General features: G+C 61.0%; 52 protein-coding genes and 7 pseudogenes (2 of these 59 running past the window's edge). 23 read left to right on the forward strand and 36 right to left on the reverse strand.

All coding sequences use genetic code 11. The features are described 5' to 3' along the window. From OMK73_RS09540 to OMK73_RS09550, 3 genes are all read left to right on the forward strand, one after another. A protein-coding gene (locus OMK73_RS09540) for a diacylglycerol/lipid kinase family protein (protein ID WP_267601788.1) crosses the window boundary here: on the forward strand, positions 1-567 show its 3' portion. 402 nt of this gene lie to the left of the window's left edge; 567 of the gene's 969 nt are visible here — the last part of the coding sequence; its start codon lies beyond the left edge, outside the window; it ends in the stop codon at positions 565-567. Further along, on the forward strand, positions 564-1,418 hold the full coding sequence (locus OMK73_RS09545; protein ID WP_267601790.1) for a metallophosphoesterase family protein: 855 nt from the start codon (positions 564-566) through the stop codon (positions 1,416-1,418). Before OMK73_RS09540 ends, OMK73_RS09545 begins: the two co-directional genes overlap by 4 nt. 835 nt (positions 1,419-2,253) lie before the next feature. Beyond that, positions 2,254-2,772 carry a DUF4142 domain-containing protein gene (locus OMK73_RS09550; RefSeq protein ID WP_267601791.1) on the forward strand — a complete coding sequence of 173 codons (519 nt, stop codon included), beginning with the start codon at positions 2,254-2,256 and terminating at the stop codon, positions 2,770-2,772. A gap of 325 nt (positions 2,773-3,097) precedes the next feature. On the opposite strand, the gene OMK73_RS09555 is transcribed toward OMK73_RS09550, so the two are convergent. From OMK73_RS09555 to OMK73_RS09570, 4 genes are all read right to left on the reverse strand, one after another. Beyond that, positions 3,098-3,349: a hypothetical protein gene (locus OMK73_RS09555; protein WP_267601792.1), complete on the reverse strand. Its 252-nt coding sequence runs from the start codon at positions 3,347-3,349 to the stop codon at positions 3,098-3,100. Positions 3,350-3,504: 155 nt separating this feature from the next. After that, the gene (locus OMK73_RS09560) at positions 3,505-3,846 is read right to left on the reverse strand and encodes a hypothetical protein (RefSeq protein ID WP_267601793.1); all 342 of its coding nucleotides are present in this window, start codon (positions 3,844-3,846) and stop codon (positions 3,505-3,507) included. 64 nt (positions 3,847-3,910) lie between these two features. Beyond that, a complete protein-coding gene (locus tag OMK73_RS09565; RefSeq protein WP_267601794.1) occupies positions 3,911-4,192 on the reverse strand; it encodes a hypothetical protein in 282 nt (93 codons plus the stop codon). 109 nt (positions 4,193-4,301) lie between these two features. Further along, positions 4,302-4,670: a BON domain-containing protein gene (locus tag OMK73_RS09570; RefSeq protein ID WP_267601795.1), complete on the reverse strand. Its 369-nt coding sequence runs from the start codon at positions 4,668-4,670 to the stop codon at positions 4,302-4,304. Between the two features lie 593 nt (positions 4,671-5,263). Between OMK73_RS09570 and OMK73_RS09575 the strand changes: the two genes are divergently transcribed. Further along, the gene (locus OMK73_RS09575; protein WP_267601796.1) at positions 5,264-5,812 is read left to right on the forward strand and encodes a DUF488 family protein; all 549 of its coding nucleotides are present in this window, start codon (positions 5,264-5,266) and stop codon (positions 5,810-5,812) included. A gap of 30 nt (positions 5,813-5,842) precedes the next feature. Then, complete coding sequence (locus tag OMK73_RS09580; protein ID WP_267601797.1) at positions 5,843-6,058, forward strand: DUF2945 domain-containing protein; 216 nt, start codon at positions 5,843-5,845, stop codon at positions 6,056-6,058. 174 nt (positions 6,059-6,232) lie between these two features. On the opposite strand, the pseudogene OMK73_RS38265 reads toward OMK73_RS09580, so the two are convergent. Both OMK73_RS38265 and OMK73_RS09585 read right to left on the reverse strand, forming a co-directional pair. Continuing rightward, positions 6,233-6,626, reverse strand: a pseudogene (locus tag OMK73_RS38265) (acetyl-coenzyme A synthetase); the annotation flags it as partial. A gap of 297 nt (positions 6,627-6,923) precedes the next feature. Continuing rightward, the gene (locus OMK73_RS09585; RefSeq protein ID WP_267600424.1) at positions 6,924-8,210 is read right to left on the reverse strand and encodes a transposase; all 1,287 of its coding nucleotides are present in this window, start codon (positions 8,208-8,210) and stop codon (positions 6,924-6,926) included. Positions 8,211-8,416: 206 nt separating this feature from the next. Between OMK73_RS09585 and OMK73_RS09590 the strand changes: the two genes are divergently transcribed. Then, positions 8,417-9,415: a formylglycine-generating enzyme family protein gene (locus OMK73_RS09590; RefSeq protein WP_420715493.1), complete on the forward strand. Its 999-nt coding sequence runs from the start codon at positions 8,417-8,419 to the stop codon at positions 9,413-9,415. Between the two features lie 228 nt (positions 9,416-9,643). Here the strand turns inward: OMK73_RS09590 and OMK73_RS09595 are convergent, their stop codons facing one another. Further along, entirely contained in the window at positions 9,644-9,916 is a 273-nt protein-coding gene (locus OMK73_RS09595) for an H-NS family nucleoid-associated regulatory protein (RefSeq protein WP_267601798.1), read from the reverse strand. A 322-nt stretch (positions 9,917-10,238) separates the two neighbouring features. On the opposite strand from OMK73_RS09595, the pseudogene OMK73_RS09600 reads away from it, so the two are divergent. From OMK73_RS09600 to OMK73_RS09615, 3 genes and pseudogenes are all read left to right on the forward strand, one after another. After that, positions 10,239-11,565, forward strand: a pseudogene (locus tag OMK73_RS09600) (IS110 family transposase). A gap of 294 nt (positions 11,566-11,859) precedes the next feature. Next, positions 11,860-12,477 (forward strand): DNA polymerase ligase N-terminal domain-containing protein, encoded by a 618-nt coding sequence (locus OMK73_RS09610; RefSeq protein ID WP_420715494.1) that lies wholly within the window; start codon positions 11,860-11,862, stop codon positions 12,475-12,477. 487 nt (positions 12,478-12,964) lie between these two features. Then, positions 12,965-13,255 (forward strand): hypothetical protein, encoded by a 291-nt coding sequence (locus OMK73_RS09615; protein WP_039013194.1) that lies wholly within the window; start codon positions 12,965-12,967, stop codon positions 13,253-13,255. A 990-nt stretch (positions 13,256-14,245) separates the two neighbouring features. Here the strand turns inward: OMK73_RS09615 and OMK73_RS09620 are convergent. Further along, positions 14,246-14,605 (reverse strand): annotated as a pseudogene (locus OMK73_RS09620) (transposase); the annotation flags it as partial. Between the two features lie 20 nt (positions 14,606-14,625). Between OMK73_RS09620 and OMK73_RS09625 the strand changes: the two are divergent. The 3 genes from OMK73_RS09625 to OMK73_RS09635 all read left to right on the forward strand — a co-directional run bounded on the left by OMK73_RS09625 (position 14,626) and on the right by OMK73_RS09635 (position 16,927). Beyond that, a complete protein-coding gene (locus OMK73_RS09625) occupies positions 14,626-14,826 on the forward strand; it encodes an EAL domain-containing protein (protein WP_420715514.1) in 201 nt (66 codons plus the stop codon). Positions 14,827-15,714: 888 nt separating this feature from the next. Continuing rightward, positions 15,715-16,149 (forward strand): hypothetical protein, encoded by a 435-nt coding sequence (locus OMK73_RS09630; RefSeq protein ID WP_267601799.1) that lies wholly within the window; start codon positions 15,715-15,717, stop codon positions 16,147-16,149. Between the two features lie 169 nt (positions 16,150-16,318). Next, complete coding sequence (locus OMK73_RS09635) at positions 16,319-16,927, forward strand: plasmid pRiA4b ORF-3 family protein (RefSeq protein WP_267601800.1); 609 nt, start codon at positions 16,319-16,321, stop codon at positions 16,925-16,927. Positions 16,928-17,686: 759 nt separating this feature from the next. Here the strand turns inward: OMK73_RS09635 and OMK73_RS09645 are convergent. The 5 genes and pseudogenes from OMK73_RS09645 to OMK73_RS09665 all read right to left on the reverse strand — a co-directional run bounded on the left by OMK73_RS09645 (position 17,687) and on the right by OMK73_RS09665 (position 20,699). Continuing rightward, positions 17,687-18,541: a nucleotidyl transferase AbiEii/AbiGii toxin family protein gene (locus tag OMK73_RS09645; protein WP_267601801.1), complete on the reverse strand. Its 855-nt coding sequence runs from the start codon at positions 18,539-18,541 to the stop codon at positions 17,687-17,689. Then, positions 18,538-19,338, reverse strand: a complete 801-nt coding sequence (locus tag OMK73_RS09650) for a type IV toxin-antitoxin system AbiEi family antitoxin domain-containing protein (RefSeq protein WP_267601802.1) — start codon at positions 19,336-19,338, stop codon at positions 18,538-18,540. The genes OMK73_RS09645 and OMK73_RS09650 overlap by 4 nt, the downstream gene beginning before the upstream one ends. A 153-nt stretch (positions 19,339-19,491) precedes the next feature. Continuing rightward, the gene (locus OMK73_RS09655; protein ID WP_267601803.1) at positions 19,492-19,740 is read right to left on the reverse strand and encodes an H-NS family nucleoid-associated regulatory protein; all 249 of its coding nucleotides are present in this window, start codon (positions 19,738-19,740) and stop codon (positions 19,492-19,494) included. A gap of 8 nt (positions 19,741-19,748) precedes the next feature. Next, positions 19,749-20,205: pseudogene (locus OMK73_RS09660) on the reverse strand (KfrA protein); the annotation flags it as partial. A 242-nt stretch (positions 20,206-20,447) separates the two neighbouring features. Further along, on the reverse strand, positions 20,448-20,699 hold the full coding sequence (locus OMK73_RS09665; protein ID WP_267601804.1) for a hypothetical protein: 252 nt from the start codon (positions 20,697-20,699) through the stop codon (positions 20,448-20,450). 139 nt (positions 20,700-20,838) lie between these two features. On the opposite strand from OMK73_RS09665, the gene OMK73_RS09670 reads away from it, so the two are divergent. Beyond that, the gene (locus OMK73_RS09670; RefSeq protein WP_267601805.1) at positions 20,839-21,102 is read left to right on the forward strand and encodes a hypothetical protein; all 264 of its coding nucleotides are present in this window, start codon (positions 20,839-20,841) and stop codon (positions 21,100-21,102) included. A gap of 218 nt (positions 21,103-21,320) precedes the next feature. On the opposite strand, the gene OMK73_RS09675 is transcribed toward OMK73_RS09670, so the two are convergent. The 3 genes and pseudogenes from OMK73_RS09675 to OMK73_RS09685 form a co-directional block, all read right to left on the reverse strand. Next, complete coding sequence (locus tag OMK73_RS09675; protein WP_267601806.1) at positions 21,321-23,864, reverse strand: hypothetical protein; 2,544 nt, start codon at positions 23,862-23,864, stop codon at positions 21,321-21,323. A gap of 21 nt (positions 23,865-23,885) precedes the next feature. Next, positions 23,886-25,172 (reverse strand): hypothetical protein, encoded by a 1,287-nt coding sequence (locus OMK73_RS09680; RefSeq protein WP_267601807.1) that lies wholly within the window; start codon positions 25,170-25,172, stop codon positions 23,886-23,888. 191 nt (positions 25,173-25,363) lie between these two features. After that, a pseudogene (locus OMK73_RS09685) lies at positions 25,364-25,708 on the reverse strand (ISKra4 family transposase); the annotation flags it as partial. Between the two features lie 29 nt (positions 25,709-25,737). Here OMK73_RS09685 and OMK73_RS09690 point away from each other — a divergent pair. Together OMK73_RS09690 and OMK73_RS09695 are read left to right on the forward strand one after the other, a co-directional pair. After that, entirely contained in the window at positions 25,738-25,947 is a 210-nt protein-coding gene (locus OMK73_RS09690) for a hypothetical protein (RefSeq protein WP_267601808.1), read from the forward strand. A 127-nt stretch (positions 25,948-26,074) separates the two neighbouring features. Then, a pseudogene (locus OMK73_RS09695) lies at positions 26,075-27,322 on the forward strand (IS5 family transposase); the annotation flags it as partial. Positions 27,323-27,378: 56 nt separating this feature from the next. Here the strand turns inward: OMK73_RS09695 and tnpC are convergent. The 4 genes from tnpC to OMK73_RS09715 form a co-directional block, all read right to left on the reverse strand. Further along, positions 27,379-28,932, reverse strand: a complete 1,554-nt coding sequence (tnpC, locus tag OMK73_RS09700; protein WP_267601809.1) for an IS66 family transposase — start codon at positions 28,930-28,932, stop codon at positions 27,379-27,381. Between the two features lie 29 nt (positions 28,933-28,961). Next, positions 28,962-29,309: an IS66 family insertion sequence element accessory protein TnpB gene (tnpB, locus tag OMK73_RS09705; protein ID WP_267601810.1), complete on the reverse strand. Its 348-nt coding sequence runs from the start codon at positions 29,307-29,309 to the stop codon at positions 28,962-28,964. Continuing rightward, complete coding sequence (gene tnpA, locus OMK73_RS09710) at positions 29,306-29,716, reverse strand: IS66-like element accessory protein TnpA (RefSeq protein ID WP_267601811.1); 411 nt, start codon at positions 29,714-29,716, stop codon at positions 29,306-29,308. Before tnpA ends, tnpB begins: the two co-directional genes overlap by 4 nt. 715 nt (positions 29,717-30,431) lie before the next feature. Continuing rightward, positions 30,432-31,682, reverse strand: coding sequence for an ISL3 family transposase (locus OMK73_RS09715; RefSeq protein WP_267600435.1), 1,251 nt, complete (start codon positions 31,680-31,682; stop codon positions 30,432-30,434). Here OMK73_RS09715 and OMK73_RS09720 point away from each other — a divergent pair. Continuing rightward, on the forward strand, positions 31,681-32,115 hold the full coding sequence (locus tag OMK73_RS09720; protein WP_267600436.1) for a hypothetical protein: 435 nt from the start codon (positions 31,681-31,683) through the stop codon (positions 32,113-32,115). The two genes, OMK73_RS09715 and OMK73_RS09720, sit on opposite strands and share 2 nt — an antisense overlap. 290 nt (positions 32,116-32,405) lie before the next feature. Here the strand turns inward: OMK73_RS09720 and OMK73_RS09725 are convergent, their stop codons facing one another. From OMK73_RS09725 to OMK73_RS09735, 3 genes are read right to left on the reverse strand one after another with little or no spacing between them, the layout of a single operon-like run. Then, complete coding sequence (locus OMK73_RS09725) at positions 32,406-34,697, reverse strand: DUF262 domain-containing protein (RefSeq protein ID WP_267601812.1); 2,292 nt, start codon at positions 34,695-34,697, stop codon at positions 32,406-32,408. Next, the gene (locus tag OMK73_RS09730; protein ID WP_267601813.1) at positions 34,694-34,936 is read right to left on the reverse strand and encodes a hypothetical protein; all 243 of its coding nucleotides are present in this window, start codon (positions 34,934-34,936) and stop codon (positions 34,694-34,696) included. The genes OMK73_RS09725 and OMK73_RS09730 overlap by 4 nt, the downstream gene beginning before the upstream one ends. Next, on the reverse strand, positions 34,924-36,483 hold the full coding sequence (locus OMK73_RS09735; protein WP_267601814.1) for a DUF262 domain-containing protein: 1,560 nt from the start codon (positions 36,481-36,483) through the stop codon (positions 34,924-34,926). The genes OMK73_RS09730 and OMK73_RS09735 overlap by 13 nt, the downstream gene beginning before the upstream one ends. Positions 36,484-36,726: 243 nt before the next feature. On the opposite strand from OMK73_RS09735, the gene OMK73_RS09740 reads away from it, so the two are divergent. After that, the gene (locus OMK73_RS09740; protein ID WP_267601816.1) at positions 36,727-37,074 is read left to right on the forward strand and encodes a hypothetical protein; all 348 of its coding nucleotides are present in this window, start codon (positions 36,727-36,729) and stop codon (positions 37,072-37,074) included. Here the strand turns inward: OMK73_RS09740 and OMK73_RS09745 are convergent. From OMK73_RS09745 to OMK73_RS09780, 8 genes are all read right to left on the reverse strand, one after another. After that, a complete protein-coding gene (locus OMK73_RS09745) occupies positions 37,025-39,727 on the reverse strand; it encodes a DEAD/DEAH box helicase (protein ID WP_267601817.1) in 2,703 nt (900 codons plus the stop codon). The two genes, OMK73_RS09740 and OMK73_RS09745, sit on opposite strands and share 50 nt — an antisense overlap. Further along, entirely contained in the window at positions 39,724-41,736 is a 2,013-nt protein-coding gene (locus OMK73_RS09750; RefSeq protein ID WP_267601819.1) for a hypothetical protein, read from the reverse strand. Before OMK73_RS09750 ends, OMK73_RS09745 begins: the two co-directional genes overlap by 4 nt. A gap of 8 nt (positions 41,737-41,744) precedes the next feature. Further along, positions 41,745-42,428 carry a hypothetical protein gene (locus OMK73_RS09755; protein ID WP_267601820.1) on the reverse strand — a complete coding sequence of 228 codons (684 nt, stop codon included), beginning with the start codon at positions 42,426-42,428 and terminating at the stop codon, positions 41,745-41,747. Beyond that, positions 42,428-43,120 (reverse strand): hypothetical protein, encoded by a 693-nt coding sequence (locus OMK73_RS09760; RefSeq protein ID WP_267601822.1) that lies wholly within the window; start codon positions 43,118-43,120, stop codon positions 42,428-42,430. The genes OMK73_RS09755 and OMK73_RS09760 overlap by 1 nt, the downstream gene beginning before the upstream one ends. A 274-nt stretch (positions 43,121-43,394) precedes the next feature. Continuing rightward, positions 43,395-44,405: a helix-turn-helix transcriptional regulator gene (locus OMK73_RS09765; protein WP_267601823.1), complete on the reverse strand. Its 1,011-nt coding sequence runs from the start codon at positions 44,403-44,405 to the stop codon at positions 43,395-43,397. A gap of 5 nt (positions 44,406-44,410) precedes the next feature. Then, entirely contained in the window at positions 44,411-45,568 is a 1,158-nt protein-coding gene (locus OMK73_RS09770) for a DUF2779 domain-containing protein (RefSeq protein ID WP_267601824.1), read from the reverse strand. A gap of 161 nt (positions 45,569-45,729) precedes the next feature. Beyond that, the gene (locus tag OMK73_RS09775; protein WP_267601826.1) at positions 45,730-45,912 is read right to left on the reverse strand and encodes a hypothetical protein; all 183 of its coding nucleotides are present in this window, start codon (positions 45,910-45,912) and stop codon (positions 45,730-45,732) included. A gap of 46 nt (positions 45,913-45,958) precedes the next feature. Beyond that, positions 45,959-48,055, reverse strand: a complete 2,097-nt coding sequence (locus OMK73_RS09780) for an AAA family ATPase (RefSeq protein WP_267601827.1) — start codon at positions 48,053-48,055, stop codon at positions 45,959-45,961. Positions 48,056-48,276: 221 nt separating this feature from the next. Between OMK73_RS09780 and OMK73_RS09785 the strand changes: the two genes are divergently transcribed. The 3 genes from OMK73_RS09785 to OMK73_RS09795 all read left to right on the forward strand — a co-directional run bounded on the left by OMK73_RS09785 (position 48,277) and on the right by OMK73_RS09795 (position 52,152). Beyond that, positions 48,277-49,047, forward strand: coding sequence for an SIR2 family NAD-dependent protein deacylase (locus OMK73_RS09785; RefSeq protein WP_267601828.1), 771 nt, complete (start codon positions 48,277-48,279; stop codon positions 49,045-49,047). Positions 49,048-49,143: 96 nt separating this feature from the next. Then, a complete protein-coding gene (locus OMK73_RS09790) occupies positions 49,144-50,775 on the forward strand; it encodes an ATP-binding domain-containing protein (protein ID WP_267601829.1) in 1,632 nt (543 codons plus the stop codon). 312 nt (positions 50,776-51,087) lie between these two features. Next, positions 51,088-52,152, forward strand: a complete 1,065-nt coding sequence (locus OMK73_RS09795) for a helix-turn-helix transcriptional regulator (protein WP_267601831.1) — start codon at positions 51,088-51,090, stop codon at positions 52,150-52,152. A gap of 18 nt (positions 52,153-52,170) precedes the next feature. Here OMK73_RS09795 and OMK73_RS09800 read toward each other — a convergent pair whose 3' ends face one another. Further along, complete coding sequence (locus OMK73_RS09800; RefSeq protein ID WP_267601832.1) at positions 52,171-52,941, reverse strand: hypothetical protein; 771 nt, start codon at positions 52,939-52,941, stop codon at positions 52,171-52,173. Between the two features lie 125 nt (positions 52,942-53,066). Here OMK73_RS09800 and OMK73_RS09805 point away from each other — a divergent pair, with 125 nt between their 5' ends. Further along, positions 53,067-53,276 (forward strand): hypothetical protein, encoded by a 210-nt coding sequence (locus OMK73_RS09805; RefSeq protein WP_267601833.1) that lies wholly within the window; start codon positions 53,067-53,069, stop codon positions 53,274-53,276. Positions 53,277-53,480: 204 nt separating this feature from the next. Beyond that, positions 53,481-53,654, forward strand: coding sequence for a hypothetical protein (locus OMK73_RS09810; protein WP_267601834.1), 174 nt, complete (start codon positions 53,481-53,483; stop codon positions 53,652-53,654). A gap of 54 nt (positions 53,655-53,708) precedes the next feature. On the opposite strand, the gene OMK73_RS09815 is transcribed toward OMK73_RS09810, so the two are convergent. The 3 genes from OMK73_RS09815 to OMK73_RS09825 form a co-directional block, all read right to left on the reverse strand. Then, the gene (locus OMK73_RS09815; protein WP_267601835.1) at positions 53,709-54,128 is read right to left on the reverse strand and encodes a hypothetical protein; all 420 of its coding nucleotides are present in this window, start codon (positions 54,126-54,128) and stop codon (positions 53,709-53,711) included. 283 nt (positions 54,129-54,411) lie between these two features. Continuing rightward, positions 54,412-54,648, reverse strand: coding sequence for a hypothetical protein (locus OMK73_RS09820; RefSeq protein ID WP_267601836.1), 237 nt, complete (start codon positions 54,646-54,648; stop codon positions 54,412-54,414). A 29-nt stretch (positions 54,649-54,677) separates the two neighbouring features. Then, complete coding sequence (locus tag OMK73_RS09825) at positions 54,678-54,884, reverse strand: hypothetical protein (RefSeq protein WP_267601837.1); 207 nt, start codon at positions 54,882-54,884, stop codon at positions 54,678-54,680. A gap of 116 nt (positions 54,885-55,000) precedes the next feature. On the opposite strand from OMK73_RS09825, the pseudogene OMK73_RS09830 reads away from it, so the two are divergent. Then, a pseudogene (locus OMK73_RS09830) lies at positions 55,001-55,357 on the forward strand (IS21 family transposase); the annotation flags it as partial. Between the two features lie 157 nt (positions 55,358-55,514). On the opposite strand, the gene OMK73_RS09835 reads toward OMK73_RS09830, so the two are convergent. After that, positions 55,515-56,715 carry the 3' portion of an IS4 family transposase gene (locus tag OMK73_RS09835; protein ID WP_267601839.1) on the reverse strand. 131 nt of this gene lie beyond the right edge of the window, so 1,201 of the gene's 1,332 nt are visible here — the last part of the coding sequence; its start codon lies off the right edge, out of view — the gene reads right to left on this strand; its stop codon occupies positions 55,515-55,517.

A 56,715-nucleotide genomic window follows, 5' to 3' on the forward strand; every position in this document is an offset into this window, starting at 1 on the left:
CTGGTCAACGATCGCGTATTCTTGGTCAATGCGAGCCTTGGACTCTACCCGGAACTGCTCGAGGACCGCGAGGCCTACAAGCGAATATTCGGCCGCAGCCGAATCGTGGCGGTACTGTCGGCACTGGTCACGCTGCTGCAAGAACATCGGTCGTTGCGGTTGCTAATTGAGCACGATGGAGACACACGCCCGATGCGCACGCCGACGCTGTTCGTCGGCAACAACCGGCTTCAACTCGAGCGGATCGGCATTCCGCAAGCGTCGGAGCCGGAACATGGCTTGCTCGTCGCGTTGACGATGCGACCGGTCGGCATGCTGACACAGTATTGGCTGATAGTGCGCGGTGCGCTCGGCAAGCTTGGCACTTCCGACGACGTGATCAGTTTTTCCTTCCGGCGGATCACGGTCACGCCCTCAACGCGCCGTCGAGCGCGCGGCATGAAGGTCGCGACCGACGGCGAAATCGTCTGGCTCCAACCGCCCTTCGAATTCCGGGTCGCAGCTGAGCCGCTCTATCTGTTGAAACCCGAGCCCTGCGGCGCACCGTCGCCTTCTAACCGCTCATGACCTTGCTACTTCAGATTTCCGATCCCCACTTCGGCACTGAACTGCCAGACGTCGTTGAGGCGCTGGTGCGCCTCGTGCACGACGCCGCGCCGGAACTGGTTGTGCTATCCGGCGACATTACGCAACGCGCGCGACGCAAGCAGTTTCTCGCCGCGCGCGCGTTCGTCGACCGGCTCCACGTCGCCGCAACGCTGATAATCCCGGGCAACCACGATATTCCGCTGTTCAATCTAGGCTCGCGTTTGTTCCGCCCGTATGCGAACTACCGCCAGGCATTCGGCGATGAGCTCGAGCCGATATTCGAATCGGACCAATGGCTAGTCATCACGCTGAACACCACACGCTTCTATCGCCACAAGAACGGCGAGGTATCCGCCGAACAAGTCGAGCGCGTTGCGGCGCGTCTCGAACAGGCTGCCGAGACGCAGTTGCGCGTGGTGGTCACGCACCAGCCGGTCGCGGTGACCAGTGTGCACGACAAGACGAATCTGCTGCACGGTTGCGCGGCGGCAGTGCGCCGCTGGTCGCAGGCCGGCGCGGACTTGATCCTTGGCGGCCACATCCACTTGCCTTTCGTCACCGCGCTGCACGAGCGCTTTGCTACGCTGCCCCGCAAGGTCTGGGCCGTGCAGGCCGGTACGGCGGTGTCGTCGCGCGTGCGCTTCGAAGCTGGCAATTCTGTCAACCTAATTCGCGGCGTGTCGTCGGCCAATCGACGGCGCAGCGCGTTGGTAGAACGCTGGGACTACGTCGACGGGCAGCACCGCTTCCAGCGCGTTGACGTTATCGAATTGCACTTCGATGCGTCGCTCGAACGCAGACTGAGGGATGGCACTAACAGTGCGAGGTGAACTGGGCATTCGTGCGACCGGGATGACGGCCGGCCGGTCGCGAGCGGTGCTGGAAAGCCCCGGTAACGCTTCCGTCGACGACTATAGCACTCCACATTATCCAGGTCCGACGATCAACTTGTGCTGCATGCAGCTCAAATGTAAGCGCCCGGTGAAGCCATCTTGACAAGGTTATGCAGCGAGGGCGGCCACGGTCCAACGATGAGAAGGAGTCGGCGATGTCGTTGGTCTTCTGGGTCTGCAGGCGCTTGAGCACGTCCTTGAGGTAGGCATACGGATCGCGCCGTTGAGCTTGGCCGAAGTTGCCACGCGTATGCCAAGTTGAGCATAATAGCTGGCTATTCTGTTCTGCTCGCGGTGCAGCGTGCCGCCGCCATCATGAGCTTGATCCTGTTTCCTTATCTTCCGCTCCGCTGATCTTCGTCAGCGCGTCCTGATCCCCCTCGGATACTCTCACGTCGGCTCTTGGTTCATCGTAAGTCAGCATTATTTCCGTGGCAGGGTGCGGGCCGCTTGTCGGCGCCGGCGAAGAGTATTGGCTTCTTGGCGCCTAGCGGTGTAAGTGCGCTGAAGCAGACTTTGTCACCCACGGCACTGCCATAGTGTGTCTCTCGCTCGTGATGCCGCTTCAGCTAATTTGTTCGTCAAGACACTTCCTGGTGTGGCCCACTTGGCACCGGCATGTAAATTGTCGTCACCTAGCCTATATTCAATATGCTGCCGTAGCGCCCTTTAGGGACAGCCAACGCTCTTGCGGGTACCCCGAGCAGCAACAGCCCCACCACCATGCAGGCGCTGCGAGTGCGTGGCTAACTCATCGCTGAGGAGCAGAACAATGAAAAACATCTCCGTAATTCTTGGAGCTATTTTGGCCCTCGCCGCAGTTGGAGCCGCGGCCCAAACACCCAACGACGCGCAGATTGCGGCGATCGTTGTAACCGCAAACCAAGTCGACATTGACGCGGGGAAAATTGCGGAGAAGGACGGTCACTCTCGCGAAGTAAAGGCTTTCGGAAAACAGATGGTCACTGACCATACTGGTGTGAACAAACAGGCTGTGGCTCTGGTCAAGAAACTAAAGGTCACTCCGGAAAAGAATCCAACGAGTGAGAGCTTGCAGTCTGGCGGCGACGAGAACATAAAGACCCTGAAGGGACTCAAGGGCGCGAGTTTCGACCAGGCATATATTGATCACGAAGTGACGTATCATGAGCAAGTGATTGAGGCACTCGACAAGACGCTCATTCCCAATGCCCAGAACGGTGAGCTAAAGGCGCTACTGGTTGCTGTGCGTCCAGCGTTTGTGGGGCACCTGGAGCATGCGAAGAAGATCCAATCATCGCTCGGCAAGTAACTCTCTGCATGACCGATGACGTCCATGCACCAACTACCTACACGACACGATGGACAAGAGCTAAAGCACCTGCTGGCGGTTGCACTGGTCTTTGCCTGGAGCTTGCTCTGCGGTGGTCACAGCGCAATCGTGGCCGAGAAGACGTAAGCGTCAGCGGAACCCGTCCTTAAGCGACTTGACGTTTTCCGCTAGTAGTGAGTGACGGCTGCAGGTCGACGACTTTGCGCAGAAGCCCGAAGGAGACGCGCCAATGGCTGTCATTCGGGTCGCATTGGACGGATGCGGGTCTTCTGGTTGACGCGCACAATGATGCCGATGCACTCGTTCAGGTGCTGATCCGTGAAGGCGACGGTATCCCCCACCATGAAGTCAGCCCGCTGCGCTCGAGGTGGTGGCGGTGAGGCGTGCGGTGGCTCTTGAGCCGAGGCGGTGGTGCGACAATGACGGCGGCATAGGGTAAAGCCCAGCGTCGGCGCGTAGCGGTGTCCTCGATCACGGCCGGTGTTTGCCGCAACTCGAGGATACGGCCCTGCCGCAGCGGCTGCATGAGATCGTCGGCGACGTAGTTGACGGTCATGCCGATATGCAGATGCCGGCGGTTCTCCAGGATACGCTTCGAGGAGAACTGCGCACGGAGGACGCCGTTCGGTGCGCGGCGACCCGTTTGCAGGCTTCATCCACAGTCCGTCCACAGTCCGGTGAGTCGCGCCGCAACATCCAGGACGACTGCCCCTACTCACTGCCTCCAGACTCCAGACTATTGCGCCAAGACGCGATGAGGGGATCCAACTCGCGAAGATCCGCGGGCATGACGAGGTAATGGTTGAAGCCCGCTTCACGAGACCGAACCAGATGCTCCGTACGTTTGCAAGGATCGACCTGGCGGTCGAAGCGGTGCCGGATGCGACCATAGACGCACGCAACACCGGAAGTCGAATCAACTTCGAGGAGAACCAGGGTATTTGCATTACTAGGACGGTCCCCTAAAAGGCCGGCTATAGACGATTGGCGCCGGGGACCGACGATGGCTGCGCGCGGCCCGCCGCTGTTGCGGTCGAGTTCATTTGCGTTCATGGTTTGACTTCAGGGATAGGATGGTAGGTGGGGAAATGCGTCGGGCGTTGGCCCGCGCTTCTTGTCAGTGCGCGCGGGTTTTGTCCTTGCGTTGCGCGGCGGGCTTGGCGCCCGCGGACTGGTGTTCACTGCTAGCCGCGAGCTTCCAGTCGGTCACATCGCGTCTGGTGCTGACTTGCTTGTCCGCGTACATGGCGGCGCCGGGTGAGATCGGGTCGCGAGCCGGGAATGTCATCTCCAGCGATTCGTCCACGGCCTCCTGGTAGGTGTAACTTTCCTCGGCTGGGGGGACTAACGCGCGGGCACTGGTCCCCGACTTGCGGTGCGAGGTCCTGACCTTGTGCATGATGGCTCCTGTGTCGGTGTGATTCGACCGGTCATCGTCGGCGGCGAACGCCTGCAAGGTGCTACGCTGCCTTGCAGGCGATAAGACTCGCCGGGTGCTTGCCGACCCATCACGACTTGTGGATGACCAGATGATTTTCTACCGATTTCACGCCGGTGACACCGTGGACAACGTCGGCTGCCATCTGCCTTTCTGCCGCGGACGGAACGCTGCCGGTCAGCCGAACCACGCCTTCGCGGGTGCGCACGTGGACGTGCATCGAACTCAGATTCTTTTGCTCGAGCAGGCTGGCCTTGACCTTGGTCGTGATGGCCGTGTCGCTCATGCCTTCACCAACCGTCCCATGCGTGGGATTGGGGTTCATGGGCGACGCCGCAGGGGCGTCCGCCGCGCCTTGGCTAAGCGGAGCATAGAAGCTCGCCGCGAGCATGATGCATGCGGAGCCGGAGGCGAATTTGGTGAGCGGGATGGATTTCATTCGAACTACCTCGATTCGGATCGAATCAGTGATTGCAGACGCGGAGTGCTCCGGTACGCGAACCGCCCTGAAAAAGGCGGCCGTCCGGCTTGGCATCACGAAAGAGTCTCTCCTTCATCACGCAGCCCCCGACAGAATAAGACTGACGCCAATTTGCCTTGAAGTCGGTACGATGGCGGACACGTATGAAATTCTTGCGCGTACTGGGAGATCGCTGACCGGTGTTCCCAACCGTCTTCGCATGATTCGGTTGACACGGTGGTTCCGGTAACGGTGCTCATCCCCCTGAGCGCATCAGTGACGCCAGGCTGCTCTTGGCGTGCATCGGCTATCCCATTAGGGTCAGGTCACCCCGATCCCGCTTCGGGAGTTGATCCGGCCGAGTTATCCGCAATAACCCGACAGACCGTGCGCCCGCGTTGTGTCGGGTGCCGGGAGATAGGCATTGACATGGGCGAAGGCGAACAATGCGACCTATAGTCCAGTGAGTTCTCGCGTGCTTGGACATGCTGTCGCCAGGTCTGCAAGAATCATCCCGGTTTGCGATCCGCACAGGGCATCGGCTTGTTCGCGACTGGAAACCCGAGATGTGGATGCCATACTCCCGTTCCATCGTATTGACCGTAGGCCATTCGACGCGCTCCCTTGGAGAATTTATTCTGTTGCTTGTGGGTCATTCGGTAACACAGCTTATTGACGTGCGCACCGTGCCTCGCTCTCGCCACAACCCTCAGTTCAACCCCGACACCCTCCGGCCAGCGCTTGAGAGCGCCGGAATCCACTATGCGCATGTCGCCGGTCTGGGAGGCTTTCGACGCACGCATCCGGGGTCCCTCAATCTGGGATGGCGAAATGCGTCCTTCCGTGGTTTCGCCGACTATATGCAGACGGAGGAATTCGCGGACAATCTGGCGGACCTCATCGAGCGAGCCAAGCGGGATCGCATTGTGCTGATGTGCGCAGAAGCGGTGCCATGGCGCTGTCATCGCTCCCTGATCTCCGACGCACTGGTGCCCACGGTATTTGCGCGATGGAGATCATTGACGGAACGCGCCTACAAGTGCACCACCTTACACCTTTCGCCAGCGTGGACGGACCACTCATCACCTATCCGCGACAAGAATCGTCACATGTGCATTTGAGCAAGTGAAACATTAAAGCCAAAAGCCGTCATGACTGCAATTTTCAAAGTAGGCGATCACGTGACATGGAACTCGGAAGGGGGACATGTGAGCGGAAAGATCATCAAGGTGCACACAAAAAATGTCGATTACAAGGGATATACGCACCATGCAAGCATCGATGAACCGCAGTATGAGATCAAGAGTGACAAGACTGATCACATCGCTATGCACAAGGGCGCGGCACTAACGAAGAAAGGAGATTGAGACATTGTGATCCGGTGAGCCATGCCTGGGTCCAAAAAGCCAAACGCGCAACTCACCGGCGATCGTCTCCGCCGGCTCGCCGTTCGGCGCACGCATCGTCCGGTCTGCCCATCATGGCTGCCGCGACAACGAACTCGCAATCCGCGCCGACTAGATCCCCGTCGTGCCGAGTCAATGGCAGGACACGTTGAGCGCGTCGTCGATGCGGCCATAATCTTGAAGTATCCCGTCTCGGCGTCGCGCACCGCGCCATCGCCGGAAAAGTGCAGCTTGCCGCTGACTCCGTCCTGGAAGTTGCTCGTCTTATGGCGCTCAGGAGCGTCCCAGATGGTGCACAGCATCGCGGGTCAATGACGCGACGCTTGAGGTCCAGCGCCCTCCTCTTGCCAGCAGGCACGTCCTGTCCGGCTTCGTCGACGATTGCCGCCATGCCCGGCAACGGCAACGTACACGAACCCGGTACAAGTGGCGTATCGCCAGACAGCGGCGAGATCTGGCCGCCTGTTCCGGTCTGCCGCCAGATATCAACAATAGGGCAGCGCGAGCCATCCATGCCCACCCGAAACCAGTAGGCTTCAAGCGCAATCTGCTTCGGCATCCTCAAAAAGTCCAGATAGACACGATCCTAGGGAAGTCACTAATTGGGTAACCCTCTCTACAATTGCAATCTCATGGCCATTGGTTGGCACGACCGACAAAGAAGCCAGACCCAGGCCTGCGGGATCGAATTGCCTATCTTTTATCTTTGAGCCTCAACATTAGACATGCGAATGGCTGCCTCACCGGCTGCGAAGGTGGTCGTCAACGAGGCGATTTGGCAATGGAAACAGCGATGAGACGCCGTCAGAAGCGCGCGCGGGCAATCCTACGAGGTCGGTCGCGTGTCGTTGCGTGGCGTTGGCCACTGGAATTTCTGGGACTTGCGATTCAGGCCATCGCGAAACGCAAGTCCGGTAAATTCCATGCGCAGCCACTGCGTGACCAGACCGGCCGTGACGGGCTGATTCATGCGCCATGGTGCGACCGCGTTCATCGGGAAGGTCTCGACAAGCACCAGACTCAGCAGTTGGTTCAAAGTCCAGGCCATCGAGCGAATTTGCATCCACAACTCCAGCACGGTGCGCGATTGCTGCCAGAGATTGCTCACGCCGAACCAGCGCTTGAGATTGTGAAACAGCGGTTCTATGCCCCAGCGGCGCGCGTACAACTGCACGATCTCCTGGGCGCTCAAGTCCGTTTCGCTCGCGAGCAGCAGACGGGGCTTGGTCCAGGCCTGTTTCTTCGCATCGAAGAACTGGCACCAGACGGCACGCACCAACGCGCCCTTGAGGAAGCGCGCGCGAGCCTCGGCAGAGCGCAGGCGAACCTGCTGGTCTTTGCCATAGAGCGGCATGCGCAGTTCGATCGCGGGCAGTGCTTCGATGGCCTCGGCGTTCAGGCGCTCGCCATAGATGCGCTTGCGACCACGTCTGGGTGTGGTTGGCGGTGGCGGCACGAGAAACAGCGCGGTGTCGATGCGCGCCTGTCCAATCACGTGCATTTGTCTGCGCAGCAAAGGCAATACCAGGCGGGCGCGCATGAACCACGAATCGAACAGTACGCGCACCGGCTTGTTGGCCACGCCCGCCAGAGAGCGGACCAGCACCAGCGCGATTTTCAGCTTGTTGCGGTTGCCGGTGTTTGGCACCAGCCGCGAGAGAATTGGCAGCACCAGGTTGACCCCGCCGTTGCCCAGCGCGCTCACGCCCAGCGTAACCCAGCACTGGGCCCGTATGAATTGCGGCCGATTGATCTTGCGGCTGTGGTCGTGGCGATACGCGCAACCGGGCGCCTGCTCCGAGGAGCGCGGCACCAGCGTATCGTCGATGACCAGTGTCAGCACATCGCATGGCAGCACTGTGAGCACCAGCAAGAACAATTGGCGGGCCAAACGCACGGTGCGCAAGCTGCCGCGCCCGAGAAGCTTGTAGTAGGTCGTCCAGTGCCTGCGTCGCGCGATGGCGCTGATAGCGCGCGTCACCCAGCCTTCTGGCGAAACCATACAGCCGCACAGCAGCTCGACAAAGCTCCCGCGAGAGCGAATTGGCACGGCCAGAAGCAGAAGGTTGATCCATTCGGACAGACACAGTCGTACACGGTTGGACAAAGACATGGGCAATCGCAAGAGGACCGAAAACGATCCTCATTGGCCGCCGCGCTGCTTGCGCTAAAACCCGCGCAAGCAGCGCGGCGGCCACACGATCATTGCCCCATGTCAAGCATTTTTCGATTTCTTGAATCCGTTTCCAACCCGCTCGTTGAGCGGGCCTGAATGTCTAAAGTTGAGTCTTTGAGCCCAATATGTGGAAACATGCAACGGTGTCGATTCTGACTTTGCTCGCGACCTCAATCGGGCGGTTGACTGAGGCCGGGGCGGAATCACCTAAGGTCATCGAAAACTCCCTCGGGATGAAGTTCATCTTGGTCCCGTCTGGGGAATTCATGATGGGTAGCAACGAGTCGCCAGAAGAACTTGCCAAGGCATTTCCGCAATATGAGCGTGACCGGTTGCTGGGAATTGGCGACGAAGCACCGGTGCACAAGGTTCGCATCACTCGGTCGTTTTACCTGGGGCAATACGAAGTCACGGTGGGCCAATTCAAGCGGTTTTTGGAAGCATCTGGCTACACGCCCGAATCGGAAGCTGATGGCACGGGCGGCTACGGCTACAACCCCACATACGACCCCGAGAAATCGGATCGGCGCGATGCCTTTGAGGGGAGGAGTCCAAAGTATTCATGGCGCAACCCTGGTTTTCCCCAGGGTGACGATCATCCGGTTGTGAATGTCACCTGGAACGATGCTGTAGCGATGACAAAATGGCTCAGCGAGAAGGACGGGAAGACATATCGCCTCCCAACCGAAGCCGAATGGGAATATGCCTGCCGTGCCGGCACCAGGACACGCTATTACAGTGGAAACGATCCGCAATCGCTTCTGAAGGTTGCAAATACGTTCGATGCTGATACCCAAGAGAACTGGCCGAAGTGGAAGAACTATGCGACACAGGGCCACGATGGCTTCCAGTTCACCGCGCCGGTGGGCAGCTTCGCACCAAACGCACTGGGCCTGTATGACATGCATGGCAACGCGTGGGAATGGGTGGCGGACTGGTACGACGAAAACTACTACGCAAGAGCGTCCATTGAAGACCCCCAAGGTCCTGCGTCCGGTGACGTGCGCGTGCGTCGCGGTGGATCGTGGCACACTTGGCCGTTCTACGCCAGGTCGTCGTATCGCAACTGGAACACGCCGCAGACGCGCTACGCACTGGTCGGTATGCGCCTTTTAAGGGAAACCGATGCGGATACGCGATAACCTGCCGATACCTCGACCAGTAGGCAGTGAGAAAAAAGGGCCTTCGTCGCTTTCTGCGAGTGACGGGCGACGTCGCTCTTGTGGCCTGGGACTTGTTCGAAGATTCCGGCGGACCGTTGCACCGTGCCTGTAGAGCGGGCCCTGGTGTTGTACATGAGGCATGGCCGGGATTCGTAAAAAATCCGCCGCAACCTTGCTAACTGTGAGATTGCAAATCGAAGTTCCTCTTCAAGGCGCGCCCCGCTGTTCCCGCGATGGTACTTGGAAATGTTCCACTGTCTGCCCGGCGTTGATCGCCCGCTGCAGCCAGTCCGGCATAATGCCGCAGCCGTCCCAGCCCTGCCCGTGCGCGTTGCGATAGCGCTCCGCGCCAGGCAATGGCGCCCGCGGCGGCTCGGTAAAGCAGCCTGCGGCCTGCAGGTCGGCCAGGGTCAGCCCGTGCTGGGCCATCTGGATGCGAACCCAGGTGATCGCTTCCGCGCGCTCGATTTCGATCGACATGGTGGTGTAGGTGAAGAAATTTGGGGAGGCGCCGGATCCAGCGTTGTGCCGTCTTCTGAGCCTCCCAAGCCCATGCATGTGCTCGGCGTTCGCGAAGAAACGGTTCTGCCCTATAAAGGGAACGGCAGCCGCGATGACCGCCCCGTCATTGGTGCGAGCCCGTGGCGTTACCGGACGCCACGGTGTGAGCCCACTTCTGAGCCTGGTCCGGGAATCGTCGGCGACAGTGGCGAGCGGCGTGAGCCGCATCCCGTTTGAGAGATCAAGTCGAATTCGACGCTTCCCATGGCGCTGCCGTTCATCAACGATGGTGGAGCAAGCCATGGCAATGCGCAAGCGAGACGACGAGGTGTTCCCGAATGCGGCAGGGATCGATATTGGGGCCTCGAGCCACTGGGTGGCGGTGCCGCGACATCTGGCCGAGCAAGCCGGCTGCGAGCCGGTGCGCGAAGTCGGGGCGATGACGGACGATCTCAACGCCCTGGCCGACTGGCTGCTGGGCTGTGGGGTGGACACAGTGGCGCTGGAGTCGACCGGGGTGTACTGGGTCCCGGTGTACGAGGTGCTGGAGCAACGCGGGCTGACGGTCTGGCTGGTCGATGCGCGGCAGATGAAGTACGTGCCCGGGCGCAAGAGCGACGTTCAGGATTGCCAGTGGTTGCAGAGGCTCATGAGCCTGGGGTTGCTGCGCGCGGCCTGGCGTCCCGACGGCGAGGTCTGCGTGGTGCGGGCGGTGGCGCGCCAGCGCGAGGTGTTGATCGCCGAGCAGGCGAGCTGGGTGCAGCGCATGCAGAAGGCGCTGGTGCAGATGAACCAGCTCACCGAGGTGCTCAGCGACGTGATGGGGCAGACCGGGCAGGCGATCATCCGGGCCATCGTGGCCGGCGAGCGCGACCCGAAGGTATTGGCCCGGCACCGCCACAGCCGCATCAAGGCCAGCGCCGAGGAGATCACCAAGGCGCCGACGGGCAACTGGCGCGAGGAGCACCTGTTCGTCCTGGGCAAGGCGCTGGCCATGTACGACGACATTGCCCGGCATCTGCTCGCGTGCGAGGCGAAGCTGCGCGCGCTGCTGGCCGAGCGCGGCGCGCGTCGCGTCGACCTGGGCAAGGCCCCCAAGGCCGGCGCCAAGTCGCGTCTGGAGTTCGACGTGCGCCAGGCGCTGGCGAACTGGGCCGGACCTCACGCGCATCAACGGGCTGGGGGTGACGGTGGTGATGAAGCTGCTGTCGGAGATTGGCCCGGACCTGAGCCGCTTCGCCAGCGTCAAGCACTTCTGTTCCTGGCTGGGGCTGTGCCCGGGCACCAAGATCAGCGGCGGCAAGGTGCTGTCCTCGGGCACCAAGCGTTCCGCCAACCGGGTACGCCAGGCGTTGAAGATGGCAGCGATGGCGCTGTCACATAGCGACTCCGCGCTCGGCGCGTTCTACCGTCGCCTGTGCGCCCGCATGGACAAGCCCCGCGCCAATACCGCCACCGCGCACAAGCTCGCGCGGATGGTGTACTTCATGTTGACCCGCGGTGAGGCCTTCGTCGACCAGGGCCAGCAGCGTTACGAGGAACAGCAGCGCCAGCACAGCATCGCCGCCCTCAAACGCCGCGCCGCCGCACTGGGCTTCCAGATCAATCCCATGGGAACGGCCGCATGACAGTTGCCGTCTTCAGTTTGTTTCTTGAGAGCGTCATGCGGAACACGGTTCGCGGATGTGTAGATGTCGGACATCGACTTATTGCCGCCTGTGTCAAGCGGGCAAATACTGCGGACACATGGAATCCAACGGTGGCACGCAACATGGCCCATAGAAATGTGCACGTAATTCCACACGGCGACATGTGGCAGGTGATTCGCGAGGGGCCGCATTAGCCGTTCTCCGAGCATAGCGCCCAGGAGGAAGCCATTGCCGCCGGCACAGCCGAGACGAAGCAATACAAGGTCGAGTTGCTTGTTCACGGGCGCGACGGTCAAATCCGCGTGCGCCACCGGTAAGTCCATGTCAAGGTCGGCATCCGCCAACGTGCGCAGCCTCGAGCGGTACCGTCAGAGGCGTGATTTCTCTGCTACGACGGAACCGAGCGGCCAGGAGTCCACTGGGGCCGCCGCCGGCGGGGCGCTGAGCTTTGTCGTGCAGAAGCATGCAGCCCGACGTCTTCATTACGACTTTCGCCTCGAGTTGGACGGGACTCTCAAGTGTTGGGCGGTGCCGAAGGGGCCGAGCCTGGATCCGGCCGATAAACGCATGGCGGTACACGTCGAAGACCATCCTCTCGACTATGGGAGCTTCGAAGGGATAATCCCGCCCAAGCAGTGTGGTGCAGGAACCGTCATCGTTTGGGATCGTGGCACATTGCTGTCCGTTGGTGATCCCCTGGAGGGGTACCGCAGCGGCAAGCTTAAGTTCGAACTGCAAGGCGAAAAGTTGCATGGCCATTGGACCTTGGTCAGGATGCACGGCCGCGGCGAGGAGCGCCAGGAACCGTGGCTCCTGATCAAGGAGCGGAATGCTTTTGCATGCCCGGCGGCAGAGTACGACATCACGGCAGCCCTGCCGGACATGTGCTGACCAATGCGAGCATGCGCTCCAACAAAGGCCGCTTCGCCCAGGCAGCGCAGCGCACGCCCAACGCAGGACCGCCCGGAACTCCCAGCAACTGCGCGCCCTGCCCCCTGCCACTTAGCTTGGCGCCGCAGCTCGCCGCCCTGGCTACTGCGGTACCGCGCAACGCCCAGCAATGAGCCTATGAAATCAAGTTCAAATGCTTACCCCGTTGCTTTTCTTCCAACGTTGTCGCCATGCGGCGGGCGGTGCGTTTGGAAAACGGGGGTGTTGCGATCGACTCAAGGCAACTTTCGGCCAATTGCGGACGTTGGCTGAAGGCGTCAGGATTTTGCACCGCTTCTCAGGTTTACTACGACGGTACAGTTGCTACACTTGGTATGGGTCGCGGAAGTCGGGTGCGCGGCCCTCTCAATTACTTCCACGTACTACACGCTGCACACATTGTTCGTGCGGCATGCTCGTCTCGCTGGTCAAACAGGAGGATGCAATCATGCAAACTGTTATAAGGAGATTTTCCGGAAAGGGTGCAAAGGAGTTGTTCGATCTGCTGGAGACGCGCACGGCTGAGGTCGAAGAACTGATGCGTTCGGTCAAAGGTTTTGTCGGCTACACCCTCGCACGCAGCGGCGATGGCGGATTCTCGGTGACTGTTTGCCAGGACAAGACAGGCACTGACGAAAGCGTGCAGAAGGCGAAGGACTGGATCGCGAAAAACGCCGGAAGCACGGGCGTGGGCGCGCCGGAGATATCGGAGGGATCAGTCCTCATTCACCTGAAGTAACTTTGCCTTGCGACTGGCAGCGCGTGAGTTCAGCGGACGGATTGGGACGTACGCAATTGGCCTCACCGTCCACTCCTCACGCCCACGTCTTGCCGGGTTCGTCCAGACCTGCCTTTTGCAGATCCTCCTGGCTCATCACAATGCGGCACTTCTGGCTCTCGTGCCGCCTGACATGCATTCAACGGGCCACGTCCGTACTATTCCGAAAAGCGGAGCGGGCAATCTGTTCTCTTCTTCATCGAGCGGCGAGTCGCGAACAAGCCGACGCACGCGACTCATGTCAAACGTTGAACGGCTGCTTCGGAGGGGACTGACTGGCCGGAGTGGGTCGGGAACGGTAGTTCGCCCACGACCCTACGGCTCCAGCTCTGACGGTCAGCACGCAGCCTATCGCAACGCTGATCGAGGTACTTATAAAAGTTCGACGGATACTGGCTGCTAGCCCCGACCGCCGATGTCCTAAAGGACGCTCAATCATGGCCTACTGCCCTCCTAACCCACCGGGTCGATCGGGCGATTGATGCAGGGGCATCGCCTCGCGCGAGGACCGCGCGGGCCGAGAGAAAGCGGCTGCGGCCGCCTTTCACTGCGCGGCATCGGCAATTGCCGGGGCAACGCACAATAGGCGTGCCGCAAGTTCTCGATCCGACACGGAGTTTGCGCAAGACTCGAAAGTTTCATGTGCGTCGAATGGGGGAATCTGAGGAACCTCATGGTTGCCCCGGGGTGATCGCGTTGCATCACGGAGACCGCTTTGGCGCGGTCTCCACATTGGCTTTGCGCAGTTCGGCGTACTCGTCCGGGCAGGTTTCGGCGATCCGCAGGTCGAACGGGCTAGGACCCATGGTTCTCATCGGTTCTCCTCATTCTGGGAATAGCCTCGCTTGGGTAGACGACGAGGGCAGCCACCGACGCGGAAATGCTCCACCGTCTGCCATGGCGCCGTCCCCGTCCCAGCCTTGCCCGTCCACGCAGCGCTAAGAGGCCAGTTCAATAAGGCTGCGCCGTACGCCTGAAGATGTTCCAGCAGACGAGAGCGCAGCCGAGTTTCAAGAACGCTTCGTGAATGTCGGCCCGCCGATCGAAGCGAATGCGAAGACGACGGAAGTTGTGGAGCCACGAATGAGTCCGTTCAACCACCCAGCGAAATTTGCCGAGACCGCTGCCATGTTCGGTGCGGCGCTTCGCAATGACCGGCTTGATGCCGCGTTCGCGCAGTCGCTGACGATGCGGGTCGGAATCGTAGCCCCGATCAGCATAGATGACCTTGGGCTTCTGAAGCGGCCGGCCGCGTGCACCGCGGATCGGCGCAATCGCGTCGACGAGCGGCAGCAACTGGGTGACGTCGTTGCCTGGCCCGCAACCTTGGCATCGAGGTCGTCGCCGAAGGTACCGAGACGCAGAAACACGTGACACACCTCAAGTCGCTGGGTTGCGATTTCGGGCAAGGCTATTTTTTCTCCAAGCCTCTGGAGTCGGTCGCCCTTTCTGCGCTGCTTGAGGCGCAAGTGCCACAGAATACTCAGGCAACGCTTGATATCGATGCATGTGATGCCTCCGCAGCCAATTGAGCACGCAGTAAGTAGACGCGAGGCCTCGGGATTGCCTCAACAGCGGAGGGACAGTTTCATGCTTTGGCCTTTGGACTTGGATGCGGCATTTTTGAAGTGCGGCCCATCTTCTTGCCAAGCACCTCACCGCCGCGGCCACATGGTTTGCACTTCTGCGCGCTGCAGCAGTCGACAGTTGGCCGTAAGCCGGACAGTAACGTATGAGAAAACTCCCAGATGGGACTGAGGTCTTATACCGAAGACGCGGCGGCCGGTCATTCCACTCCGCATCACGCAAGGCATGACGGCTACCCTCGGTTGGTGCACCGCGGCAGCGCCAAAGAATGGCAACATGTCAGAAGCGGCTCCCGGTTCGGCACAGCCGGAATCCCCCGGGCTGCCAAACCGACCCACGACCCACCGACCCCACCCCTCGAAAGAAGGTGCACAACCGAATCCAAGTTTGCATCATGCTGTGACATACTAGGTAACGAATAGGGGTTGTGTACAAATCGCCGTTCCAAATGATGAATCTAGTAGCTATCAAACACATCTATTCCGTCGGCCAAGGTGCGGATGATTCTCGATTTCCGACCGCCTCTGGACGTGCGTATAGCGCAAGCAGCGCTCCGAAACTCAGGCACCTCGCTAGTCTCCTCAAGCCCACGCAGCCCGGGTATCCTGAGTTTCGCAGATGATGACCTTCGTAGTAGACCGCTCCTCGTGCGTTCGAATCCCAGTCAAGAGCAAGGCAATTGGGCCTCGACATTCTTGGCGGCTGGAGAGGCGCCTCCTCACGACAGTGGAGGCCGACGCTTCTTGCACGGAGCTTGCACATGCCAAAGAAGACCAAAGGTTGGTCTGGAGCTAGGAGGAAGCAAATATGCGGGCCAAGTTTCGAACAAGAAAATGACCAAGTCAGCGGCTCAGCAACGAAGGCGGGGCAAAACCGCAGCCGTCTTACCCATTACGTTTGGCCTTAGCAGTACGGTGCTTCTCAATATTCAACTGAAGGCACGTCTTGCACTGGATGCATACAGGCAAGGCACCTCCAGCCTTGAGGACCGCGTGAACCTAGACACGCTATTTGTGGTGGGGCTTGTACTGGCCAGCGAGCACGCACTGGACGTCGGCAGTTCTATCGAACATTCCCGGCGAATACTTCTCGATTACGGCTCATTTACCCGACAAGAGCAAGAAGGCGTGCCGACCAACGAGCAATTTGCTCAGCTATCCGACGCCCTGAGTTACTGTGAGGCTTTGCTTGAAACTAGTACTCGGAGGAAGGTGAGAGATGCAATACTGGAGGCGCTCCGCATCCAGTCCAAACGCACGGCGGGATAACCGTACAACAACAGTCCCAGTTCTCGTGCGGGTGAGAATCTATCTGCGGCTGCGGAGCCTGTCATTGTTGTGAATCATCATTGGAAGCGCGTCGCAGTGAGAGCGCGCCAAAGCGGGGGCTGAGATCAGTCTTCACGCAAGAGCATAATGAGCCACCTACAATGTGCTCATGTCCTCCGATCCTCAACCGGCGATCTCCGTCCTCCAGTTGCGAATCAGCCTGCGAGGCTTGAGCCCGCCGGTTTGGCGGCGCGTCCTCGTTCCCGAGCACTTGACGCTCGCGCAATTGCACAATGTCATCCAGGTAGTCATGGGGTGGACGGACGAACACCTGCACCAGTTCACCATTCGTGGCAGGCGTTACGGCGAAGCCCACGAGGGCGTCTTGCAATGTTCCACGGTGGCGAACGAGCTGGCTCTGACGGCGTTTGGTCTGCGTGAGCATGAAGGCTTCATCTATGTATACGACTTCAACGCGTGGTGGCGGCACGATATACGCGTCGAGCGGCGTTTGCTGCGGCAGCAGCCTGCGCCACTGCCACGCTGCGTGGCGGGTTGCGGGCCTTGCCCGCCAGAGGACATCGGCGGGATCGAGGGGTATCTGGAAAGCAAGGAAGAGCGTAGCGAATACGAGTTTCTCGAGTGGATCGAGTCGCTGCGCGAGGGCCCAATCGTGCTGGACGAGTTACGCGACGAGGTCGACAAATGGCTGGTTTGGCTGGATCGGCGCTTCGACCGCCGGACCGCCAATGATCGCTTGCAAGAGATCCTGGCATAGACTGGCTGCCCGGACATGCGTGAGAGGCCGCCATGCGGATCAGTTTGCAAGTCGTTGTGGATACCGAGGGTGACACGCCAGCCACCGTGACCGAGATCGCACAGTTCGAGCGAGAAGGCCTTGATGCCGGCTCGCTGGGTCTGCACTTGGCGGAAGCCAAGTCATTGTTGAGCCGGCTGCAGCGCACGATGGTCGCGGCACAGGTTGCCGGGAGTGCCAGCGCGCGCTGGCGATCCACCTGGGCGCCGCGTCCCAGCATCAGACTGTCCCCGAGACCGCTCAGTGCTGTCAGACGGACTTGCGCGGGCGCACCCGGAATGGATAGGATCCTCTCGAAAAGGCGATTGGCGTACGCGGGATCACAATTCCCACCGGCGCTATTCAGGCAGGCGATGGCCAGGTTGGCAAGGGCATCGGGAAATGGCGAAGGCCCCTCGGAAAGGGTTTCCCAAAGTCGGCGTGCCGCCGCCTCCCCGACTGGATTCGCGGAGTCCAGGAGCTGGTAGGCGAGCCCGTTGACAACCTGGGGTGTGATGGCGCCCGCCGCTAACTCCCCCGCAAGGTTTTCGGTCGCACGTGTGGCGTCGACGTCGAAATCGCCTTCCATTAGTCGCCCGAGCGCTACAACACCCGATTCCAATTCCATCCTTTCCTCCGCTGCGCCGAGCAGGAAGTCTAGCAGCATCGATCCGCCACCTTAGTGGTCGCGCGGATGCGCGGCGTTCCGCCCCCTAATTCCCTCGACCTGTTCTGGTCGGTTCAGCCGGCTAAGTGCGGGAGGAAAACGTCGCAGAATTCCTCATGTGCGCGGATTGGCGAGTATTCCTTGCCAAATGGAAGGTACCCATCCATGTCCGACAGGAATTTCCGCGAGGTCATCCGCCGCGCGAGTTCAGCGCGCACGTCCTCGGGGCTGAACGTACTGCCCTCCTGGCTCATGTAGAACCGAAAGGCCGCGCCCACCCGGGCCGGGTCGACTTTGGACGTTGAGCCCGGCGACTGGCTGCAGGACCACGCCCACCACAGGTCGAACAGGTCACGGCCATGCTCGCGCTGCAGGAGCGCTCGCAATTTAGTGCCGAGCATCTCATCTAGATCGTAGGACACAACATCGACCTGCCTGATGCCCTGCTCGGTAGGCACGGCTATCTGGATAGGCACCAGATCAAAGAAGCTCTTGTTTTCGTTGAAATTGACTTCGAGCTTCAGTTGCGCGAGCGCGGCTTCGGTGCTTGCCGGGTCGTAGGTATAGACGATTCGTATGATCTTCGACTTCGCCACGAGATTGCGCACGGCAAGCTGGATGCTTGCAATGACCGACTCCGTCGGCTCCCCGAGGATTGGCGCGACGACGCGGGCGAGCGCCTTCTGGATGTGCCGGACCGGGCGATCGCCAACCAACACTAGGTCGATGTCCTCCGAGTAGCGACTGGCTGGCGCCAGATGCCCCTTGTGGAGGACCGTGCCGCCGCGCATGGCAACCTGCCCTGACAGAAACTTGTCTTCAAAAATCGCCGCCACGACTTGGCTGATCAGGTAGTCCTGCTCGACCATCAGGTCGCTGCTCCACGGCGCCTGCGTGCGCCACTGTGCTAGCTCTCGCGCGGAGATCATTGAAGTTCCTTGAAGAGTGCCATTTGATCTGTGGTGTATTCGACGGCCCATCTCGGATCCTGCATGGGCGCGTGCTTCATGCGATCGACGGGGCCTGTCTCAAGTAGTTGAACTGCGCGGCGCCGGCCGTCCAACCAGGCGGCCACGCTCTTCGCGGCCCTGGTCTGGCCAAGGCGGTCTAAGACGAAACCGATGCGCTGTGCCGCGGCGACCTGCCCCAGCGCATCCAATGCCAGAGTCAAACCGTCGAGGTCGAGATCCTTCGCGAAGTCCCTCGCAATCCGAGCCACCGCTTCAATTCCCCCAATCGCGGTCTGGTGTCGGACCAGGTCCAGGAGTGTGGCCTCACGCGTGCTGACGCGCCAGCGCGAAACTTGCGTTCGCACTCGAGTCACCGGGGTTTCCGCGAGCCGCTCTTTCACATAGAAGTCGACCCGGATGCGACCTACCGCAAGTGAGGATCGCGGCTTGCCTATCATCACCTGGGTCGTCTGCACGGCGTAGTGCGATGAGCCCCAGTGGCGAGCGGCTGAGAGCAGCGCCACATAGTAGTTGGGCTCCTGGTCGCTCAGGCAGTCGTCCAGCCACCAGTCCACCGGCGGCGCGCCGTAGTGAGATTGCTCGGGCGGAATGATGAGCCACCGCGCCGGCCTTTTGGTCGCATTGACCACGTGCCCCTGCCGCGCGAGACGCTGGAGGGCCATTCTGACGGCGGCGCTACCCGGCTCCCGACCGGTCGCGCGGGCGAATTCTTGGGGTGTGAAGAGGTAACGTGCCTGCGCCTGAATAGCGCGCAACGCAACCTGACTCCGATCGGGCCCTAGCGCAGACATGCCTTATCGTGCATACAAGATCATTTGCCGAGTGTAACGCGATTCCTTACTTTGAGCAAACGAGTTTGTCACCTATATGTGCCCTATCCGATGCGCCAGATCTGAACATTATTCACATCACCCGGTCTGCTCGACGCGGAAATGTTCCACCGTCTGCCCCGCATTGACCGCCCGCCGCAGCCAGTCCGGCATCTCGCCCGTCCCGTCCCAGCTCAGCCCCTCGGCATTGCAGTAGCAGACTGAGCGCAGGCTCTGCGGCGGCGCAAAGCACCCGCCCGCCTCCAACTTTTCCATCGTCAGCCCGTACTCGAGCATCTGAGCCCGGATCCAGCGGATCGCGTCCGCCCGCTCAATTTCCCTTGCCATCGTTGCCGTCACGTGGGTTGAGGGAGCGCCGGCGCACCCGGTTCTTCATTCGCGATCGGCCCTTGGCCACCGGCCTTCCGCCGCGCGCCCGTCCGCTCGCGCGGCGCCACGCGCAATTCTGCAAGTTGCTGGCGCGCCAGCGCCGCTTCGGCTCCGGCCCGTTCAGCCCGGCGCTGCGCCCGCTCGGCCGCCGCGAGCCGACCGGCCAGCGTCGCTGTCTGCGCCAGTTCCGTGCGCAGGTCTTCGGCCGCGCGCTCGCTCTCCCGACGCGCGGTGGGCTCCTGATCGAGCGCGCAGCGCGCGCCGCTCGCTGGCTTCGGCGCGTTCCTGGGCGATGCTCACCTGCTCGCGCGCCCGTTCCAGTTCGGTCGAGAATTGGGTACGTAGCTCCACCAGCTGACGGCCAGCTACCGCCCGCCCGGCCTCCAGCCGCGCCTGGGTTGCGGCATGCGCTTGCCGCTCGGCATGACACGCCTCTGATGTTCACCTTGTCGCAACCACTGCGGTAAGCGCCCTTGGGGAGGATATTCGCCAAGGCTGGGCGCGTGCGAGGGCGCTTGCGGGGAGGTCCCGTTCCAGCCGCATGTCAGCCACATACGCGCCGACCGTGATTCCGGAGTTAAATGGAACCAGGGCTGGCGCGCGGGACGGTCCATTAGCGTCACACACGGAGCGTGAACTGCAGACCGCTTAGGTTCGCTGCGAGCTCAGGACTCCATACACCGGGCACGCGGCTCCTCGTCAGCATCCGCAGCGTCTTCGGAAACAGGCCGATTCTGCAGGCGGCTGTGCATGGCCTCGCATCGGATCAACATCGTTGCCGCGGGATCCTCTTCACCGCCGGCACTGCCAGCTTCCGCGGCGGCCCGCAGATATACTTGCCGGGAGACAACGGCGACAATCACAATGATGGCGCCGACGCCGAAGGCTCGGACTGCAATTTGGAGGTATTGCGCCATGGCGAACCTACACCGTATAACAGGAGATGACTGGCAGTGAGACTACACGAGGATGTCTCGGGACGGTGCCACGCCGTTGTAGGATTGACACAATACGTCTCGCCGAGGCGGGGTTGAATAGCACGTTGAGTGACACCGCATGGCGGTACTGAAGAGAATGTCCCGAAAATCGATCTTGGCCTTACCGAGCGGCCACTACTGGGCCACGCCCCACGCGCCCTTTGCACTGGACGGTCCCAATGGCCATGATGAGGTCTTCCCCGGCGCCGAATGCATTAGCGACGGCAAATGGGTCACCTTCTATAAGGACGGGGAAGAAGTATGGGCGTGCAATGCCGTGTATGCCGCCGCCCATTTCGACTTTGCACCGGTTCCAATCCACCGCTCGCCGACGGACAACTGAGGGGCGGACGGTTCCCCCAGGCTGTGGGGTACGTTTCGCCGCCTCCCAACAGTCGAGTCGATTTTTCGCGGACCGGGCGTTATGTCAAATCGCCTGCGTGTCGATGGTAAGAGCCGCGAGTACAAGCAAGGGCAGTAAGAAGGCGAGCAGAAGTTGGGCATGCCGCATTTCTTTCCGTTTAATGGTATCACGCCATTACAGCAGCAGCTCCGCAAGATCTAGGCGGCAGCTTCGTCCGAGACCTCATCGTTTGCCGCACTTGCCACCAGCGGCTTGCTGTCGAAGGATTCAAGCACATCGTTGACGTCATAACTCAGGACCGGACGTTGCTTGACGATGCCGACCACTACGGGCTTGACCAGCATATTGGCAAATGCCTTCTGCGAACTGCTGGCGTACATGGCTTCGAGCGCCTTCGCGGTGATCACATTGTTAAGGTTGGCGCTCAGGCTTTCCACCTCGCGTTCGGTCAGTATGAATAGCACGGCCAGGTATTCAACTTGTCGCTGGACGATCTCCAGCATCCGCTCCCCGTCTTCCTTCATCATGCTCTTGGCGATCGAGTTGGTCACGGCGCCGGCGATCGCGCCACCAATGAAGCCGCCGGCGAATTTGCCGACCCAGATGCCGACCGGCCCGAAGGAAGCGCCGATGGCGCCGCCGGCGATGGCCCCCACGGCGCCTCCTGCCGTGCTGCTTGCCGTGACGGCCAGGTTTTTGGTGAATTGGGCGCTCGACATGCGGCCGCGGATCATCTTGAGCAAGTCAGGTCCCGATGACACCGCTACGATGACCAACGACGCGACGACGGTTCCGCGAAGGGCGTGATTGAGCTGGTTGCGGCTGCTCACCCCCATGCTCTTCTGGAGCGCTTCGGCCATGGGCTTGGAGATTCTGCCCACCTCGATGTACTTCACCGCCGCCTGCACCGTGGCCAGGCGATGCAGCTGTTGCGTACCCACATAGACGATCAGTGTCTTACCGAAGGTCTTGCCGCCCTGTATGCACGCAGCTTGCAGGGCTCTTTTCGTGTCATTGGTATTCAGGTAGGAAATCGTCGCCGTGACGGCGAAGCTGATGCCGCCGGCGCCGATGCTGACGATAGCGCCCTCCTGCACGTCGTATTCGAGCGATGCAAAGGTCCCGAAGCGCGTAATGCTCTTTGCCTGCTCGTACGTCAGATGGCCCTTGACGACAAGGTTCTTTGCCTGCGCGGGATCCGCAACGCCTGGCACTTTTCCTTGCTCGATCTTGCCTTTCATTGTCTTGACAGCTTGATCGTACTGGTCTCGTGGCACCTCGATAGGCATGGGCTTGTTGTCTGAATCGAAGTAGCGGTAGGTGCCATCGCCTTTGTTATCGAAGGCACTACCGATACTGCGCGCACCGGTGCTGCAATATTTCGTCTGGATCTCTTGTCCATTCACCAGGCGGTCCGCGCCATTCTTTGCATTGTCGTCGCCAATCACCTTGGCGGATTTCCCGGTGAGCCTGTCGTGCATGGTATTCGCCCTTTCGGCGGCGAAGCCATGCCCCTGCCCCCCGGCGGCAACCATCTTATGGTTTTGCGACCAGGCCCCGCCCATTTCGATCACCAGAAATCCGGTCGACGAAGCGTCGCTCAAAAACTCGCTGAGTGGCTTGTCTTTGATCGATGTGCATACCTGCTCCGTCTCATGGCAAAAGGGCGAGCAGTACCATTCATCATTCTTGGCGCCGCCGTGCTCACGCACCAAGCCGCACGAGCTGCAGCAGTTCAACTCGTCTTTCCGGCTATGCGTGACGACATAGGAACCATCATCGAAATCGCATTGCTCCACAAAATCGAGGTATCGATCGAAGTAGTCTTGCGCTTCTGCCTGTGGCACAGGAAAATAATCGCCGATGCGCTGCCTGGCCACATCGCGGTGATGACGCAATTCCTGCTCCAGCAGCGCCCGGTATTGCGCCAGCGCGGTATCGTGACAAGCCTTGTCGAACAACCAGATATCGCCGCAAAGCTCGAACAGTTCGACCAGGCCCGCATTATTGGCCACGTTTGCCACCCCGAGGACGATGGCTTCCACATCCTCGGCGTCGACCTGGGAAGATTCCTTGTGAAGCGCCGCGATCGTCGCGGTCAGGTTAACCGCCTTCTTGTTGTCTGCGATCGCCGTCTTGATGCCCTGTATTACGTCGGTATAGCCCTTCTCAAAGACCATGGCTGCAACCATGACCAGGCAGGAAGCCACGCAATATCCCAGGTCAAACCACCATACGGTGGATGATCGCGAAAATATCAGTGTTGTCAGCGCGGGGAAGAAGGCCTGGACGATGACAGAGAACAGCCAGATGCTGATTGCGCTGAAGAACAGCTGATAGGTGAGGTCGGTCTTCTCCGCCGGCAGGCTGATCTCGAGACCATCACGCTCGGCTGCCAGCCTGCGTTTGTGCTGTACGTGGATAAAGATGGGCAGCAATGCGGGAACCAGGTATTTGAGGCTGTCGATTCCAAGTCCCGATATCCAGCCGTAACCGTCATATGCCACCCAGACCGCCACAGCACCGCCGACGACAATCGCTATCCGGCTGGCCAGGGGCCGGCAGTTGTTCTTACGCGCTAGCCGTTCGATGCCCATGCCGATTGCCACGGGCACCCCTACCACGACGGCAAGTGCGATGCCCGCCAGCGCCGCTGCAATCTTTAGCGCAAGGGGCACGATCTTGCCCAACAACGCCAGCGCCATACACAGGAGGAAAAAGCCGATGATGAGTTGTAGCATGGGACGTTCCGAAGAGGCCGATCAGTTCGCTTGTGTCTTGAGTTGCTCGAGCAGCTGACGCTGCTGGGCAAGTTCTGTTTTTTGGCTCTGCACGTCGGAAGAAAATTGTTCGAGTTTGTTGCGCTGATCCACCAGCTGGCTTTGAGAGGCCTGAAGATTGCCTTGTTGCTGCTCGCGCTTTTCTTGTAACGCCGCGCCCGACCTTTCTACATTGACCGTCACGTTGCTCGTGATGTCATCCTGCAGCCTGGCGCGGCGCGCGTCGAATTCCTGTTGCGTGGCTTTCACGCGGCTCGAGTAAGTGTCGCGGGCCTGGTCGAGCTGTTCGCTATACTGCTTCTGTATTGCCGACTCCTGCTCACGAAGCTGACGGCTCCTTTCGCTGTACTCGTCACGGGACAGGCGCTGGCTCTGCATATCCCGGTGCTGCGATTGCAATGCCTGCATTCTTGCGCGATAGGATTGCGTCAACATCGCGTTGCGCGCGTCAAGGTCTTTCCTGTGCCCATCCAGCCTTTCACGCATTTCGGATTGTAGCGTCAGACTGGCTGCCTGCACCTCCCGGCTGACGCTCGATCTGATGTTCAGTTGTTCCTGTTGCAACTGCTTCTGTTCGGATTCGAGGTCGGTTTGGATTTGCTGGACTCTTTCCTTGAGCGCGTTGTTCGACGCATTCCATTCGCCGATCTTTTGGGAAGACAAGGCTTCATCGTTGCCAAGCTTCTCTTCTCTTTTCTGGAGTTCTATCTCCGCAGAAGCGAGAAATGCATGAAAGTTCGGATTGCCCACGATGGCGATATTTGCGCCATGGGCGGTCTTCGGCGCACCGTCAAAGAATGCAGCGGCACGGTCAAAATCGAACTGACTGCGCCAGCTGTCCCCGTCGAATCTAGCATCCGCGGTCCCGGATAGGGATTCCACTTCACCCCTTCGAGCTGCGGGCACCAGGACCGCGGTATTGTTCAAGGTCCCGATTCTTTTGTACAAATCCTCTGTAGGGAGAACCGTCGCGGTGAAGTGATAATGCCATTGGCGAGGTTCCCGGCGCATGATTTCCCACTCTTTGATCTGTAGGCCCCTCACCTGCCATTGATCCGAAAGCTTTCCTGCGAGCTCGACTTTCATATCCGGGCCGTAGTCGCCGCAGCCCGCCAGGACTTGGCAGATGGGTAGGACGCAAACCATCCATTTCACCGGGAAAGGTTGAATTTTTCTTTTAACTGGTGGATGTTGCATAACCTTCAAGATGATGTTGGCGGCCATAGCGCATTTAACGGCGATCAACAGAAAAACTTTAATGATAAACAAGGAATGTCCGCGGGTGCAAGCACGAAGCTGGCCAAGCCTTGATGTGAGGGACGAACCAAGTTGGTGACCTAGTGTCCTGACCGTATCCGGCATTGCTTACCGAGGTCACATGTGCAGCAACTCGTGGGCGGCGATCATGACGGTCAACCCGCTTTCGCCCATTTAGGAGACCGCGCCAAAACGGGGGCGGATTAAGCGGGAAGGCTGTGGTCCTCTTCGCCAATGACGGAGGGATACCATCGTTCAACGTGCGATCGGAGAAGGTCATTGAGCACGGCAGTCCGGATTTGTAGCAGTGCGTGCGCGTGCCGCGGCCGCCAGGCGATCTGTTGGCGTTTGACGAACCGCTTGCTGACCACCTGGTTGACGGCCGACTCGACGAAGCCCGATGCAATGGGCTCCCCATGGCGATAGCGGTCGCCGTAGTTCACGATGAAGCCCCCGTTATTATCCAGATAAATGATCAACTCCTCGAGCTTGCCAAGGAGCTTGGCCGCCTCGGGGCTGGCCTCGGCGTCGAGATCCCAGCCTAGGTTTCCCCACATTCTCTAGAAGGGAGAATACGATGAGCCGGCAAACTTTGAGAGACGCCCACGCCCACGTCATTGGCTATATCGATACTGATGCCAGGGGAGTGCAGACCGCGCGCGACAGCCACCTGCACCTGGTTGGACGCTACGAGCCGCAGCACGACGTCACGCGCGACGACCACGCCAGGCTGATCGGCAGCGCCAACCAGTTCCCCGCACTGATCGCCGTCGCGGCCGAGAGCTAAGGAGTCAGCCCTGCGGAATGCTGAAGAGTAAGGCGCAGCAAGGCTTCGCAAGAATTTCGCTGTGTACCGAACTCCCAGATCGAATAGGAATCTGATTCAAATCCTGGGAGATTTGAGGGCCTTGTCGATGAGCACACCCGACTTCTTTCGCAGCCGCCTGGACGGGATGATTGATCTGCGGCATCCGCTGGCAGTGCTGGCGACCCGGATGCCATGGAACAACATTGAGGCTGCCCTGGCACCGCTGCTAGCTCGCAAGGCGAACGATGGCCGCAACGTGGTCGGCGAGGACTTGTTCGGACCGACGCTGGCAGTGGCCGGTGGGGGCGTCAGTGCCGCTGGCCGGCCTCGCCTACCGATCCGGCTGATGGTCGGGCTGCTCTACCTCAAGCACGCCTATAACCAAAGCGATGAGTCGGTGTGCGAGCGCTGGGCCGAGAACGTGTACTGGCAATTTTTCTGCGGCGAGGAGTACTTCCAGATGCGGCTGCCGTGTGACCCGACCAACCTCGTGCGTTTCCGACAGATCCTGGGTGAGGCTGGCGTCGAGGAACTGCTGGCCACCACGATTGCGGCCGCCGTGCAAATGAAGGCGATCAAGCCGGCTGAGTTCGAACGGGTTATCGTCGACAGCACGGTCCAGGAGAAGGCCATTGCCTATCCGACCGACAGCCGGCTGCTGGAGGTGGCGCGGGCCAAGGTGGTGCAACTGGCCAAACGCGCCGGCATCCAGCTCAAGCAGACCTTTGCCAGGGAAGGCAAGTCGTTGCGATTTCGCGCGGGTGGTTATGCGCATGCTAAGCAGTTCAAACGGCTGAGAACCGTGCTCAAACGTCAGCGCACCGTGCTCGGCCGCGTACTGCGTGAGATCGAACGCAAGATGACGGCGCTCGCCGAGGATCAGCAACAGCGTCTGCGCCCCTGGCTCGAACGCGCCCAACGCATTGCGCAGCAACGCACCAAGGACAAGAACAAGCTCTACGCCTTGCACGCGCCCGAAGTAGAGTGTATCGCCAAGGGCAAGGCCCGTCAGCCCTACGAATTCGGCGTCAAGGTGAGCCTGGCGATCACCGCCAATCAGGGACTCATCGTCGGTGCGCGCAGCTTCCCCGGCAATCCATACGATGGCCACACGCTACACGCCCAACTGGAGCAGACCACCATCTTGCTGCAGGACCTTCCCGGATCGCCCAGGCCTCACACTGCCATCGTTGATCTCGGTTACCGCGGGGTCGATGGCGAAGTAGCGCCGGTGAAGGTGATTCACCGCGGCAGAATCAAAACCATGAATCGTCGCCAGCGCAGAATGCTGAAACGTCGCCAGGCGGTCGAGCCTGTCATCGGTCATGTCAAAGCGGATCACGGCATGCGCCGGAACGTAAGCGAGTCGGCAGGGCCGTGGTGACTGCGCGCTAGGAATAGCGTATGAGGTCAGGCGGCGTATTGGAGTTGGTCAGCGACCTTCCAGGGCATGAGTTCGTCGATCCGATTGACCGGATGGTCGGCAATGTGGGTCAGGACGTGACGCAGATAGGCTTCGGGATCGATGCCGTTGAGTTTGCAAGACCCGATGAGCGAGTACATGGCAGCGGCACGCTCACCGCCACTGTCGGCACCGGCGAATAAAAAATTCTTCCGGCCTAACGCGACACCGCGCAGCGCATTCTCGGCGATGTTGTTGTCAATTTCTGCCAGGCCATCATCACAGTAGTAGACCAAGGCCTGCCACTGGTTGAGCATGTAGTTGATGGCTTTGGTGGTTTCTGATTGGGTCGAGAGTGTCAACAACCGCTCTCGTAACCACACCTCGAGGCCGTCCAGCAGGGGGCGAGATCTTTGCTGCCGCACCTGTTGGCGCACTTCGGGTAGCTTGCCCCGGATTTCCGCTTCGATGGCATAGAGTTCGCCGATTCGTCGCAACGCCTCCGTGGTGGTCGGCGTCGCCTTGCGAGCATGCAAGTCGTGTATTTTTCGTCGCGCATGAGCCATGCAAGCGGCTTCGCGTACGCTGCCATCCGTAAAGATGGCGTTGAAGCCCGCATACGCGTCGGCCTGCAGGATGCCGCGGAAGCTAGCCAGATGAGCTTGGGGGTGCAGGCCCTGGCGATTTGGCGTGTAGGCGAACCAGACCGCAGGCGCAGCGTCCGATCCCGACGCGCGATCGTCTCGTACGTAGGCCCATAGCCGTCCCGTCTTGGTCTGGCCTTTACCTGGCGCGAGCACCGGCAGCGGTGTGTCGTCCGCGTGCACCTTGCCGGGCATCATCACGTATCGGCGCAAGGCCTCCACCAGCGGCCGCACCAGAGCACCGCAAGCCCCAACCCCACGGGCCATCGTCGTGCGGTCCAGCTCCACTCCCTGCCGGGCGTAAATCGCGGCTTGGCGGTACAGCGGTTGGTGATCAGCATATTTGCTGACCAGAATGTGGGCGAGTAGCCCCGCCGTGGCGATACCACGCTCGATCGGCCGACTCGGCGACGCGGCCTGGACGATGCAATCGCAACAGGCGCAGGCCTGCTTGCGTCGGACCTGCCGGATCACCCGGAACGCGCTGTTGATGATGTCGAGCTGCTCCGAGATGTCCTCGCCCAGCGGCTTAAGCTCGCCGCCACACTCCGGGCAGGCCCTATCCTCGGGTTCGAGAATGCGAACTTCGCGCTCCAGATGCTCCGGAAACGGCTTGCGTACCGCTTTCTTCCGGGTGGGAGGGGTTGCATCCGGGGCGGCTTCGGTTTCGGCCGCACCTTCTTCTGCCAGCAGATCTTCCAGTCGGGTCTCGAGCTGTTCGATCTGTCGGTCCAGCTTCTCGGACTTCTGGCCGAACTGCATCCGCCTTAGCTTGGAGAGCTGCAGATTGAGCTGCTCGATCTCCATGGAGCGGACCGCCAAGGCCCGTTCCATGAGTGCGATCGATTCCCGCTGTGCCAACACCAAGGCCTTCAGGGCCTCAATGTCGTCGGGGAGATCGCTGGGGTCGATTGGCATGCGCGCAGTTTACGCACATGCCGCAAGGTTTACAACACCGACAGTGGAGGCCAGGTGCGTTCGGGCTGCTTCCAGTTAATCCCCTCCAGTAGCATCGACAACTGCGCTTGCGTCAGGTGGATCTTGCCGCTGTCGGCCTGTGGCCAGACGAAGCGTCCGCGCTCCAGGCGCTTCGAGAGCAAGCACAGCCCATCGCCCGTCGACCACAGGACTTTGATGACATTGCCTCGCCTGCCGCGGAAGATGAAGACATGGCCGGAGAATGGGCTCTCCTGCAGAGTCGCCTCAACCTTCGCGGCCAGCCCATTGAATCCGGAGCGCATATCGGTCACGCCTGCAGCGATCCAGATGCGTGTTCCCGCCGGCAACCCGATCATGGCGTCAACCGATCCAGTACGGTGCGCAACGTGGTCGCGTCGACCGCGCCTTCGATGCGAATCACCGCCCGGCCAAAACGGATCTCGATGGCGCCGTTCGGCGTCGCCGGCTCGCAAGCCGCTGCCGCCGAACTCACTGGCCTCGGAGCCGGGCGCGGGTCTGGTTGTTCAACGGTCACCGGCAACAACACCGCAGCTTCCTGCCGCTGTTGCGCTCGATAGCTTCGGCGCCACGTGAACAGCATGTTCGCGTTGATACCGTGCTCGCGCGCCAACTTCGATACCGAGATGCCCGGCTCACATGCAGCGGCTGCCAACCGCCGCTTGAATTCCTCGCTATGATTCGGCCGACCTTTGCGACTGCCAGCGACTGGCACTTCCTGTGACTGTGACAAAGTAGTTCCCATCAAATAGTAATGGGAACTACTTTGGAGCCACTCTACTTTGCAGTACAGACGGTGCAGGCGACTCGCTTACGCCGGAACTGGTTGAAGGGCGAAATTGGTGACGCCGTCCATCCTATCCTCTGTGCTGCAGGCTTCAATCTCCGTTGGCTGCTGCGGGCCATTGCCCGCCTGGGCATCCGCGCGTTTTTTTCGTCTTGATTCTGCTCACAGGCATGGCTCGATCCGCCAGGGATGCAGCCAATCGATCTTGCCCGCATGCCGCAGTCAATTAATGGGGGCGGCTAGAATCACCCACCTTTTAGCCACGCTGAGCTCTCAGACTGAATTCTTCAGGTCCGACTAAGGAACGTGCCATGTGGATGCAATCCCATGCCGGATTCGCCAGCAGGTAAGGCGGGGTCGCATCGTGTCCGTTTGCCGCCGGCTGTGCGTCCATGCGATGGATCGGCGGATGCGCGAGGCGGCTGTCCCGGATGACCAACTGCAGTTCGTCCGGCTGATTCGCCGTGGCAAACGCGGCCAGAATGCTCCTTGCCACCGAGCCCTACTGCGAATCGCTACCGCCAGGGATTTGCGCGGGAAGTACGGATACCCCGACTAGCTCTCGATATTCCAAAGCATTTCAACGCCGCCTCTCGCGCTTAGCTGACGCGCGCGCTCAACCAGAATGTCCGTTGCAATCAGGCTACCTCAAAGTCCCTTATATTTGGGCTCGTCAGTAAAAACTGTGGGTGAGTTTTGGCTCCGGGAGCTTCCCGAGCCCGTGATATAGCGCGATTTCGGTCATGCGGAAGGTCCGGAATCCGTATGCTTTTCTCATGGTGACTTTGGCTTTGTTGTTGAGCCCTTCGATCACCCCGCTGGAGAACTGCTTTCGCGCCCGGAAGTAGTTGAGGATGAGTTCGCGGTGAGTGCGGACAGTGCGGGCGAACTTCTTCATGGGTTCGATGCGCGAGCGCATGACCTGCGTGCACCATCGGTCGAGGAACTTGCCGGCCCAGACCGGCGATTCGTATTCCCAGAGCGACTGGAATTCCTCCTTGAGCAAATAGGCCCGTACGCTCTGCAAGTTGTAGCGCAGCAGATCGCGCAACCGTATCCGCTGGGTATCGGTGAGGTTCTCCCGACGCTTGAGCAGGCACCAGCGGGATTTCTTCAGCACGGGCTGGTAGCCATCGTTTGCCATGCGTCGGGCTTCGGCGGCGCGCACGTCATCCAGGGCGAGGTTCATCTTGGCGACGATGTGGAAGCGATCGAGGATATTCAAAGCATTGGGGCAATGTTTGGCGATCAGCTTCAGATAGGGCTTCCACATGTCCGAGCAGACGAACTCGACTTTGGCGGCGATCTCGGCGCCGATCAAGGCAAAGAATTTCTCGAAGCTCTCTGTCGTGCGCTCCTTGCCGACCCACAGCAAGCGGATGCAACCAGCCTCGATCTGGTAGACCAGGGTCAGATATTGATGCCCCCGACCATACTGAATCTCATCGACCCCGAAGGCGCGGATCGGCCCCAGCGTGCGGTGGGCCAACCCCCATTCCACTACCCATTCCACTGCCTGACTGACCTTCTCCCAACTGGTATGGAAGCTGCGCGCCGTTTCCTGCCAAGACAGCTTGCGTGCCCAGTTGGCCAGATACAGCATGTACGCTTTCGTCAGCGTGTGCTTGCCAATACCCCAGGGTACCTGTTCAACCTTGACGCCGCAGCCGCGCTTACACTCTACACGCCGCATCGCGTACAGTAAGACCACGGCAAAGCCCCAGATCGGGATGAACTCGAAGCGGCGCGTTGCCAGCGTGTCGTAGCCGCGGGCCTGTTGGCCGCAGCCCGAGCAGTGCGGTCGGGAACCTCGTCGCGGACGCACGTCGATCTCGATGGTGTTAGAGGCCTGACACAAGCGAGCGCTTTCGTACACAAAACCGGGGAAGTGATGGCAGGCATTGAGCAGGCGGGTCAGCAGCATGGCAGGTAAGCGCAAGACAGTTTCTTTGACGCCCATTGTCCCATCGGATGCGGGGGCGGACCTCAATGCGTTCGTGCCGGACCTGGCGAACTGGCCCACCACCTGGCAGATTGAAGCGCCCGATATCGCTGCCGGCCAGCGCATCATTGAACTCCTGACACCCTTCCTGATGGACCTGTTGACACAGTCAATCACCGACAAGACCCGGCGCCGTCATCGCGACCATCTCTGGATGCTCGGCGGCGAAATCATCCGTCGTCGCCATGAAGATTCCGACTTGGCGAGCCTTGCCACCGAAACTCTGCTATTGCAAATGATTGACGACGAGGGCGGACCGCTCATCTGGCCACGCATCACGGAGACCGAGCAGAAGGCCTTCGATACCACTTCGCGCAAGCTCTATCGCTACCTCATGCGGGTTCAAGAACCGTAGTCAGGCCAAGAAAACCACCCACAGATTTCCCCGACGAGCCTATATTTGAAAAACTCGTCGGGATAGCTTCTGAGAGGAATTCGGGGGTACCCGACCCCTCAACCGGCCGACGATCGTTCAATACAGGGCGCCGGGAGCGGTCGTTCATCGCTGACTGCCAACTGTCCACATGTCGGTGACTCTCCGGCCAGTTCGCTGACGTGCCTGGCCGCCGTGCGTACCCCACGCGCCGACAATCCGCCTTTGGTGGGGCACGGCCGGTGCGGCGGCATCGCGTGGCCAGGCTGGACCTAGTAGCCTGCCTCCACGAGCGCACGCACCAGCGCCGCTCCCCGCTGCACACGATCGACCATATCGACAGGCCCATCGGATGATGGCGCCTGAGAGATTGCGAGCAGCCATTGTCCGTCAGTCCGCGTAACGGCGTGCGCGGCGAACACGTGGCTCACCGCATCGTCGATCACCGAACCCGGGACCAGCACATGGAAGCCCTCAGCAACCGCGCGAAGGGCGATGTCGCTCTTCCTCAAAGGCATCCAACGCGGCTCGGTCTCGTAGCCCGTAAAGTCTCTGTCGACGACGTGTTCTTGCTGTCCGCTCTGCACGCGGACAGCATGCAGATACGGGTCCCGGTAGTAGCTGTTCATCTGCTGCTTGTCCAGCATGCAGATTGAGTACTCCAACCGACCATCGATACCCACATATCTGCCGGATGCTCCTTCTCGCATAGCGTCGTACTTGACGAAGTAGTAGCGCCAGTCGTGTCGCTGTACCTGCTCGCACTGCAACAGGTAGTCCTCCATGAATCCTCTTAGGGTATCTGGCAGCGGAACGTCACCGCGCGCGTCGACATGATCGAGCAAGCGGCCGAGCGCCTCACGGGTGGGCCCCATGTCATCGCGCCAGGATGCGGAGAACACTTCTCGCCACGGTGCCTGATTGCGCGAGGACCCAAATAGGAAGAAGCGGCCGCGCACGCGGATCGCGTAGTCGCCGGCGGCAAGGAGCGCACCCGTGATCAACGGCAAATGCCGAGCGTCGGAGAACAACTTCGAGAAGGCGCGCGCGCGACGCGGCAAGGTGTGCTCGTCGAGGTCAAAGGCAACTAGGCAGCCGCGCAGCAGCGGGTGGTCCTCGAGTTCAAAGACAATCGGCTCAAGCGCCGGATGTGCATGGAGGAATTCTCGCTTGGCGCGCTCTTCGGCCCCGTGGATGCGCTGGTTGAAGCCTGAGATACCGTCTAGCTGACCCTCGACAACGATGCGCTGCACGTCGTCGAGTAACTCGGGCATGCGATGAGCACGAAGTTCATCCTCGGAGCCTTCAATCAGATTGCGCACGACGCGCAGGCGGCGCCCGAAGTCCGCGGAGTCATGCCAACGATGCAGCAGGGTCGCGTAGAAGAGCAACGCCTCGGGCCATCCGAAGTCACGATTACGAGCTCCCGTGTCATGGCTGCGGCAGCATGCGGCAAAGAGGTCGCAGTTGCCGCGGTCGGTTGGCCGGAACAGTCGCAATGGCGACACTTGGCCCACAACCTGCGCTTCATCCGAATGCTGCGAGACGAACCAGCGCGCAAACCACTTGTCCGGATCTATGCCCACCCAAGCATCGAGGCCCTTCATAAGCAGGTTAACATGGGCGGCGGCGTCCTTGCCAGCGCTGCCATAGGTTCGAAGCGATTGACCTTCCAGATCCTCTGATGGATTTGCGATTTCTCCTGCACGCCAGACGCAGACATCGGTGAGGTAGCGGATGTAGCGCACCATCGCCTCATCCATCGATCCGTTTCTTGCGCCTGGTCGCCAGAAGACGTCGGCCCACTCGCCATCTATTTTCCTCGCGAACTCGCCGGCAGACGATGGCGACGACGTCTCGAGCAGACGTTCAAAGCGGGCCTTGAACAGCTCGAACTCTGTGAGGGGCTTCCCCCGAGAGTTCATCTTAATGTAAATATCGTTGCCAAGGCTCATCGCCTTCATCGGCAGTACGTGGAAGGTGATCGCCGCGGGCTCGTCATCCGTCAGCCGGCGCCAAGCCCGCTCCATGTTGACGTCCTCTAGTTTGCGATGAAGTTCATCCAGTACCACCAGCATTGACTGGATTGTTGGGTCGTCATCCCACGTTTGCAGGAACCATGGTTGGTCGGTGATCCAGCGGGACGGAGACTCTTGCCCCCGCGTTGGCAGGCTCTTCGCGAGCTGCTCGCAGAACATTCGCGCGCTCGCGCGCGTCGCGTATGTGAGGCGCAGCCATGGCAACGATGGGTCGAGCCGGTTACACCGAGCCGCGACGTACCAGTGTAGGAGGAACAGCGTCGTTAGGCGCTGCTGGCCATCCAGCGGCAGCAATGCATCGCCCTGAACATCGCCGTAGACGAAATCCAGGCTGAGGGACGAGTCTCCGTTGATCGCCGCAACGAGCGCATCGAGGAAGTTGTCCCGGATGCGACTGGTGCGTGTATCCTGCCGCCCCTGTGCGTAGTCTCGCTGTAGGATCGGCACTTCGATGCGTGCGACGGTTACGTTGTCTTCGAAGACGCGCGTGAAAAGACCCGCGTACGAGGTCTGCAGGCTCTTCATCCCAGATGCTCCTCAGGGTTTAGGTAGTCATACACAATGCCGCCCGACGTGACACTGGCGCTGCTCACGCTACCTATCATCGCGTCGAGGTAGCTCTCGCGGTCGCGCAGGCTCCAGAAGTGGATCTGTTGCGCATCCGCGCCAGTGAAGTACTTAAGGAATACGTGCCGGGTGCTGACCGGGACGTAGGCGCCTTGGCGATCCATTTCGACAATCTTCTGGCGCTTCACCTCGAACACGGCGTTGCTAAGCGCCGAATTCGCGCCGCTCGGGAGAAGCGCGAGGTTGCTGATGGAGTGGACTGAATGCATAGCTGCGCCCATCCCTTCCTCCGCGAGAGAAAAGAACTCCTGGATCTGCGCTGCAAGGTCGTTAAAGGTCGCCCCCCGATCTCATCGGGGAGCTTACGGAGTCGGTCGAGGAGGCGATCACGTAACACAAGTCGCTCAGGTTCCTTAACGGATAAGGACTCCAGCACCTCATGGTGGAGACTCAACCACTCGCGCCATTGCTCGGCCTTGTTAAGGGACTGGGCGTGCTGCGCGTGGATGTGTTCGAGCGACCAGGCCTGCGCCTTGTGCGAGCGAAACGGATAGCGCTCAGTCGAGTGATGGCTCTGGCGTACCGTCTCTACGTTCATGAGCAAAAGTAAGCGCTCGGCCTTGGTCCAGTCGCCGGCCCGTTCGTAACTTAGGTTTGCGGCTTCGGATGGCGTTAGATTGAGTGCCTTCCTAATCTGATCGTCGAGTTGCGCCTCGAAGTCCCGCTTAGTGAGCGTTAGAGCGATACGCACGAGTTCCGCGAGTGGCTGACCGACGGTGATGAGATAGCCGATCTTGTGGTATAGATCGCGACTGCGGAACCAGCCCATCACTGTCGCATGTAGACCCACCACCTCGTTCCACACGTCCTGTGGATGGTTCGATTTCTCAAGACGTTGTCGCAGATTATCGAATACGTGGAAGCTGCCCGGCGTATTGTCGATGGCCTGTCCGGCCAGAACTTCGAGCAGCAGCGAGATCCGTGTGGGCCTGGACTCGGCAGGCTGGCTGCTGACAAAGGCCCAGATCTCCGGATTGCGCAGGTCGCGCTCAATAGCATCCCATTGCGCGGCGACCTCAGTCGGCCGGTCGGCTGTTCCACCGGTGGTCGACAAGGCTGAGAGAAGCAACGCCTTGAACAGTTCGGCGTCGTCCAACGGAATCCGACCCACGTTCAGCCGAGTGAAGAGCGCGGTCGGATCGAGGTCGTGCGGGGCCACGTACCATATGATTCGCACATAGCGCATCAGCGAACCGAAGATGTCGTCGGCGACCATCTGCCGGCGATTTAGCGGAAACTGCTCGAACCATCCGCGGATGCAGTGGTACGCGCGATGGAGATGGTGGAAGTCGATGTTCTCGGCGCTACGCTCGGCATCGAGGGACTCGAGGTAATCTGCACTTTTCTCCCGCGTCTCATAGGTGATCCGGTAGGCCGGTTCGATGCGCGGCTTCAACTCCGAATCGCGTAAGTAGCGGAACAGAAGGTATAACGTCGTCAGGCGCTGCTGGCCGTCCACCAACTCCCACTCACCATCACCCCGGGCCTGCACAACCACAGGCTGCAAGCAATAGGGCTTGCCAACGTTGTCAGCCAGGTCGCTTAGCAAGCGGACTACTTCCGGCTCCATCCAGCGGTATCCGCGTTGATAGTGGGCGACCAAGAAGTTGCCTTCGATCTCTCCCACCAACTTGCTCTGTAGAAACGCGCCGCCTGGCACTGCGTCCGGTTGGATTTGAATCATCGTGATCTCCCTTTGAGGCGCCCCCGCTCGCGGCCGGAAATGTAACCCATAATTCACTCGATTCAGGCCGGCGTCGCCACACCGCACATTCTGCCACGCCTGGTCGGGTGAGCGTCACTTCGTCGGCAGTGCTCTGATCGACATTTGACTAATGGCGCTCGTACCGCCCGGCGCGACGCAGCCCACCGACCCGATCACCTTGGTGCTGAACACTATTTCCGGAGCGGTGGCCAGCGTGGCGCCGTGGCAACTCCTGTGACGAACCTGGTCAGCAGCGTGACCGGTGCGCTCGGCGGCGCCACCGCAGGCACCTCGCCCATCGCCACGATCACTTCGTTGCTGACCACCGTCACTCGTACTCTGGGCGCGTCGCCGCTGGCGGTAACCATCACGCACGCTGTTGGCAGCGCTGCCAACGCCGGCACTGCGATTGCCCCGCTCCTCGCTGCGCTAGCGATGGGGCAACCGACTGTGCAGTTCCACAGCCCGTCCGCAACGCCATCATCCGCCGCGATCTCTCCAGGATCCTTGTTTGAATTCGTCAAGCTGCCTGGTCCGCGCTGCGCCCAGGTGCCCGCGGGGAGAAGTTAGGGGCGAACCCGTTGATCTCATCGACAATCCACTGGGGAATCTCATACTTGGCTGCGATCAGCGGAGAAATCACGACGCCGTGCAGCTGGGCACGCAAATCGTCCCAACGCTCGCGCAGCACCTGCCAGTTCTTCTCGTCGTAGGTGCCCTTGAAAACAATGGGGCGTATCTCGATCCGGGGCAAGTCGCCCGGGGAGATGCCCCCTCTGATGGCTTCGTCCAGATGCGTCTCCCACAAACTGCCGACGCGGTCCACGCGCCCGATCTGCTGTTCGACTACACCTGGGTTCCACTCCGGATGCAAGAGCACCACGGTGCGGCATGCCTTGTGCAGATTGAGGCCTTCGCGCCCTACCGTGGATTGGGCGACCAACACCTTAGGGAAGCTGTTTTCCCGATTGAACGCGAGTTGCAGCAGCCTGCGTGTATCGGGCTTGGTGCCACCGAACATCAGGCGGGCAAATCCGCCCTGGGGGCGGTTGTACTCCTCGTCCAGACGCTTCTCCAGAACGTCCCACAGCTCCGTGGCTTCCTCCTCGTCGAGCGTGCCGTTGCCGTCTGTATCGCCTTCGTCTCGATCCGCGGAGGCGTCGACCAGCTCGATGAAGGCCGACGCGAATGCCTTGGGGTCAAACGCGTCGGTGTCCGGGCCCAACAGTTCCTGCATCGCCTTTGCAACCACGGCGAGTGGGGAGCGTTCGTCCTCTGCTTGCTGTGCATTGTCGACGGACTTCCTGAAGGCATCGAACAGCCGTTTGGCCCTGGCATTGTCCGCGTGACCGGCCAGTCCGGCATGGACATGCGTCAGCAGGCGGTCGCGGTACCGCTCGCGCTGCTGCTCGAGGCTTTTGTATTGCTCGGCCAATGCACGCTCTAGCTGCTCAGGCTGCAGGCTGCCCGGCCGTTGCAGTTGCTGGTGCGCTGCCGCTATTGCCTCCCAGCCGTCATCAGGCACCTTGGCCTGCGGCCAGGGGGTGCGCTGGTCTATGCAGCGCAGCATGGCGCGCGCGTTGAGCAAATCCACCAATGCCTGCAGTGGTTTGGTGAAGCGGCCAAAGACCAGCACCTTCTCACCTTCCGAGGTGATTTGTTCTATCGCGTGCACAGCGGCTATGATGGCCGGATGGCCAAAGAGCGGATCCTCTGTTCCCTGGAATGCATCTGTCAAAACTCGCATCCACCAATCGGCCCGTTGCTCGCGCTTGTCGAGGGTAACCGTCGCGACGACGCTTGCTGCGTCTGCATCCGCATCCCTATCCGCATCGCCCTGGTCCTGTTCGGCGCTGACGGACGGGCTCTTCTTGTAGTCATATTCAACGTCATGATTGACCTGACGGATCAGAGCCGCAATGCCGTGTCCGTTGCCGAAAGTCAGGCGCAATCGCTTGGCACTCTGGCTATCTGACTGGTTCGCCACAACCGACAAGGCCTCCGCGGCGCACACCGCCTGCTTCCACGAGGGATCCAGGCTCGCGGTGTCGATGGCTATCTCCGCCTCCCTACGATAGGCGTGCACGGGCGCCTTCGCATGAATGGCAAAGGCCTGCACATGGTTATCCTCGCGCTTGTCACGGCGCAGCAGGTAGGGCGATAGCGCCTCGTGGAAGTTGTCGGCCGCGTTCTTGTATGCGCGCCTGGCGTCTTCATTGGTCGGGGTTTGCCGGACACGGCCAACGGCCTTGGCGTAGTTGTCGATGGTGCCTTCAACCGCCTGCGCATCCACGTCGATTCGCGCGAGCACCTCTTTCCATTGCGCAGCGTTGAGCTCGACCGGGGTTGCGGTCATCGCCAGGCGGCGAGCCGATTGGCTTCGCAACACCACGCGGTCCAGCAGGCTCGACAGGACGCTATCGGTCTTCCGGCTCTTGTGGGCTTCGTCGACGATGACCAGGTCGAAGATGCCCAGGCCCAGACCGACAGCCCGTTCCAGCCAGGGGCGCAGTTCCTCGTCACGGCGGTATGCCTGTGGATCGAGTGCGCCGGGCCAGGGTGTGCTGTCAGCAAGTTCGCGGATGAGCTGACCAGCCAGGCCATCCGGCGCAGCCGAAATTGCCTGGACAATGTCAATGGCTGCCCTGCACGGGGATTCCTTGGGCAGCTTTTCGTTGTCGTGGTATTGGCGGGGAAATCGCCCTTCGCATTGCTTGCGCCAGTGCGCATACAACTGCGGGAGCAGCGCCCAGCGCCATGTGTCCCCGTTTCTTCCGAGCCGCCAGTTGGCGAAGGAGTGCGAGATCAGGACGACTTTCTGATCGAACCAGGGTTGATGCTGGCTCGGATCGTCGGATTCCCAGGCTGCAAGGTACTGCGGCAGGCTGCGCAGCAGAGGCGGCGGCGTGTTGACGTTTGCCTCGGCGAGTTCCGCGTGCCATTGGAATCCCAGGCCCGGCGGCACCAGGATAGCTACGCGGCCACCAGCTTCGATGACGCTGCGCGCGACGGTGGTAGCAATGCGCGTCTTACCCATGCCGACTTCGTCGGCGATGATCGTGCCATTGTGCGCGATGCGTTTGGCGATGCCGTGCAAGCTTGCCTGCTGTCCCTCGTTGAGCCAGCTGGCACTGGTTCCGCCTTCGGCCAACCTGGCCTGATCCCTGGCGGCCGCAACAAGTCCTTGTGCAACTACATCCCATCCTTGGAACGTCTGTTTCATTGCTGTGCTCCAATTGCCGGCAATCCATCCACCTGCCATGCCTGTTCGATGCGAGTCAGGACGGCCTCATACACCTGCCCCGCCGGCGTATCTACCAATTCCGCAAAGTCCGGACGGAACGGCGCTGCCTTCAGGGGGCTGAGCGGGTTGAGTGCTAATTCGCGGAAAACCTGCAAGGCGTGACTTTCGGCGGCGCGCATCAAGGTCTGCTCCAGACGGCAGCACCAGGCGGCCCAATCGCTTTCGTCGATCAGGGTCTGCCTGGCGGCAAGCTGCTCGATCAGTTGCATCATGTCCCGGACCGGATAGCTGGCCACACTAGGCCGCGTGCTGCTTGGCGTTCGGCGCCGGGCGTTGCCGGCTTCCTGCCCATCGTCCGCTGAGGCGTCTCCTTCGTTGTCTGGGGGCATAGGGAAACTGGCCAGCTGCCACCAGGCTTCCGTCAGGTCCAGTTGGGGCAGCGCCGTTGCCGCGATACGGCCGAATGGATCGACCACCGGCACCTCGGCTGTCCGGGCCTGACCGCCATCAGTCCAGCGTACCGTTACCTGGCGGGGCCGGGAATCCGGCCAGAGGAAGCCGTCGGCGGCCTTGGCGCAGGCATTGCTCGTTGGGTCGAGCACATCGAAGTCGGCGGTACCGTGATCCGACGTCAGGAGCCCGGCAGCAGTGTCCACCTCGTTCCAGAGCAGCCACGCCGCGGGCGGTGCAATGTACTGGTCGGAGCGATCCGGCATATCGCCACCCGGGGTCAGTTCGGCATCCGCCTTGAGTTCGCTTTCCCATTGAACGGGAAGAACGTTGGTTACGGCCTGCTCACGATGGCTGCCATGAAGATCGTCCCATAACAGTGGCTGCGGAGCGAATACAACGCCGGCCTCCAGGTTGCCGGCCCGCGGGCGCATCGCCGCGGTAAAGCCGGGCTTGGTCAGGTTGCCGGATCCTAGATAGAGCCAGGCGCTGCTGCAGTTGTTGCTGTCCCGCCGATAGTTGGCGCTAAACAGGAATTTGGCATGCAGCGTGCGCTGTGATTTGGCGCCAAAGATCGCTTTGGGTTGCCCTGCGGCCCTGACCTTGAAGCCTTCTTTGGTCAGGGCCTCAACCGACTGCGCCACGGCCTGGCAGGCATCGGCGTTGACGAAGACGTCAAGCCAGGGGCTTCCCGTCAGGAGTCCTTCGGCTTGCAGCAAGGCGACTATGTCCGTGAGCACAGTCGGCGCATGCCCCGGCGTTGCCGCGGTCTCATAGTACCCCGAACCCATCGCCAGGCTATTGCGCTGGACAGCGGCCCCGGTGTTTCGAATTTTGGCGCCCAGTTGTGACAGCAGGGACTTTCTTTGATTGTCGAAGAACCTGGGCGGGATCTTGCCTGCGTGCTTTGCGCAAAGCGAGAGCCATGCATCCAGGCGCGACATCGCAATGGCGGTATCGCTCGGATGCGCGTGTGCCCTAGCTTGCAGAATGCGGGTGTCGAACGTCTGCGCGAGCGAGCTCAACAGCGTATGCGCCGCCTTGACGTCCGCGCAACGCTGCTGGATGTCTGTATCGTCCGTACCGTTCGTATCCGCAGCCTCAAGTTGGTCGCTGCGCACATCGATGCACCAGGCCAGATCGAGGCTTTCCTCCATTGTCTGCCTGGTCCAGTTGCCGGTCGATACGATCAGCCTCGCGGTCCAGCAGGCGGCATCGCTTTGATGGCGGAAGCCAAGCAAAGCCACTTTGGCATGCAAGAGCGCGAATGGCTTGTCCGCCAGCGTGCGAATTGGCAAATGGGCGACACCAGGGGTATCGATGAATGAGATCGCCGGATTGCCGGGATCGAGCATCAGCGCCAGCGTCGTATTGCCCAGGCTGGCACGTTGGGCTTGCGTCTGGCGCGTAAAGAGTTCGGCGGCAGTGTTGAGAAACTCCGCGTCCGCTGAGTAACCGCATATCCAGCCGAAGCAGCCGAAATGGTCTTCCGGGGCTTCGAAATGCTGTGCAAGCGTAGGGGACGCTCGTGATGGCATGCTGCGGCTCATTCGCTATCCTGCGTGGTTGATGGTTTGTCCAGCCATTGGTCCAGCTCACCTCTCAGGTCTGCGTTAAGCAGGAAGAGGTTCGAGACGCGGAACGACATGCCCTTCGGCCATGAAATGCCACTCTTGATCCCGGGTGCCGCAACGCCGGAATCGTCGTCTTCGCCGTTGTCCTCCTCTGGCAGTTGTGCGCCTCGGAACGCCGGTCCCGGGACAACATCCTGCCCCTTCAGGCGCAATACGCGTTCATCCCGCGCGACCAGTTGCTTCAGGACCTTTGCGTGATCTTCGCTGCTGCATTCGCCGCAGAAAGCATTGGCTTCCTTGTCCACGTGCCGTGCGCTCAAGAAAGCATCGGCGGCGTCCTTTAACGCCTCCAGCCGGAGTGCCACGGCATCTGGAATCCGGGAGAGCAGCGAAAAGCGCTGCCCATATCCCTGATTGCCAATGTGCGCTTCCAGGGCATCCAGGACGGCGATCGCTGCATCGCGTGCGGACAGGAACAAGGCGCCAGTTTTCAAATCCTCCCAATGCTGGCCGCTGGAGATTTCCGCCGGCCTGGCTTCCCAGGAGAAGGACGGGCTATGCGCCGATCGTAGCGACTCCACCCAGTTCAGTGCGTCGCGTCGGCGTTGCCTGTCGTCCGTGCTCTCGCTGTCGGCCCCCTGAACGAGCCGTTCCATCAGCAGTTCCCGAGCGCGATCGGATAGGGGTTCGGTGGGAGACAGGGCAGCACGAAGCGGGGGCTCTTGACGCTGTCTTCCTTGGAGGTAGCCCATAACAGCAAATGATCAATGACGCTGCGATTGAAGGGCGAGCGGCCTTCGCAAGCGGCATCCAGGAAATCCTTCCCCGCCTGCGAACAAGCGAACGCGTTGAATCGCACGCCGTCCGCCTCCACCAGGCCAAGTGCCGGCAGGGCCTGGACGGTGGCCATGCGCATGGGCTGGGTGACATAGAAACTGCGTTGCCGGAGGGCCTTGAAGCCAAGGTCGGTCTTGCCTTGCATTTTCGTGCTGCCGCGCATGCGTGGGTCGCGCGTCCAGTTGTTGCTGTCGAATGCCAGCCAGCAGGCAAGGGCCTCGACCGCGTTGGCTGTCTCGATATTGGTTAGGTGCTTACCCTTTTCTCCCGCGCACTGGGCAATCCGGACGCCCAAAGTGGCGAGGAACAATTGCTTGCCGAACCACACACTACCCAAGCCTGGCACGGCCAGGTCATTGAACGACCGGACAGATGCCGCAACGCCCAGTGTTCTGGTGCGCCGCTCACTCGCTAGTTTCCCGGGGCCGAGAAGCCCCCATGTCAATGTCATATGATAGGTACCTGAGATTCCTACATCTACGAGGCCACTTGTGGCCGAAGAAAGAGCCATTCACTACATCGTCATCCGGCACCGATTCCTGAATGCCTATCGCTGAACATCCCAATGCCAGATCGTCTATAGCGCCAATCTACGTGGCTATGTCTCTATGGATCCATACCGGGAGCCGGCTATCCTGGTCTGGAAGATTGACCGCGCTCGTTGCGCGCTCACTCCTCTTTTCGCTGCATCATGTGTTAACCCGAAAATGTTCTGTGGCTCGCCGCGTCCGTGCAGGGACGATAGCTCACCTACCCCGAGTGCGGGTCGATCACGATTCAACGCCTCAGGACGAGTCATGGCAGGCCCCGTCCGCCGCAACAGGATCAGCAGTCGAAACGGGGAGGCGCCGTATATCAGTCACTTGATCGCCGAATCCGCGAAGCCACCACTCAAGCTGCGCGGTCTCAACAACAGTCGCGCTGATCTCGAATTGATCGCCTATCTCTCTGACCTGTTGATCCGCCGACAGAGGAGATTCCAGCACGTGCAACCCAGCGTCTTTGTCCACGCAGAAAGTGAGATGAATCCGTTTTCCGTCACCGAATCCGAACCGGCCATCCGCATCGTATTTCTGCAGATCGAAGTCCTTTGGCCGTTCGAACGTCTGCGTTGAGGCCTCTGCCGAGACGACCCGGTGCAAGGCGAGGCTGCGCTCGTTGTAGTACCCCTCATAGCGGCACACCAGGTATAGCCTTGCGCCCTGCTGTGCCAGCCCCAACGGCATCACATTTGCGGTCTTCCGGCCTCCGGCCGCGTTCTTGTAGTCAAGCTTTAGCCAGAGGTTTCTGTAGAGTGCATTGCTGACTGCCTCGAAGACACCGGGTTTAATTTTTGGCGGCAGGAGCGGCTGGGTGGTGCTGACGACTCTCACTTTGGATAGCCACTCCCGCTCCTGGGCTCGCTTGCCGTTGGCCGGGGACGTGAGATTCGTACGTGCCTGCTGGAAGAATCCGTCCATAGATTTCATCAGGCTGGCGGGCAGCAGATGCCGCAGATGCTGCTCGGCAAGCGCCAGCATTAGCGACTCCTGCTCATTGAGCACTGGCAGCGACAGCCCGCTCGCCCGATCCTTCCAGCGGTAGCCATAGGGCTTGCTGCGGTCGTCTCGCTCGATCTCAAAGTGCTCGCTGAGCATTTCAAGCTGGCGCTGGATTGTTCGCCGATCCCTAGAGAGTCCTGCATTCGTCAGTTGATCATGCAGTTCGGTCGCGGAAACCTTGCGATTGCGCGGAATGCGACGAAGCAACTCCAGTGCCAGCAGCACCGTTTCCAACGTGTCAGGGCGTTTAGCCATATCGGTTACAGCTTCAAGTCAGGACGGCCAGCAAAAAACTGCCAGAGCCGCACCATGGCAAAGGTATCCAGGCCGCAGTAGGCCAGTAGCTGCTGCTCGATCTGGTTCTTACGCGCGCGCGTCGTGCCCGGGTGGATCGCCTCCTGGTAGGCATCCATGGCCATCCCGCCATCTTGGACGCCATCCAGCGCGTCGTACCGCAGGTCCGGCGCGACCGCCGGAAGTACCCTCTTGATGCTCCAACTGCCTTGCTGGCTCGGATGGTAGTAGTGCTGTTGTGCGACCGGGAGCAAGTCGACTACGCGCGCATTGATGGCCAGAAGAGCTGCCTTCAGTCGGGGAAAACGGTCAGCAAGCTCTCGAATGCGCGAAGTTTCGAATGCGGCGTTATACACAAAGACCGGTCCGCTCTCCCCACAGTTGGCAACCAGCGCCTCCGCAAATGCCCGCGAAGGATCGCCACCCGACAGGTCAAGGAAGGATTGGTGCTCCAGCTTGCCCGTGCGCGACAGGCGGTGCACGCTGAACTGGAATGGCAACTGCTGATACGGACGAGTGCCCTTCCAGATCGGCACCGCAAACTGGATCGTCTCAAAATCGAGGAAGTAAGCCGGCAGCTTATGGGATGCGAGATCAGCGGCCGCGCCGGCGGCATCGAAGAATGTCTGCCCAGAGAGTGTATGCATCTTGACACGGCGCTGCCGGTCGTTTAAGAGGCCATCTGGCACATCCCGCAAGTCGGCGACACCGTCCTCCTCGATCAACGCCTTTAGCGCCCTGCTCTGGATGCGGGGAAGCCAGTGCACGGGATACTCGGCCTGGGGTTCCTGGCTCTGGCAATACCCAAGGAAACCACACTCGTAGGGATCACCGCAGTGCCCACCCGTCTCCAATTCTGGCTCATTGGCATTCGCAGCGATCGCCTGCGCATCGGCAATCCAGCCCTTGACCTCATCGCCACGTGCGAATGCCTCTGCCGAAAGGTCATTCTCGGTCAGCAACCCTTGGTAGTCCTCCGCGCCGGGATAGACCCAACTGCTATCGATGTGCGCGAGCGCAATCGACGTGAGCGGGACACCGGCGCTCCTCGCCACAAAGGCCTGCACTGCCGTATCGTCACGGTGATAGTCCTTGACGCTGGTGGAGGACTTGACTTCAACCATGCGCCAGGAGCGTTTTCCCCTCGTGCCAGACGGGAGCATAACGTCGGCGAAGGCCAGCGCCCCACCCGCAGAGAATCCCGCTTCAAAAATCGGCTGTGAGAACTGAAGCAATTCCGTGCTACGAGCAAAAGCGGCCTTGAACCCATCGCGCTGCGCATCGATCAGGACACCAACTTTTTCGGGTCATAGAGCCGCTGCGCAATCTCCCCGACCTGATGCCCCACCTGGAAGCTCGCTTCGGTCGTCGCAGAATCCTCGCGGAGCTCCGGTCGGTGAATCTCCAGCCACAGGCGTTTGGGGCACTGACGGAAGGCCATCAACTTCGACTTGGATAGTGCGCGCATGTTTCCCTCGTGAGCAAGCAGACAGATTATTCCATGCGAATCGGTATCAAAGGAAGCCGACCGCACTTCTTGTTCCCTCCTTCACCGCGCATTCCGCTTCGAGCGCAGCGATAAAGTCGGCAGGAGAGCCGATGGTGCGGAAGCGATGCTGGCATACGACTGCCGCAAAATCCCCCGGCGTCAACTTCTGGAGCCGGCCAAGCCGCGATTTCAGGTTCTCAGAAGGTGCCGGCGGCGCCAGCACATCGCAATGGCGGCAAAAGAGGTCCCAAGCCTGTCTAGGCGTCAGGTATTCGAACTTCACCTTCAGATCAAACCGCCGCAATGCCGCCTGATCCAGCCCGTCCATCAGGTTGGTCGAGGCCACGAACACGCCGGAGAAGGACTCCATCTGCGTCAGCATTTCGTTGACCAGGCTGACCTCCCAACTCCGCTGGGCGTCCCGACGGTCCTGCAGAAAGCTGTCCACCTCGTCGATGAGGAGTACCGCCCCATCCTGCTCAGCCTGCCGGAACGCACGGGCGATGTTCTTTTCATTGTCCCCTACCCATTTGGACATCAATTCGGAGGCCCGCTTCACATGCAGCGGGACGCCCAACTGCGCGGCCAGCCAGCGGCCATAGGCGGTCTTGCCGGTGCCCGGCGGCCCATACAGGCAGAGCCGCCCTGCCCTGGTTCGCATCAACCCGGCCGCCAGCTCGCCCAGATCTGCGTCGGCGTGGATAAAGGCCGGGTCATAGGTTTCGGGTAGCCGGTTGGGGTCAGCACTAGCTATCGGTTTGTGCCCCTGAGCCTCCAGCGTGTTGCAGATCAGCAATTCCATGGCCGAGGCCGCCCCCTGCACGCCCAACTCTTCGCGGATCGCCTGCACGACCGAAGCGGCGCGGGTCACGATGGCGGGCGCCAAAGCCTCGGACTCGGCCACCCGGTCCACAGCGCGAGCGTCCAGCAGGCCCGCGCAGGCGCCCTCGATAATCCGGGCGCGCTGTTTCTTGGGCGGCACAGGCAACTCGATAATCATGTCAAAGCGCCGAATAAACGCGGCGTCGAGACATTCGGCCGAGTTGGACAGCCACAGGGTAGGTACCGGGTTCGCTTCCAGCATTCGGTTGATCCATGCCTTACGGGTCTGCGCGGTACTCTTGCGCCCGAAGAAGCCGTCCCCATCGTTAAAGACGTCTTCTACCTCGTCGAAGAGGATCAAGGCCCGGCGCTGCCCAAAGAAGCTTTGGGCAGCCCGAAAGGCGCGTAGCCGCCGCTCCCCATTGATCGGATCGCCATCGTCGTCCTCGCTGGCCACCTCGAACAGCTCGCAATCGAGGTCCTTGGCCAGCGCTTTGGCGAGCTGGCTCTTGCCCGTGCCAGGCGCACCATGCACGAAGATGTTCGCGCCCTTTCGTCCGAACGACAGGGCATGCCGCAGGTAAGGCTGCAGCACCGCCAGCGAGGAGTTGACGTGTTCGTAGTCCGCCAACCCCAGTTGCGCGGGCGCTGCCAAGGCCACCGTGTCCCGCAGCAGGACGACCGGGTCTGCGTCAGAAGAAACAATATGGTCGGCAAAACTGTCAGAAAGCAACTCCAGCTTGCCATTCAGCATTGAACGGCAGCTGCGGTCCACGGATACCAGGCCGGATTGCGCCAGGACGCCCTGCGTGCTCAACGCCTCGCGAACCTCTGGCTCCGGCAGGTCGAGCAGGACCGCCAGCACATGAAACACCTTTGCCGACGACAATTGTCCCAGCCAGTCTGCCGTGTCGTCCAGCAGGCGCTCGTTCTTGAGCATCACGACAAACTCCAGGATCTGGCAATCCGTATCCGACAGACCCACCAGTTCCGCCAGGCGTGCGATATTGGCGTTAAGGCAGGCAGAAATCTGGGAGTTACAACATTGTTTCTCCGCTTCCTGATGGAGATTGCGCAGCTTAGCCCTGACGGTTTTGGGATTAAATTCCTCGGACTCCGGATCGATCCACTCCCCCAGACCCAGCAATTTCGCCAGCGTGTCATTGCTGAAGCCGCTGCGCTGAATGAACTCCTGATGGCCACCCAGGGGAACGAGCAACCGAAGCAGCCAGAGCTGGACAAGCGGCGGCACTTCCAGCGGAATACGGGAATACCGAGACGGACGGCGGCGCGGGATCATGCGGATCTCCTTGGTCAATGAAGCCAATTCTCCGCAAGCCTGCGTCAAGATGTGTCGCACGCGGTGGTGGCCTCACCGCCCCCAAGCCGATCCCCCCGAAATAGACGGAAGATCTCGCTGCGACACAATTTGTCGTGTTCAACTGATACCGTGGCTACACCTGCAAGGCCAGCCAACTTGGTTCGCCGCAGAGGACGGCAAATATTTCAGAAGAAGAAACAATGACCCTCACTATTTCGCCAGATCTGATCACCACGCTGCGTGGCGCCAAGCACGTCGTCATCCTGACCGGCGCTGGCGTATCCGCGGAAAGCGGCATCCCAACCTTTCGCGGACGGATGACCGGGCTATGGGAGCGCTATAGCCCGCAGCAACTGGCCAATGCCGATGCCTTCCAACACGATCCCGAACTTGTGTGGGGCTGGTACGAATGGCGCCGCATGCTGGTAATGAAGGCGCAGCCCAATCCAGCACACCTGGCCATAGCCCAGATGGCTGCCCAAGTGCCCCGCCTCCCTCTAATCACACAGAATGTGGACGACCTCCACGAGCGCGGCGGCAGCCAGGACGTCCTGCATCTGCACGGGCGCCTGCACCGGCCCTTCTGCTTTGACTGTCGGCAGCCCCATGCCTTTCCTCCTGGCCTTCCCGACGAACCGGAAGGTGGCCGGCGCCTGGCGCCACCGCGTTGCGGTCATTGCGGCGGGCCGATCCGGCCCGGCGTGGTCTGGTTTGGCGAGCGCCTGCCTGAAGACGTCTTGAATGCAGCCGTCGCAGCCTGCGACGATTGCGACATGCTGATCAGTGTGGGCACCTCCTCGCTAGTGCAACCGGCTGCCGGGCTGCCGCTGCGTGTAGCGCGCCGGCACCGGCCAGTGGTGCAGGTCAATCCGGAGCCCAACCCACTTAGCGCGCACATACGGTACGACTTGCTCGGTCCGGCAGGAAGCGTGATGCCAGCGCTGTATGAAGCCGCGTGGAGCGCTGTCTAACGTTCAAGTGCGGCGGGCGACCGGCCGGCGGCTGCAGTTTGCTGGCTACGGGCCTTCAGGTATTCTCCCTTGATCTCAAGACACGGGAGAATAAGAGTGGCACGCATCATTCCAGACGGCTGGGAAACCATGCCGGCCAGCGGCCCCGTCCAGCGCGAGCTTGATACGCTCGCAGTCCTGGCCGCCGGTCTGCCGGATGACTATACGGTCTACCATGCCGTGCACTGGACCAATGTCCAGCGCACGCACGCAATCTACGGGGAAATCGACTTCGTCGTCGTGAACCGCTGCGGCCACTTGCTCATCATCGAGCAGAAAAGCGGTTATCTCGAAGAAACGCCCGAGGGGCTGGCCAAAAACTACGCAGGCAAGATCAAGGTGGTGTCGGTTCAGATGGGACGCACCGCGGATGGCCTACGCGGCAAGCTGATGCGTAGCCTCAACGGGCAGCCGGTGGTCATCGAGCACCTGCTCTATTGCCCCGACCATACCGTGCAGCATCCGCTCACCGCCGGCCTGTCGCCAGAGCGCATCGTGGACGCCAGGCGGCGCGACCAGCTCTGTCGCCTGATCCAGGACATCTTGCCGGCCGGCGAGGAACAGGCTGGCACCGAGCGCGTCCATCGCTTCCTGCGCGACACCATCCAGTTGGAAACTGATGTCAGCGCCCTGATCGGCCAGGCGCGTACGCTGGTGACGCGGGTATCCGGCGGCCTGTCGCACTGGGCGCGCCAGCTCGATATGGAGCCCTTCCGCCTGCGGGTCACCGGCACGGCCGGCTCGGGCAAGACGCAACTGGCGCTGGCCGAGTATCGAGATGCCGTCGAGTGCGGCCGGCGTCCGCTCTATGTCTGCTTCAACCGGCCGCTCGCCGATCACTTCGCGCGGATTGCGCCGGCCGGCGGGCTGGTCTGCACGTTCCACATGCTGTGCGACCAGATCTTCAGGCATGCGGGCGGCACGCCGGATTTCACACGGCCGGACGCGTTCGCGAAGCTGGTCGAGGACGTAGCGGCACTCCCGGTTCCGCCGGACTTCCTCTTCGACACGGTAATTGTCGACGAAGGCCAGGATTTCGCGCCGCAGTGGCGCGACCTGGTGCTGCGGCATGCCGCGCCGGCCGCTCGCGTAATCTGGCTGGAAGACCCTATGCAGAACCTCTATGGGCACCCCAGTGCCGAATTGCCTGGCTGGGTCAGGCTGCGTGCGACGAGCAACTTCCGCAGCCCGCGCCCGGTCGTTAGGCTACTGCAGCCGTTGCTGCCGCTTGGCATGGAGATCGAGGCGAGCGCGCCGATCTCAGCCGCCGATGTGGAATTCCTGGTCTACCCGGACCAGGCGGGCATGCTGCAGTCCGTCAAGGATGCCATCCGCATGTGCTATTCAGCCGGCTTTCGCAAGGAAGACGTCGCGCTGCTCAGCTACCGCGGCCGCGACAATTCTGCGTTGCTCTGCTATGACCAGATCGGCCCACATACGTTGCGCGCCTTCACCGGCAGCTACGACGTACTTGGGCAGCCGGTGTATTCCCAAGGCGATGTGCTCGCCGACTCCATCTTCCGCTTCAAAGGCCAGTCCGCGCCGGCGGTGGTATTCGCGGAGATCGACTTCGAAAACCTCGGTGAGAAGGAGATTAGACGGTTCTTCGTGGGTGCCACCCGGGCGACCATGAAATTGGTGCTGGTAATTTCGGAGCGGGCGGCCGGGATATTGCTCGATCGGATATAGGCTCCGCCAGCGCATACCATTATCCGAAGATGACATCATTTAGCGAGCCACTGCCCGTGTTCGATATCTCCAAGTCGACGGGATTGCGCCTATGGGTGTTGCCGTTCTGCCTGAAGGCACGCGAACTGGCAGTTCCTCCCCATGCGCCGTTCGCACACGCCTTCCATAGCAGGCAGTCAGTTGATGGCATTCCTGGCGGACGCGAGGATCATCCAGAGCAACGTCTCATGCCAAACCACAGGATCTGCGCATTTTGTGCGCGGACCCGCTACGATAGCGCCTCCCAAATAGAACAAACAACGGAAACATCAGATGGTGACTTCGGCAAAGTGGCCCCGCCTCGAAAGCGATATCCTGTCCTGCATGCCCTCGGCGGCCGAAGAGCCGATTTCGTCTGGCGATCTGATAGACAACTTGCAGAAGCTCTGCCAGCACAATCCGCCCGGGCGTGACACCATTCTTCGTGCGCTGGATCGCATGGAGATCGACGGACTGGTGGCCAAATCCGGCCGCTCGCGCGACCGGGTATGGTGGCGCACGGGCAAGAGGGCGCCCTCGGACACAGCTCGCCGCCCGCCGCTGGAACTCGCCATCGCGCTGCTGACGCTGCAGCGGCACGCGCCCAACCACTTGCCCAGCCACGTCGTCAGCGAACTCGAAGCGTATTTCGCCGGTGCGACAAAGGTCTTGCAGGAAAGCCCCATAGACAGGGCGCTCGTCGACGCCCGCGCCTGGGCGACCAAGACAGTGCGTATCGACGCGGGCTATCCACTGCGCTCGCCACCGATCCGCGAAGAGATCCTGAACGCAATCCGGCGCGCCTTGTATGCCACCAGGGTGCTGACGGTCTGCTACCGCAATTCCCGGCTCGACAGCGAGGCCCCGGCCGAATACCCCGTCGTGCCGCTTGCACTGGTCGAACGCGGCCCGGTGCTCTACCTGGTTGCGAGCCGACTTAGCAGCGATGGCAGCTTCAAGCGCTACCAGTTGCGGCTGGACCGCTTCGTGTCCGCCACCTGCACTGAAGTGCCAGGCGAACCAGACCCGGATTTCGATCTGGAAGCGTATGTCCGCCATAATCAGTTCTTCTCCTTCTTTCCCGAGGCGCCGGTACGCATCGAGCTGCGAGTCAGGGAGGATGGCGAGATCAAGAACCTGTTCCGCGAACAGAAGCTGGCCGACGACCAGGAGATTGTCGAGGAAGAGGGTGGCTTCCGCCTGGCCGCCACGGTCATCCCCTCCGTCGAGTTGCGCAACCTCCTGATGGAGCGCTCGGCGCGCGTGGAAGTACTATCGCCTGCCAGCCTGCGCAAGGATATCGCGGAGAACCTCAGACAGGCATACGCCATCTACGCGGACAGCGCCGGTCCTGCCTGACCTCAGCCGTGCCGGCCCTTACAGGACGAGGGCGGGCACGTCCGTGGCCGGCCAAGGATAGGCGATGGTGATGTCGGCGGTCAGGTCGAGCGAGCTGGAATTCCTGCGAAACGCGCGGATGCGCTGGAGTAGGTGCGGATTGAAGGAATCCACGTGGTCCATCACATGCGTCTGCGCGGCGACCAGTAGCCGGGCGGGCGCAGCGTAGGAGCGGTTGACCGCCGCCCACAGCACGGACAAGACGCGCCTGGACAGTGCCTCGCGATCCGGCTCCTGCTCCCGGGTCAGGATGCACAGTGCATTCAGGGCAGCCAGTTCATGGAAGCCCGACCGCTTGCCCGCATTCGCCGCGAACAACGGCTCGATTGCTGTGCGCGCCACGATGCCCAGCGCTGCCGCCAGGCTGCGCTCGCCCGCTAACACCCAACACCCCAGGCGATCGGCCGGCAGATGCTGCGTCGACCCGAGCACCACAGCGATCTCGCTGGTGCCGCGCCGATGCGCCCGCCGCATGGCATCCACCGGCCCCATCGCATTCCAGCGCGCGCCGCCGAACACACCGCTCAGGCGCGCCGCGTCGACCAGATGGATGACTAGATCGGGCCGCGGCCTCGCCCGCTCGTCCATGGTCCATTCGAGCCTGCCTTCCAATGTAGGCAGGTCCAACAACAGACCTGCGACCTCCTGCTCGGAGAAGCCCCAGCGCCGCAGCAGCACGCGCTGCGGGTTGGGCTGCGGGCTGGCGGCGATGGTCGCGAGCGTAGAAGCGGGAATCGTGATGACTTGCATGGCTTGCCCTCCTGGCTGCTGAGTCTGCTGAGGAGTGAAGTGTCGCAACGCATCTGCGCATTCGATGCGCAGATGCGCCATCAATATTCATCCTGTTCCGAACCACCACTAGAAGGGAGAATACGATGAGCCGGCAAGCTCTGAGAGACGCCCACGCCCACGTCATTGGCTATATCGATACGGACGCCAGGGGAGCGCAGACCGCGCGCGACAGCCACCTGCACCTGGTTGGACGCTACGAGCCGCAGCACGACGTCACGCGCGACGCCCACGCCCGGCTGGTCGGCAGCGGCAATCAGCTCGCCGCGCTGGTCGCCGTCGCGGCCGGGCGCTAAGGATTGCGCCACGTGGATGCCATCCCATGCCGGATTCGCCTGCACTTTTGCCTGGATGCCGCCGCAAGGCCACTATTTCAGCCAGCGTATGCACCCCAATCCCCCGCGTTCTAAAAGTACACATGGCGCATCTGGACGCCGGAGTGCGAATGGGAAGGGCGTGAGTTCTTCGAACACGCGTCGGCACTGGGCACGGCACGCTTCATGGCAATGCGCGACAGCCTCAAGGCCGCCGACGTGCACCATTTTGTCTACAACACCGCGCGGCCTCCGCTGGGTGCCACACCGTTCGACCGCAGCCATCCCAGGTGGGCGGGCGTGCGCTTCGCGCCGGCGCTGGAGGACGGCACGGACCTGCCGTGGGACGGGCACCGATGATCGCGCCGGCCCGCGATTGGCTCGCAGGCCGACTCATGTTCAATACCGTCACTATCAATAGCCATCCATGAACAGGACCATCTCCACCATGCGGGCCGTCCATTTTATGTCCCCGGACGGGGCGCGTGCGGTTAAGTTCATCGCGGATATTCCGTGCCGGTGCGTTGCCCGCGAAACGCTGGGCCAACTCTGGTAGCCGTGGGGCCAGCGCAGCGCGTAGGCGGTCGCGTTCCGGGTGCCGCCGCGCCCGGCCACGCGACCGATATCGGCCAGGTTCGGCGGGATTGCCTCGTGGCCGCTTGCCACCAGCAATGCGTCTATGCGGCGGATCAGCGAGTGCGCGACGCGGCTGTCCCAGATAACTAGTTGGCGATCATCTTCTAGATGCGCCGTGGCGAACGCGGCCACCTTGGTCCGGCCGCTGTTCATCAGTGCGCCATCAAGCTCCTGCCCCGTGAGCGCGGATCGGAACACCAGTTCGGTGGTGTCATCGGGAAACGGCCGTTGTGGAACACCGCTCCAGATGAATACGTCCTGGGCGAACCAGCGGCCCGCTCCCGTTCAGCATCCGTCCAGTGGCCTGTCGTTTCAGCTGCTCTCGCGGCAACGGGGTCATGGGCAACTGCTGAATCACCGTGAGTAAGCGCGGCAAACGATCCTGTTCGAGATGCCTCCGTGCTCACGCGGCGCGAATAGCGAGGAAAACTCTAACAGCGATTGTGGTCGGCCCAAGACGGGCTCGCTGGCTAAATGAGTCTCAGTCGATCACCCACCCACCCTCAATCAAGCTTTCGAGACTCGGGTAGCTATGCATTTGCCCGTCAGTCCGATCCGTCACCGTGTACTTCTGGTGCACGAGATCCGTGATGCCAATCGTAGCAAAGCCCCCATCCCTGTGTTTGAGTGCAACCTCCGACCCCAGCGGAATCGGCAATGCCGTGAGCGTCTCGCGCGTTAGTGCCTTCAGTTCTTCCGACCAATCAGTGCTATCCATGCCCCCTCCTTGGTGTTGATCTGATCCCGTCAAGAATTTTCCGCCCATTTGTCCCAAAACCCAGGCTCGTCATGATGTCCGTTCTCCATCGCGACATCAAGTTTTAGCGCCCAAAATTTCATGCCCGGCAATCTCAGGCTGCCGTCTTTGTTTTCGAGGTGGCACTCGAACTTCTGATATGCGGGATCATCGGGAACGAACAGTGTATCGACGTAGATCGAGCCGCGGTAGCCCATCAGGCAGTTCTCGTTCGCTATCTCGCCACATGGCTCCCAAAGGTAACGCACGAGAGTCGGCCGGCGCCCCGGACAGGCGGACGAAGATTTCGCGAGGAACCCATGCAGCAGAGCCGGTTGGCAAGACACTGTGGCTGAAGGCGACCGATACGGTCGTACAACTGTTCCATCAGCACGAACTCGTTGCTACCCATCCGCGGCTGCGCAAAGCCGGTACGCGTTCGACGGTTCGCGATCATCAGCCGCCAGCGGCGCAGGCCTGGCTGGAGCACGATCCGCAGTGGTGTCTGTCCCAGGCCAAAGAGATCGGCCCGTCCTGCCTTGCGCTGATTCTGGCGCTGTTCAACGACCAGGTACTCGTCAACCTGCGGGGAGCGCAGGGCATCGTGCGGCTGCGTAGCAAGGTCGGCGACACGAGGCTCGAGGCGGCATGCGAGCGCGCAATGGCGCATTCCAGCCCCAGGTGGCAAACTGCCTGATCTGAAGGCGCTGTTTGATGAGCTGGCGCCGCGCCGGGCCGAGTGTCCTTTGGTGGTAGTCGAGATGCCATCCGCCGCGCCTTATGACACGTTGCTCGACGAGGAGGTGCTTGCATGAACGCCCCCACTTACGCATCTCCTTATACAGAAGTCATGAGTCCTCAGCCCGTAGCGCCAGGATCATGAACGCAGCATCCATGGTTCGCTGCATGCCGATCCAGATCGTTTTGGCGCCGGGCTCGCCATCACACTTGCGGCCCAGGAAACCACCCAGTGACGCGATCAAGCGGATCATTTGATTGAGCGTGACGGGCGTCTTTGGGCGCGCCTTCTTCGCGAGTAGATACGCGCCTCGTATCTCATCGGCATCAAAGAATAGCGACGCGTCCAGGTCAGGGCAGGTTCTGCCCAAACGCATCAGTCGGGCAATGCGCCACGCCACCACCATGTAAAACACCAGGGCCCGTTCCACGCGGTCCATGTGGGATAACTGTAAAGCTTCCACCTTGCACCCGTTCTTCAGGACATTGAAGAACATCTCAATCTCCCACCGGGCTCGATACCAATCGATCAGCTCGACGACGGCATCTGTATCTTGAGCCTCCCGGTTGGTCAGCAGTCGCCACACGACAGGGGTAACGCCTGCCGGAGCGCCGATCTCCTGGGCCACTATGCAGGTGACGGCTGGCCCCGTCTTACCCGGCAGCTTCACGCGTTGCGCACGTAACTCCTGCTTGACCTCGCGCGCCTTTTGGCCTGCGCGCCCCGGCAGGATGAAGCCGATCTCTCCCAGAGCTTCGCTGGCGTCTACCGTGTCCCACAGCTTGCCTGCCTCACCAAGGCTGCGGTTGTGTTGGGAACGTATCAGCCAGTCTGCAGGATTGCCGAGCTCATTAGCACGCTCCATCATCGCAGCGATATCGCCTTCCCGATCCGCCACGTAGACCAGGCGAGTCTCAGGCAACATCGCGGCCTGTTCTGCAACGCGTTCGTAGCTTTCAGTCCACCGTACGCTCTCTGTAATACCAACCCGCTGCCCGTTTGCATCCAGCGGCTCCCGGGCCCACATCCAGGCGTCGATCACACCGAGTGGTTCCCGATCCGGCGTCACAGCGTAGGTCGGATGCAGATACATCCCCCTCTGCGCTTCGTAGCTCAAGGGCCCGAGCCCATCGATCTCCTGGCCGTTAAAATTCAACTCGGTTGTGTCTGCAATGCACAGCACCACCGGGAATTGCCGCGCCCGCCCTGCCGTGCGCTCCCAATGCGGCTGCATCATGTCTGTCCACTCGACTTCCTCGTTGCCGAGAAATCGATAGGCAGCGATGGTCTCTGCCCAGTCTTCGCATGCG

This window comes from Cupriavidus sp. D39 (assembly GCF_026627925.1).
Taxonomy (GTDB): Bacteria; Pseudomonadota; Gammaproteobacteria; order Burkholderiales; family Burkholderiaceae; genus Cupriavidus; species Cupriavidus ulmosensis.

Coding starts and splice junctions, on each gene's coding strand:
- OMK73_RS09655 (WP_267601803.1), bottom strand. CDS start 19,740: ATGGCAAGGGAAATTGAGCGGGCGGACGCGATCCGCTGGATCCGGGCT.
- OMK73_RS09800 (WP_267601832.1), bottom strand. CDS start 52,941: ATGCAAGTCATCACGATTCCCGCTTCTACGCTCGCGACCATCGCCGCC.
- OMK73_RS09735 (WP_267601814.1), bottom strand. CDS start 36,483: ATGATTCAAATCCAACCGGACGCAGTGCCAGGCGGCGCGTTTCTACAG.
- OMK73_RS09570 (WP_267601795.1), bottom strand. CDS start 4,670: ATGAAATCCATCCCGCTCACCAAATTCGCCTCCGGCTCCGCATGCATC.
- tnpC (WP_267601809.1), bottom strand. CDS start 28,932: ATGCCAATCGACCCCAGCGATCTCCCCGACGACATTGAGGCCCTGAAG.
- OMK73_RS09635 (WP_267601800.1), top strand. CDS start 16,319: ATGTCCTCCGATCCTCAACCGGCGATCTCCGTCCTCCAGTTGCGAATC.
- OMK73_RS09545 (WP_267601790.1), top strand. CDS start 564: ATGACCTTGCTACTTCAGATTTCCGATCCCCACTTCGGCACTGAACTG.
- OMK73_RS09775 (WP_267601826.1), bottom strand. CDS start 45,912: ATGCGCGCACTATCCAAGTCGAAGTTGATGGCCTTCCGTCAGTGCCCC.
- OMK73_RS09810 (WP_267601834.1), top strand. CDS start 53,481: ATGGCAATGCGCGACAGCCTCAAGGCCGCCGACGTGCACCATTTTGTC.
- OMK73_RS09560 (WP_267601793.1), bottom strand. CDS start 3,846: ATGAACGCAAATGAACTCGACCGCAACAGCGGCGGGCCGCGCGCAGCC.
- OMK73_RS09595 (WP_267601798.1), bottom strand. CDS start 9,916: ATGTCGATCGAAATCGAGCGCGCGGAAGCGATCACCTGGGTTCGCATC.
- OMK73_RS09585 (WP_267600424.1), bottom strand. CDS start 8,210: ATGTCTTTGTCCAACCGTGTACGACTGTGTCTGTCCGAATGGATCAAC.
- OMK73_RS09715 (WP_267600435.1), bottom strand. CDS start 31,682: ATGCTGCTGACCCGCCTGCTCAATGCCTGCCATCACTTCCCCGGTTTT.
- OMK73_RS09795 (WP_267601831.1), top strand. CDS start 51,088: ATGGTGACTTCGGCAAAGTGGCCCCGCCTCGAAAGCGATATCCTGTCC.
- OMK73_RS09575 (WP_267601796.1), top strand. CDS start 5,264: ATGCCATACTCCCGTTCCATCGTATTGACCGTAGGCCATTCGACGCGC.
- OMK73_RS09825 (WP_267601837.1), bottom strand. CDS start 54,884: ATGGGCTACCGCGGCTCGATCTACGTCGATACACTGTTCGTTCCCGAT.
- OMK73_RS09665 (WP_267601804.1), bottom strand. CDS start 20,699: ATGGCGCAATACCTCCAAATTGCAGTCCGAGCCTTCGGCGTCGGCGCC.
- OMK73_RS09820 (WP_267601836.1), bottom strand. CDS start 54,648: ATGGATAGCACTGATTGGTCGGAAGAACTGAAGGCACTAACGCGCGAG.
- OMK73_RS09780 (WP_267601827.1), bottom strand. CDS start 48,055: ATGATCCCGCGCCGCCGTCCGTCTCGGTATTCCCGTATTCCGCTGGAA.
- OMK73_RS09675 (WP_267601806.1), bottom strand. CDS start 23,864: ATGCTACAACTCATCATCGGCTTTTTCCTCCTGTGTATGGCGCTGGCG.
- OMK73_RS09760 (WP_267601822.1), bottom strand. CDS start 43,120: ATGGCTCTTTCTTCGGCCACAAGTGGCCTCGTAGATGTAGGAATCTCA.
- OMK73_RS09580 (WP_267601797.1), top strand. CDS start 5,843: ATGACTGCAATTTTCAAAGTAGGCGATCACGTGACATGGAACTCGGAA.
- OMK73_RS09725 (WP_267601812.1), bottom strand. CDS start 34,697: ATGAAGAGCCTGCAGACCTCGTACGCGGGTCTTTTCACGCGCGTCTTC.
- OMK73_RS09755 (WP_267601820.1), bottom strand. CDS start 42,428: ATGGAACGGCTCGTTCAGGGGGCCGACAGCGAGAGCACGGACGACAGG.
- OMK73_RS09720 (WP_267600436.1), top strand. CDS start 31,681: ATGGCAGGTAAGCGCAAGACAGTTTCTTTGACGCCCATTGTCCCATCG.
- tnpB (WP_267601810.1), bottom strand. CDS start 29,309: ATGATCGGGTTGCCGGCGGGAACACGCATCTGGATCGCTGCAGGCGTG.
- OMK73_RS09690 (WP_267601808.1), top strand. CDS start 25,738: ATGAGCCGGCAAACTTTGAGAGACGCCCACGCCCACGTCATTGGCTAT.
- OMK73_RS09745 (WP_267601817.1), bottom strand. CDS start 39,727: ATGAAACAGACGTTCCAAGGATGGGATGTAGTTGCACAAGGACTTGTT.
- OMK73_RS09555 (WP_267601792.1), bottom strand. CDS start 3,349: ATGACCGTCAACTACGTCGCCGACGATCTCATGCAGCCGCTGCGGCAG.
- OMK73_RS09805 (WP_267601833.1), top strand. CDS start 53,067: ATGAGCCGGCAAGCTCTGAGAGACGCCCACGCCCACGTCATTGGCTAT.
- OMK73_RS09565 (WP_267601794.1), bottom strand. CDS start 4,192: ATGCACAAGGTCAGGACCTCGCACCGCAAGTCGGGGACCAGTGCCCGC.
- OMK73_RS09615 (WP_039013194.1), top strand. CDS start 12,965: ATGCAAACTGTTATAAGGAGATTTTCCGGAAAGGGTGCAAAGGAGTTG.
- tnpA (WP_267601811.1), bottom strand. CDS start 29,716: ATGGGAACTACTTTGTCACAGTCACAGGAAGTGCCAGTCGCTGGCAGT.
- OMK73_RS09645 (WP_267601801.1), bottom strand. CDS start 18,541: ATGATCTCCGCGCGAGAGCTAGCACAGTGGCGCACGCAGGCGCCGTGG.
- OMK73_RS09550 (WP_267601791.1), top strand. CDS start 2,254: ATGAAAAACATCTCCGTAATTCTTGGAGCTATTTTGGCCCTCGCCGCA.
- OMK73_RS09785 (WP_267601828.1), top strand. CDS start 48,277: ATGACCCTCACTATTTCGCCAGATCTGATCACCACGCTGCGTGGCGCC.
- OMK73_RS09770 (WP_267601824.1), bottom strand. CDS start 45,568: ATGGTTGAAGTCAAGTCCTCCACCAGCGTCAAGGACTATCACCGTGAC.
- OMK73_RS09670 (WP_267601805.1), top strand. CDS start 20,839: ATGGCGGTACTGAAGAGAATGTCCCGAAAATCGATCTTGGCCTTACCG.
- OMK73_RS09765 (WP_267601823.1), bottom strand. CDS start 44,405: ATGGCTAAACGCCCTGACACGTTGGAAACGGTGCTGCTGGCACTGGAG.
- OMK73_RS09630 (WP_267601799.1), top strand. CDS start 15,715: ATGACCAAGTCAGCGGCTCAGCAACGAAGGCGGGGCAAAACCGCAGCC.
- OMK73_RS09750 (WP_267601819.1), bottom strand. CDS start 41,736: ATGCCATCACGAGCGTCCCCTACGCTTGCACAGCATTTCGAAGCCCCG.